The following is a 55,457-nucleotide window of genomic DNA, read 5'->3' on the forward strand; positions in this document are numbered from 1 at the left end:
CACTCCACGTCGTGACGCCTTTACCTGGGGGATGCTGCTGCGCATCGCCCCGCTGGCCGACGGCGGTGTCCTGCTGTCAGGTGACTACCACCCTGGCGTGGTTGCCGTCGCACGCCGGATGCGCGGCGTGTTCCTTGGGCGATCCAGCTCATGGCGCATCAATGCCACCGCCGAAATCCTGCGCAGCAACCTGATCTTGGAACTAGGCCTGGTAGAGGAGCAGTTCGAGATCCTGGACGTTGTGCAGGAGCTCCTGGGCGATGGTTCTGTCGTGCCGGCAGCAGACATTCCGCGCATCAGCCTGGGCGGCGGCCCGCAGGAGCCCTCGGCAACCGCTAGTGGCGAGGAGACCTCCAACGACATCTACCTCGCTGCCGTCTCGCCGATCGAGCGCACCGAATTCTCCGATGACGCAATCACCCAGGCCCTGCTCGGCTACTCCCTGCTCGATCACCAACCAGCAGGCATTGCCCACCTGCTCCAGCGAACCAGTGCGCTGCTGGCTGACGATATGGGCCTCGGCAAGACACGCCAGGCCGTCATCGCCGCTCACATCAGCGCCGCCGGACGCCCGATTCTGGTCGTGACCCTATCCTCGTTGCTGATCAACTGGCAGCGGGAGGTGCTGGCGGTCTACCCCGACGCGACAATCGCACTGCAGAAACATGACCCGCACGCCCAATGGATGCTGATCAATTACGAGCGCCTCGGTGACTACGTGCTACTGGCTGAGCACTACCATGTGCTCGTGGTCGACGAGGCCCACCAGCTGAAGGAGCCGACCGCCGAGCGTACGCGCCATGGCTTCGATATCGCGGCGAAGGTGCCAAATCGCTACCTGCTCACCGGCACGCCCGTGCTCAACCGCGAGACAGAGCTGCATACCCTGCTGCGTCTCTCAGGGCACCCCGTTGGCCAGCTGCCCCTCAGCGACTTCTGCGAGCGCTTCGCCGGCAGCCCGGAGTTCCGGCAAAACCTGCGGGCGGAGCTGGGCGACTGGATGCTCCGCCGCCGCAAAGACGTTCTGCCCGGCCTCAAAGGCAAGCAACGGCAGTTGCTGGCCGTGGCCTTGCGGGGTGAGGAGCGCCGGAAGTACGACAGCATCCGCCTCGAAGACAAGCCGATCTTTGCGAGGCTGGGCGCGCTTCGCCATTACCTCGAGCAGGTGAAGGTGCGTGTCGCTATGGACTTGCTCAGCGAGCTGGATCCCGAGGACAAGGTCATCCTGTTCTGCGAGTTTAAACCTACCGTGGAGCGCCTCAAGGAGCTGTGCGTTGAGGCCGGTATCGGAAATGTCACGCTGATCGGCAGTGACTCGCTCACCAAACGTCAGAAAGCGATCGACAAGTTTCAGGGTGATCCCGACTGCCGGGTATTCATCTGCACCACCCGAGCCGCCGGCACCGGGAACAACCTCACGGCCGCTAACTACGTTTTCTTCCTGGGCCTGCCGTGGACACCAGGACAGCAGGACCAGGCCGAAGACCGAGCGTACCGGAACGGCCAGCTCAGGACGGTGATCGTGAAAATTCCACTGGTTGAGAACAGCATCGACCAGCAGTTGTGGCAGATGCTTCTGGCGAAGCGTCAGGTCAGCTTGGAGCTCATCGAGCCTGAAGAGCAGCAGGACGCGCTCGCCAAGACTATGATTGCCTCAACTATGACTCAGTAAACTCGAACCTCATCTGCGAATCGCTAGCCGGCCGGAGGTGACTCAAGGTGCTGGCCATGAGGAAAATCGAGAATCATGTCTTGCCTCAAGTTCAATATTTCTGCGAACCTCTCGAGCAATCGAACAACGCGGCCACAGGCCGCAACCTAAAAACCATATCACGGACGCTAACGATGGATATCGTAGAAGACATTGACCAAAGTATCGGAGAGGTCAGAACCGAATCTCTCGACCTAAGTTTCGGCGAGATTGTGAATCTTCATGCCAACAAAGAGCTCATTATCCACCCTGACTACCAGAGACTATTTAGGTGGACTGATGATCAAAAGTCGCGACTGATAGAATCCATCATACTTGAGCTTCCCGTGCCACAGATTTTCGTTATCGAGAACGAAGACGGGGTACTGGAGCTCATTGATGGTTTGCAACGAGTTAGCAGCGTAATTCAATTCATTGAGTCGGAAAAGCTCGGACTAGAACCTTTGAGGCTCGACGGTTGCGACCTTATTGACAGCCTCAACGGAAAGTTATTCTCCGAGCTACCTCTGACCATACGCCTAAGAATCAAGCGTTCCTCAGTGCGCACGATCATGATAAAGCGACAAAGCAAGCCTTTTTTAAAGTACGAAATGTTCAAACGCTTGAACACTGGCGGCGCTATACTCGCCCCTCAAGAAATTCGAAATTGCTCCGCACGCATGATTGGACAATCCGGCGACAACTTCTATGCCTTCCTTAAAGACTGCGCAAATCTGCCAGAATTCAAAGTATGCACAGAGACCTTATCTCAGTCGGATTATGATAAAAAAGGCGATGAAGAGTTGGTTCTTCGTTTTTTCGCCGCCAAGAATTACTCTGCACACTTCAAAGGCAGCGTTCGCGACTGGCTGGATAGCTACATGGAGAGCATATTGCTCGAAAGTGAAGATTTCGACTATGCGTCAGAGAAGTCACAGTTCGAACAAGTCTTCAGTTTCCTAGCAACGTCGATCGGGGATGGTGCATTTGTAAAATATCGCGGTAATAATCCAATTGGAGCTCTAGCCCCCGCATACTATGAAGCAGTTACAATTGGAACGTGGCGCAGCCTAGATCAGCAGTTCGCCCCCGCCCACGAAGTAGCTAAGCAATGCATTATTGACACGGTCCAAACTGACGCTTTCCGAAATAACACCGGCCCTGGAGCAAACTCTAAAGAGAAACTGGAGGGTCGGATCAGTGCCATCATGCGCTCATTCAAAGAGGCCCATGATGCCTGATCTCTCTGAGATTTTGGAAGCAGATCTGAATTGGCGAGAAGCCGAATTGGCATCCTTTACGGCTGCAATAATGGGAGCACCTAAGGGTACGGTTCGTGAGAAAACTTTGCTCCGAGGGGCATGGGCGATTCTGTACTCTCACTATGAAGGTTTTTGTAAGTTCGCTTGGGACGCATACCTTGACGAGCTGGAGAAGAAAAGCGTAAAGCGATCTGAGTTGACTTCCGAGATGGCAGCGCTCTCTCTTAGGAAAAATTTCAAGTCATTGAGAGGCGCCTTAAGCGACAAAGACCTCTGGGAATTTGGTAGCACTAAATTCCTAGAGATGCAAAATTCAATTGCAACATTTGAGGAAAAGCTAGAAACAGATTCCAATTTATGGCCAAATTTATACAGAGATAATGCCCACGCCCTTGGGGTCGTTCCTACATTAATCGACCAGCATGCGACCGAAATCAAAACATTAGTATCTCGGCGAAACGACATCGCGCACGGTCAAAAAATGATCATCAAAGACATTCAGGAATATAAGAAATATGAAAACGCAGCCCTACTTGTTATGCACGACTTGGCGGTTTGCCTGATCGAGTCTTTCGATACGGAGTCTTTCAAGCTCAAGGCATGATTACATATTTTTGTCAAATGACAAATCGGCCATAGACACACCTAAGTTAACTACTATGAACTCGCCCCATGCCAAGTCTGGCGACTATTGGCCGAGTGCGACACGCAACGCCACCAAGGGTCGAGAGTAGTCTGTCACCACTGACCGCTATCGACCTGGCTATACATCATCCATACCGGAAATTTGATCAGTTGTAGACATTGATCAAGCGCGCCAGAAATTCAGACTCTGCGGGTTATTGATTTTCTGCTGCGTGGGAAGCTACCGGCTGTCACCGTTGCCCTCAATGACTAAAGGGGGCCTCATGATCAGGCAGTTGACCACTCTCTCGCTCGCCGCACTCGTTGCGGGTTGTGCGATCCAGAAGGCTGAGCAGCCGCCAAAGCCGGCGTTCGATAGCAGCCGTAATCCGGAATGGCTTGCACCAGACCTCTACCCGAACGGAGCGAGTGCGGAGAAAGAGCCAGTAGTGCGGTATGGCCGCTACACCCTGGTGAGCACCCAGCCGGATGCGAGCCAGCGCGACCTCATGGCTCAGATCATCGACGTGACGATTCCGTCGAATATGACCCCCAGCGTGCGGGACGCCATGCTCTACGTAGTGGACCGGTCAGGCTACGCCCTGTGCCCACCGAGCTCGCAGCACGTCAACATCCTGTACACCCGCCCTCTGCCCGCCGCCCAATACAAGCTCGGCCCGATGACTTTGCGCAACACCCTGCAAGTCCTTGCCGGTCCGGCCTGGCAGGTGAAGGTCGATGAGGTAAACCGTCAGGTGTGTTTCGTGCTGCGCCCTGGCTATCAGTTGCCAGCCCCTTCGGCGCCGGCCAACCAGCTCTATGCCGACAAGTCGCCTGCTCCAGCCGTACCCCACCCAGCAGCCCCCGCTTCGACAACAGGCGTTGTCGTCGCCGCGGTGCCAGCCTCGGCCCCGATCACCACCTCTTCACCCGCTGTAGCAACACCTGCAACAGCGGCCCCCGCGCTCCCCCCAGTGGCACCTGCCAAGGATGGCTCTATTCCAGCTGCGTCACACAGTGCTGCAGCCAAACCCCCAACGTCACCCGTACCTCCCGCATCCAGCGCTCCCAGCCAGCTCTCGAAATCGAAGTCCGCTGCACCAGTCGCAACCGTTGCAGCGCCTGCGGTGCCTGTGGTCGAGGTCAAGCCCGTACCGCCTCCCCGGCCGCTGCCCCAGATATGGACGGCCGAAGCTGGATCAACCCTGCGCGAAAGCGTGGAGGCATGGGCCAAGAAAGCCCGGTGGCGTGTGATCTGGGCCCAGGAGGACCTCAACTACCCGATCGAGGCCCCGCTGCGCTTCGAAGGCTCGTTCCAGGACGCCGTCAAGCAGTTGTTCCCGCTCTACGACAGCGCTCCTCGATCCTTCGTGGTCGACGGTAGCGAAGGCTCCCAGAGCGTCTTGTACGTCGCTGAGAGGAAGAAGAAATGATGAAGTCTCCCTGGGCCCGCTGGGCGCTCACCCCGATTGCCCTCGCCATGCTGAGCAGCTGCGCAGTCCAACGCGTCAACGAGTCTTTCGACCGTGCTGAGCTGGATGGGCGAACGGCCAGCCAATACAACAAGTTCCTGCAGAACCAACAGCCGCAGCAGAACCGCGACACGGTCGTGTTCAGCAACAAGCCATGGGTATCCACTGAGCCGCTGGTTACCCGGCGCGGGCTTCCGTTTAGCCTGGACCGTGACATTGCTTACCGGCCAGCGGGCGCAGTGTCGATTTCAGATGTGGCCCAGCTCATCACCAAGGAAACGGGCCTGCAGGTCATCGTCGCCCCTGATGCACTGAATCCCGGGATCCTCTCATCAAAACCAACTGGAAGCGCTGCACGGGGACCAGCTCCGGCCATGCCCGATCCGGATAGCCTGGCTGGCCTTCTGCCAAACGGTATCGCAGGAGCAATGCCTGGCAGCGCAAGCTCATTTGACCTGGGTCTCAGCAGCGGCGGGTTGATCTCGGGTCTGAGCTACACCGGCAAAACCTCAGGGCTGCTGAACCAGGTGACTTCTCGACTGGGGCTGTCGTGGCACTACGACAGCGACCTGCAGGGCGTGCGTATCACCTACTTTGACACCCGCACCTTTGACGTCTGGACGTTCGGTGATGAGCTGGAGATCGAGAGCACCGTCAAATCCGGACTGCTCACGTCGACCGGTAGTGGTGACTCGGGCTCTTCGAGCTCATCAGGGGGCGCCTCCGGCGAGTCGGGCAGCAACCAAAGCACCAAGTCGACCTACAAGACCTCGCTGATGAGCGACATTGAGAGCAACGTCAAGGCCATGCTCAGCGTGCAGCCGCAGGGCCGCCTGTATCTGTCGCGCTCGACCGGTACGCTCACCGTCAGCGACCGGCCAGAAGTCCTGAACCGGATCTCTGCCTACCTGAAAGACACCAACCGCAGCATCACCCGCCAGGTGCTGTTCAACGTCAAGGTCTATGAGGTGAACTTCACCGACAGCGACCAGACCGCTGTCAACTGGAGCGCGGTATACAAGTCCATCTCTGGGAAGTGGGGCTTCGGCCTGAGCAACACCGTGGCCGGCATCAGCACTGAAGCAATCTCGGCAAGCGGCAGCATCCTCGACACCTCCAGTTCCCCATGGGCTGGTTCCAAGGCAGTGGTCCAGGCGCTCTCTGAGCAGGGTCGCGTATCCGAAGTACGTTCGCCATCGGTGACGACGCTGAACCTGCAGCCGGCACCGATCCAGATCGGCAACGTTCAGAGCTACGTTGCATCCAGCTCGACCACCACCACGGCATCGGTGGGCTCAAGCACGTCGCTGACTCCGGCGACCATTACCAGCGGCTTCAACATGATGCTGCTGCCCAAGCTCTTGGACAAAGAAAACATGCTGCTGATGATCACCCTCAGCATCAGCAGCAAACCGCTTTTCAAAGACTTCGAGAGCAATGATTCCAAGGTCCAGACCACCGACTACGACACCAAGAACGTAGCGCCGAAGGTTCGACTGCGCAGCGGCGAAACACTGATCCTCACCGGTTTCGATGAGAACGGGGACGATGCCCGCAAGTCCGGGGTGGGGAGTGCCAGCTTCTTCGGTCTGGGTGGCGGCCGGACCCGCTCAACCACGCACAGCGCCCTGGTAGTGCTGGTGACGCCGATCGTCCTCCCGGACAGCCTGTGATGCCGACACACATGAACACGGAAACCCCGAAACCCACCAGCCGGGTGCAGACCATTCAGGTCCGCGGGCGCGTCTTTGTGACAGGCATGCTCTGGACGCCGCTGGGCAACATGACCAGCTACATGAAGGAAGCGCGTCAGTACGGCCATGAGCACGGCCTGGACATCGTCGCGATCCGTAGGACGTCGCTCATGATCCAAGCGGGCTTCGTTTCCCGCTCCTCTGACGTCCACAAAGGCATGTACTCGCTGGCCGCTACCTTGGCGGGCCAACTAGGCGATTCGTGGATCGCCGCCTGGGCCGTTGATGCTGACCAGGACCGCTATGCCATCGTCGCTGTGCACGACGGCAGAATCATTCCGGGCTGCGACCTGATCGGCACTGCAGCAGAAGTCCGCAAGCGAGTGTTACAGCAGCGTGGTCGCGGGATCCAGTTCGAACAAGAATTTCTCCCGACCGAGTTCGCCATGGGTGGCGAGCCCATCGACATCGACGAACTGCTCCAGCCGTCCCGGCTCAAGCGTGAGTATCGATTACGTCCGCTCGTGCTCGGCATGTCCAAAGCTGAACTGGCTCAGCTGCTCCTCGTGGCCTTGCTGATTGGAGGTGGCTTACTGGGCTGGTCGCAATGGAAAGCTCACGAGGCCGAGGTCGCGCGCCAAGCTGCCATCGCTGCCGAGAAGAAGCGCCTCGAGGAGTTGGCCGAGCTGCAGAAGCAGACAGGGACAGAGCAACCTCTCCAGGCGCTGGAACACCCCTGGGCGAAACAACCCTCGGTCACCGACTTCGTCGAGGCCTGCAGCCAAGTGATGTACCAGTTGCCTCTGAAAATCAAAGGATGGTCCTTCAACCATGCAGTGTGCAACTGGGACCAGGTCATCGCGAACTACCAGCGTACGGGCAACAGCACCGCGCACGACCTGGCCGGCGCTGTCGCCAACCGTGCCACTGCGACCCCGGAAATCATCGAGCAAGGCAACGTCGGCAAGCTGAAGTTCGACATCTCTCTCAATGCAGCTGGCGATGATCCCCTGGTCGATGCCAGTGACGCTCTCAACGCTTTGACCAGCTGGTTCCACGGTTTCTCTCAGGAGCCACAGCTGCAGCAGATGCAGGTCGTCATGCCTCAAGAGCCAGTTCTACCCGGCCAAGCCGTACCACCGCCGCCGCCGCCTCCTCAGTGGAAGCAGTACCAACTGTCCTACACCTCCGGCGTTTTGCCTTACGACTCCTTCAACGGGGCCCCGACCCAGGGACTGCGCCTGCAGGAGATCAAGACCGAGATCAAGGCCGACCACCTCATTTGGTCAGTCACAGGAGTCCTGTATGCCAAATAACCTCCGCCTGATGTTCCTGTCGCTGTGGCTGCCCATCCTCAGTGCGCAGGCTGTTGCTTCAGACCTCGCCGGTATCAACGTCGGCGAGCTCGGCAAGGTGCAGAGCGAAACCATCCTGTTCAAGGCAAAGGCTGAGCGGGCTCAAGCCGAGCGCGAAGCGACTACCAAAGCTACGAGCACACCGCAGTCCACAGACCCCTTCCCAACTGCCGTTCTTCCATCCGCCATAGGCGTAACCGCGCCCGGGCCACGCCAGTCGGCACTACCGGTGGTGAAAGAAATCAGCGGCTCCGGACAAAAGTTACGGGCAAGGCTGATTTACAGCGGTGGCGGCGAGATCGATGCGAAGCCCGGTAGCGAGCTGCCGGATGATTTTCGTGTCCTGCAAATCACGCTAGACGGGGTGGTCCTGAGCAAGGGAGGAAAGCGATTTCCACTGGGCTTCGGTAGCCAGGCGGGAATGCTTCAACCGCAAACAAGCCTGCCAGGCCTGAACCCTGGACAACTTTGAGGAGCGTCGACCATGAACGATATTTCCATTGCGCCCGAGGGCCTCGAACCCACCGAATCCCCCCTGGCAGCATTGCCAGCAGCGGTATTGACCGCGCCAGGAGGCCCACATCCAATCAAGGATGATCTGCGCCAGATCCTGGCCATGACCGCCGATGGGAAGGTGCACGTCTCTCCACAGCACGTCAGCGATCATTACGTCATGTCCTTCTTGGACCAGCTGGAACACAAGGGCATCGAATTTCAGGTCGTCTCGGCCTCTATGACCGAGATCAAGGCGCTGTATCAGGCCTCAGCGACCACGGGCATGAAAGCACTGGTCGAGACTCAGCGCCAAGCTCAGGTCGTGGAGTTCATGGGTGACGCCCACCGCCGCGGTGCAAGTGATATTCACATCGTCGTTTCGCACGATGTAACCCGCATCAAGTACCGGTTATTCGGTGTCCTGCAGGAGGTCCGCCAAGAGAAGAGCGACGTGGGGCGGGAATTCTGCGCGGCGCTGTACAACAGCATGTGCGATGTCTCTGGCGACTACTACCAACCGCACATCGCACAGGACGCCCGTGTTAGTCGCAAGTTCGTCGACCAGCTGGGCCTGTATGGGGCTCGAGTAGCAACGCGACCGCTCGTTGACGGGCCTCTCATGGTCATGCGCCTGCTGTACGACGACACGTCCAAGCAAAGCTTCGAAGAGCTGGGGTTCCTACCTCAGCAGGTCGAGCATTTCAGAAGGCTGCGCAGCTTTCCTTACGGGCTGAACCTCATCACCGGCCCGACAGGTTCCGGTAAATCGAAGACCCTACAGGTCAACCTCAACGCGCTGTATGACGAGACCGGGGGTTCCAGGCACATCCTTACGCTCGAGCATCCTCCGGAGTATCCGCTTAAAGCCAACCAGTCGCCTATCTACGCCGGTGAGACCTGGGGGGATGGCATTACCAACGCAGTACGGCTTGACCCCGATGTCCTCATGTACGGCGAGCTGCGCGACCTGGCGTCGGCACAGGCTGCATATACCGGTGCCATGACCGGTCACCAGAGCTGGTCAACCCTGCACACCAACAACGCGATCGCTTCCATTCAACGCCTGATCGATATGGGCGTTGCTGATTACCTGGTCACCGACCCGCTGCTGACTACGGGCATCGTGAACCAGTCGTTAGTGCCAGTTCTCTGCCCCGCTTGCCGCATCCCGCTGAAGGAACATACCCACGGCATCAGCAGCGATCTGTTGGCCCGGCTGGAGCAACTGCAGATCGTCGACCAGGTCAACCTGATCGGTGACGGCTGCAACCACTGCAAGAACCTCGGCGTGGTCGATCGGACCGTCATCGCCGAGACACTGCTGACCAACGTAAGGCTCATGGATACGTTCAGCAAACGCGGTGCAAGCGCGGCACGCAGGTACTGGGTCAACGAGATGGGCGGCATCACCAAGATCACCCACGCAATCATGAAGATCACCGAGGGAGCGGTGGACCCGCGCGATGCCGAGCTCTTCGCCGGTCCACTCGACTTCGACAAGCAGCTAATGGAGCAAAGCGATGCTTGAGCTGCTCCGAGACTTCTGGACAGGCGTTCGGGAGGCCGCCCAGGGCTGGGAGGTGACCTTTTATGCCAAGCAATTTGGGAAGAACGAGCGGATCCAGTTCTACGAGAGCCTCATGGGCGTGATCGAGGACGGAATCGCGATCGAAGTAGCACTGGAAACCGTCGCCAAGGCGTTCAGCAACGACGGCAAGACAATGCATCCCGTGTCGGTCATTTGCAGTCAGGTGGCCATGCTCGTGCGCGGTGGTAAATCCCTAGCCGATGCCTGCCGGAGCCACCTGCCTTACGACGAAGCCTCGCTGGTCGAAACCGGCGAGAAGACCGGCAACCTGACAGACGCGTTCCGTGATTGTGTCCGGCTCATCGAGGCGCGCCAACGCATTGCCCGCCTAGTCATTTCCGTCGTAGCGCTTCCCTCTATCACCTGGAGCCTGATGGGGGCGCTGCTGTACGTGATCGCAACCTGGATGGTGCCGTCTATGGCTCAGCGCCAAGACCCCGAGTTGTGGACCGGCATCCCCGGCATCCTGTACGCGCTATCCAACCTGGTCACGCACTACGGACTGCTGATCGTCGCTGTCGTGCTGACCCTGGTCGTGGTGTCATTCGTGACTCTTCCCTACTTCTGTGGGTTGCAGGTACGACCGAATAGCCCGGTATGGAAAACCCAGCTCAGCCTCTTTCTGCAGACTATGAGGATGCGGCTCGAAGGCATCCCCCCGTGGTCGATTTACAAGGTCCTCCACGGCTCGATTTTCTTGCTGAACATGTCTGTGATGCTCCGCGCCGGCGTGGGCCAACTGAACGCCCTCAGCATTCTCAGCCGCAGCGCATCTCCCTGGCTTCGGGAGAGGATCGACGCCATTAACTACGGCGTCAGTTCGGGTAAGGACTTCGGGACCGCGCTCAAGTTAGCCGGGCATCAGTTCCCCGACCCCATGGCCATTCACTTCCTGCAGGTCTTGGCCACCCGCCAAAGCTTTGCCGTCTCGATGGAGCGCTTCGCCAACCGGTGGCTCGAGCAGATGCTCAAGCGCGTGGAAACGGCCTCCAAGTCACTTACAGCGCTATCCGCAGTGATCATGGGCCTGCTCATGATCTTCGTGATGGTCGGCATCTTCCAGCTCGCCATCGGCCTGATGGACTCCATCCAACACTAAGCACTCAGCCCAGAGGCAACCCATGACACTCTCTACTCCTAAAAACCAACGCGGCTTTTTGTCCATCGATGGCGTGATGTGGATCATGCTCATCACCATCGCTTTGGGCTTCATCGCCTGGATCGGCTACAAGATGCTCGGCAGCTCTGATGCCGCTGTCGAGCAGAGCAACATCACGACCATCATCACCAACGCCAAAAAGCTCAAGGGGTCGACTGGCTACGGCTCTTCGGGGACCAACCTCGTCCCTTCGCTGATCGCAATTGACGGCACCGGCTCCATGGGCGTCTCGGGCAACACCCTGACAAACCAATGGAACGGTGCTGTCACCCTGGTGAGCAACGGCATGACCTTCACCCTCACCGAATCCAATGTGCCCAAGGCCTCCTGCATCACGCTGACGACGAAGATCGCTAAAGACAAGCAGACCACTACCTCGATCAACGGTGGATCGGCAACCAGCGGCGAGGTACTTCCCGCCTCCGCTACAACAAGCTGCTCCAACGACATGAACTCGATTTCCTGGACCACCTACTAAAGGCTGCCGGTGTGAGCTTGATTGCCGATGCTGACTTCGTGGACCTCTACCTTGGCCACGACTTTGCCGATGTGAAGGGGCTGGCCGGCCAGCCCAGAAAAGCCGCCGTCCCACATGAATGGCTGACCGAAATCGAGGAGCTCAGAGCACGCTGTCTGCATCAGTTCGAGACGACACGCGAGCCCGAGTTCGCCCTGGTGTTGGAGGAGCGCGTGCTCCTGCGTGTGACGTACATCCTCGATGTCTTCACCAAGCCATTTTTTGTTCTGAACCGCTCCAGAGCGACCATCATCCCTCTCGAGGATCTTGGGTTGCCGGACCATATCTACGAGTGCTTGCTCGCAGAAGAAACCAGGGGGTTGGTGTACTTCGTCGGTGAGATGGGCACCGGCAAGACCAGCAGTGCAGCCTCAGCAGTCAAGGCACGCCTGACATCACGCGGCGGCCTTGGCCTGACGGTAGAGGATCCGCCAGAAACGCTACTGCAGGGCGAACATGGCGCTGGGCGCTGCATCCAGCTGCCGGTTTCCCGCGTCCAGGGCGGCTACTCAGAAACGCTGATACGCGCGCTCCGTACCCGCGCCGATCTCATCCTGGTCGGCGAGGTGAGGGACACCGCCACCGCCGCTGAAGTCATTAAGGCCTCGATCAACGGCCATCTCATCTTCTCCACAGGTCACGGCGGCGGCATCGGAAGCGCCATCCAGCGTCTGGCTGTGCTCGCTGAGCCCATCATGCCGAATGCCATGGAGGTGCTCTCACAGGGGCTCACGGCGGTGATTCACCAAACCCTCCTGCGCCCGGATCACGCCCAGCCGCGGCTCACACTCCAGACCCTGCTGCTCACCCAGGATGACGCTCCATCCATCCGCGAAAAGATCCGCAGCGGGCACCTTCAGATGATCGAGCAAGACATCGTCACCCAATCGAACAGGAGTCTCTGGCATGGCCAGTAAACGCGGGCAAGCTGGCTTTTTCACCATTGACGCGCTGTTCGGCCTGATCGCGTTGGCCATCCTGCTCTCCCTCGCAGGCTGGTGGATGATCAGCTACGGCAACCAGCAGGACTACCGGATCGCTGCCGAACACCAAAGGACCGTCGCCGACGCCTTCTCAAAGTACCTGAAGGACAACTACGCCGTAGTGCTCACCAACGCCGGTCCGACCACACCGGTCCAGGTCACCGTCGACATGCTCCAGAACACCAAATATCTGCCGGCAGGCTTCAGCTCAACCAATGGCTTCGGCCAGACCGTTGTTGGCCTGGCCAGGCGCCTGAGCGCCAACCAGCTGGAGGCAATCGCGGTCACAACCGGTGGGCAGGTCATTCCCGAACTCGGAATTCGAACGATCGCTGAGCACCTCGGCGCCCCGGGTGGCTTCGTTTCCGTGTTCAATCCCGGAGTGATCCAGGGTGTACGTGGAGGTTGGGAGGTCGCCCTGAGCAACTACGGCATCAACCCGGGGCCGGGCCACACCGCGAGCGCGCTGTTCCTCATGGACGGTGACCTGGCCAATGATTACCTCTACCGCAATGCGGTGCCAGGTCATCCGGAATACAACCGGATGAACACCGACATCGACATGGGCGGGAATGATATTAACAACGCGCGCAACATCACTGCCACGAAAGACATCACTAGCAAAGATGGTTGGTTCAAGAGCCAGAATGATACAGGCTGGATCAACGAAAAATGGGGCGGCGGCCTTTATCAGTCCGATGCAGATTGGGTTCGTGTTTATAACGACAAGGGGCTCACTGCTGGCAAGCTCTTTTCTCCCGGAACCATCTCTTCCACCGGAAGACTGACAACCAACGAATACCTTTCAATCGGTGGCCGAGGTGCGGAAGGAGGTGCTTGCACCGACCTGACTCTCATGGCGAAGACCACAACCGGAATGCTCCTTTCCTGCGAAAACTATAAATGGACAGCGGCCAAAGCTAAGTTTCCGGAATATATAACTGGGTCCTGTCAATCACCTGGTGGCTGGGCATCGACCCAGTGCTACCTCGCCGATTTGTCGTGGGTAACCTGCAACTTATCAGGTGCAAATGCCGTGGGCCAGGACGAGGTAGGCCGCGTCATCCGTCAATCAAACGGTTGGTACTTGATCACTTCGCGTTTGTCTTGGGCAGGCCTCTTCTACTGGCAGTGCCAACGATAAGACACCAAAAACTATTGGGGCTAACACGAATGAAAGACCATTTAGAAAACAATACGCAGTACACCCTCGACGAACTGGTGACCTGGTTCTCTGCACGCAGCAGAATTTGCAGCACCAAACTTTGGCCGGCTGCACTTAAAGGCGAAACCGTCTTTGAGGTTGGCGACTACACATACCGATTCACCCACATCAAAAATGACATCTACTTGCTGCATGCAGTTGAGTCAAACAGCCTTATCAACCCCCACCAGGCATTTAATGTCAAAAAGATGGTCGCCTACATTTTGATTCTAGGGGCAGTCGCGACCATCGCTGTGAGCCTCTGGGCCAATTTATAAGACCACTGCGCAGAGCCCGACGAAATGTATATTTATTGGTTAGTGCTGGTGATGCTACTCGGCGCTTCTGCACTCTTTTCCCAGGCGCAGTACAACGAACAGTCAGTATCCGAGCAAGCCACCCTCGACGCGATCAGTCGAAGCATGTTGGTCTATCGCTCGGCCGCAGCGGAGTATGCGTGGGCCAATCCCGGCTTTGTTGGCGTTCCTCCGGAGACTGCCCTGAGTCTGCCAGACTGGTACAGCAAACAGAGCGGGATCACCGCCTATGTTGCGTCGGGGGTGTCCTACACCTACATCACCGGCCCGATCCCCGCTGGCTTGCCCGCTGCACTGACCGCGCGAACCGAGTCCACGACCGTTGGTGTGAAACGATCTGGCCATCTGTACTCACCGAAAGGGGGGGACATGGCCATCCCGATTCCAGCCCCGGTGCCCGAAGGCGCGGTCATTGCGGTCTACTGACCCCGCCGCTCTAAAATACCCGCGAGCCTTGCATCCCGGCCCTGCTACGACCCATAATGACATCAGTATTCGGTTTAACCCCGCTGGCTACTGACGGTCATCAGTAGCGCCCAGGTGTTGTGGTTCGCCTCAATACCAAACCGTAAGCACGCTATAGCTCCGGGAAGGGCGTGCGGATCTGGTTGAATACTCTCCCTGTGTCTCCCTGCTCTCTCTAGTCGCGCAGCCGTCTAACTCGTGATGATCGAGTCCACAGGCACATAGAGTTTCAAGAGGTTCGGTGCTTCTTTGCTCCAAGGGTCACCTGGTAATGTGACCCCTCTCTTTTCCCTCCCTTTGGGTAGCCTGATGGACTTGTCGCAGGTCCATCAGGCTACCCAATGGGTACTCTCCCCCCTGCCGGTGGCCCGCCGGCGACAAGCCGGGCTCCTTTTGTGCGCGGATGCGTGCCTCATGTTTGCTGGCCAAGCCACGAGAATGGCCGGGTGATGAAAATCGAGACGATCAATGCCCAGGGATCGACGATTTCGACACAGGTGGCTCCTTCAACTTTTTTTCAAAACACGGCGGAAGCGGCTTTAGACCGCTGCTTTCGCCGGCTTTCTCCCTCCCCCATCTCCTTTCCATCCCCCCTCCCGCTTGACACAACTCCCCCCCCGCTCCGATGATTAGGCCGTGATCTGCTGACGTTGTCAGCAACATGCCCATGCAGCTCGGATCCGTAATGCTGCAGCACGCCGTTTGTGCGATCCGCCAAGCCCAAGGTCGTTTAGCTTCTGGTAGCACGACCGATCGACCTCCGTCGATAGAAGCTCATTCCGCAAACCCAGCGGGGAATCCACTTCCCCGACAGGGCCAGTGTTTCTCCGCATTTCATAATCGCAGGAGAAACACCATGACCGCACTGTCCGCACCTTCGACCGGCTTTCGTTTTGGCTACGCGCTCGGCACCCTCACCCGAGAGTTCCTGCGCGCCTTGAAACGCCCATCTCCCTCTGTCCCCGCTCAGGCCCAGCCTGCAGTTCGGTTTGCGAGCATAGCTCCCACCCGCAATGACTGGGATGAGCTCTCACGGATCCCGACGTTTGTTCGCCGTGGCGCTGATCTGAACCAGTGGTTCGACGCCAACACCAAGCCGGTACCACCGGCCAAGCGCCGCACCCGTCAGCCCAAGCAGCCCACGCTCAAAGCACCGCTGCGAATGGGTCCGCTGGATGAGCTCATAGCTCCGATCGCATCGATCTAACCTTCTCCCACCTCACCCCGTGCCAGGCACCCCACCTGGCAAGGTGAGGGCCTGGCGATTGAAGGAACGCCATGGCATCAAAAAAACGCGCCGCTGTAGCGGACGACCTTCGCAAGATCGGGACGACTGCCGTCGCCGCCGCCCTCGTAGGTATCTTCCTCAGCACTAGCCGTCTCCTGACAGCTTTCGCCCTCGTGGTAGGTGTTGTAATCTGGATCACAGGCATCTACCTCACCCCGGAGGAATGACATGAGCCAAACCACATTCGGCATCCTCATGCTCACTGCCCTGCTTTTCATCTGCGGCGGCATGGCTGTATGGGCTGATTGGCCTAACATCAAACGTCGGTGCCAGAAGATTCTTCGCGCACATTGATCATCGATTTTCCCTCCTTAACCCTCCTGCTGGAGGGTTTTTTCTTCCAGGGCTTGACAATACCTTTCTCCGTTTCCATCCTTGTCACCGTGAGCTGCTGACGTTGTCAGTAACCCAAGCCCGAGCAGTCATGATCTGAAAGACTGCTACACCCATTGCGGTGTTGATCTCCCCAAAATCGCCCAGCTTCCGGAAGCGCGATTGATCAATCTCTCGATTGATGGAAGCCTACCCAACTTGCTGCATCCCAACCCACGCGGGGAATACTTTCCCCCATGGGCGAAGTGTTTCTCCGCTTTCGCTATTGAAGATGGAGAATCACCATGAGCAACCAATCCAACGAAAAATTCTTCGACCTGCACACCACTGGCATCGGCTATCTCAACCGTATCCGCACTGTCACTCCCCGCAAGGGAAAACCCTTCACCTGCGTCACCATTGCCGCTTTGCACGGCTCGACAGATAAAGCCGAGTATTCGTACATCGACTGCAACATCGTCGGTGCCGAGGCAGAATTGCTGGTTCAACGCTGCCAGAAGGCCGTCGAAGCCAAGAAGAAGGTGCTGGTTTCCTTCCGAATCGGCGACATCTGGGCTGATGCGTTTACCTACGAAAATGGCGAGAAGAAGGGCCAAAGCGGCGCTAGCCTCAAAGGTCGTCTTCTTTTCATCGGCTGGATCAAAGTGGACAAAAAACTGGTTTACGAGGCCAAGCCGAAAGGTGACGCCGCCCAAGTCAGTGACCAAACCGTACCAGCTGCAACCACGCTTGTTGATCAAGCTCAACCTGATGCGGTTCAATTCGCTGACCAGGTTCAACCTGACGCTGTTCAGGTCGCTGATCAAGTCCAAGCTGACGCTGCTCAGTTCGCTGACCAAGATCTCTCCGATCTCGGTCACGATCTTCCTGGACAAGCCAACCAGGCTGCTTAACCCCCCTCAAAGCGCCCTCTGGGCGCTTTTGCTCTTTGCCAGGAGGCAAACATGAAAACCCTGTTCGTTCTGAACCTGCTGCTCCTCATCGCCGCCCTCGTCCTGGGCGACATCGTATTCGGTGCATGCGCCCTCATCGGCCTGAGCGGTTTCGGGCTGTACGTGACCAACAAACGCAAGACCACTTCGGTCAACGTTGCGCTGACCCACTGATCACAACAAATTGCTTCCAACCCGACTGGGGACACCGATCCCCTGCGGGAGCTGATGTCCTTCAATGGAGAGACATCATGCTTCTTCTAAACTTCGAGCGTAACTTCGAACTCCTCTACGTACCTCTTGAGTTCCCCGACCTGGAAGGCTCTGTTCATTTCTCGTCAGTCCTTTCAGCGTTTGTGTGGCTGAATGAGAATAAAGCCCGAGTATTAGCCTGGGAACTACGTGACACACTCACAGACGGCATCGCTGTAACCATCGATCAGACATATGCCATCGAACTGTAACAGCCGAACACCATTCGGCTGAGCTTATAAACCTTATCGGGTACATCACCCGAGCGGGTTGGTGACCCCTCAACGGAGAATCACCATGTCCAACGCGACCCAAGTTTTCCACGGCGTTCTGTTCGTCACTCACCCTCTCATCCCGCGCGCCTTTCTCCGGATCGACGTCCTCGAGCGGCTATTCGCGGAGATGATCATAACCATCGTGACAACCGTCCCGTATCCCGCCAATCGGTACCGGTACGTCCACACCTTGACCGAGTTGCAAGCAAAAGCCGCAAGTTTCTCGTTCCCCCACGATGAGTTGTTCAGGCGTGAAGCGGAACGGAAAGGCTACAAGCTCAACAGCAAGGACTACTGCGCGGCGCTGGTAGCGGCTGCTGCTGCCGATCAACAGCGGATTGCAGAAGGCATTCCGTTCTAAGCGGCTCCCCACCACTCTCCTCCAGCCTGAAGGGTTCGCCCTTCAGGAGGAGCACCAGCTAAGTAAGGCCCGGCCGCCAGGCCAACGAATTCTGAATTGGTTCACTGTCGTTGACAGTGCCTCCCGGAGCCAGGGTTTAAGGCTCCAGCGCGTTGCGCCAACCCACCCAAGATCGCCGAGCACTCGGTAGCGCGATCGCATCACCAAGTGATGGAGTGCCCTCTACATTACCTACCTGCGGGGATCTCATCCTCGCGGACGAGGCCTCGTCTATCTGGAGACCTCACATGTCCTTATCTTCCGCCTCGAGCGAGGCATACCTCACCCTCCCAGTAGTCCTGGACAACCCGGCTTGGATGCGGGCTGTCTATCTCGAGAACCCCATGCGGGTAGCCGAGATGAGCCAACGCCTTGCCACTGTCGTTCAGACGGCGTGGCAGGAGCTCAAGCAGCAGCCTCAGGCCACTGCTCTGTCCTTCGGCGTGTACACGAAGCGCCACACTGGCCGCGACCGTGACTGGGTTGCTCTCGCTTTGCAAGTCGTCACACCCGAGAACGAGCCTGCCTACATCCAGATCCAGCTGCAGCCCGCTGCAGCTCCCGCCTGACACAGCCATTTTTACTCACCCAGAGGGGTCACCCTCTGGGGTGGCGTCTCTCAACCAGGAGCATGCCACATGGCACAATTACCCAACCCCTTCCACATCGCTGCCGGCGATTACCCTCAACCCCATCCCTGCTGCAGCCGAGCTTTCGAGATCGCCTCAGCGCACCTTCCCGAGGAAGACTGGGCGGACCTGCAATCACTCGCCGAGGATGCTGATACAGCGTTGCTTCACTTCGAGTGCTTCACGCTGCCCGACAGTGACGCCATCGGCTTCAAAATTCTCAGCGCGCCCTGGACCGACCAACATCTGGGACAGCACTGGGGGTACGACCTATCGACACTTCAAGCTCTGCAAGCCGCCGAGGGCTTCAGCGAGGAAACCATTCGAGTGCTCACTCTTGCCGCTCAGGCTGACGTGAGGTTCCTGGTCATCGACCCCAATAGCAACGTTCTCAACGGTCTGCCTCTTTTCGACTGCTGATCACCTTCCACCCTCGCGGGGAACACCCGCAGGTGTTCCCCATGCTTTACGGGGAGCGCACATGATCTCCATCACCGGCCAGCTGGCCATCCGCACCATCTCCGGCCGACTTGGGCTCTTCAATGTCGGCCGCCTCAGTACCTCGATCGGTGAGTTCACCATCAAGGATGCTCTCCTGGATCAGTACCAAGAGGGTAAATACCGAGGTGACTTCGCGATCAAGCAGATTCGACCCTCGTACTACTCGCACGGCGGTCGACTCGTTGTTGAGATCAGGGCTGAACTTGAGGGCATGACCCTGGAGGATGTCACAGGTCTCAGTCGCGAGGACGAAGAACACCTGCCAACAAACGTCCCTGACCCTCTTGAAGAGGACGGGCCACCATCCTCACCGGTACCGCCACGTCGGATATCAAGTACGCCGGCGCGACAGCCCCAAACTGATGCCTTCGCCTCGGATGAGCCCTTCGGGATGAGTCCACCGGTGCCACCGAACACCAACGACATCGATGCCGAGCTGTTTGGCACGGTGTGGCCATTGAGCGAAACCGTGAGGCTCGACACCACCGTAGACCGACAACGGCTGCGCGCCCAATGCACGCGGCTGGACCAGCTCGGTTTCACCATGGACTTCAAAACTCAAACCTGGACCAGGGCCTCGCCTTAGAGCGACCAGTCAAGCCACGGCAGCAGTCAACCTGAACCACACACCCTGAGGGGCCTCCTCGGGGGCTCCATTTTTCTACCTGGAGCACCACCATGAACGCCATGTTCAGCAACTTGAGCAAACAAACCCTCGCCAACATCGAGGACCAGCTGTCCAACAACGAAGTGTCGACTGACGAGGAGCTCGTCGACTTCTTCATCGAAGAGTTGGAACTCACACTGGACCAGGCTGAGGCTGCTATACGTCTCCGCGACCAGTACCGAATCCAAATATTCCTCGAGGGTCACGGGCCGCTGCACCAACAAGACAGTGTGGCTTTCGATCCAGTTGCCAAGACCTTCAACTAATCACCAGACCACCCCGGGGGGCGTTTCCGCCCTCTGGGACGGACGCCTCCACAATGGAGGCCATCATGCACCCATCCCCCCTGTTCCAGATCGAGGAATGCCCAGACCTGTACGTCGACGCCTGCGTGTGCGACGAGCAGCGCAACCTGGTGTTCATGTCGGCCTGGGGCCGTGATACCGCACTCCAGGAGTTTCTGGCCAGGCTCACGCTTGGCCGGGAAGATAACGGCCTCGAGCAGTTTCACATTCTCGTCGACGGGCGGAGCATCCCCGTCTTCCCCAACCAGGACCAGCTGGAAAAGCGCACCACACGGCAGTTCCGCGGGACTTTGTTCGGCAGCATGTTGCACCTCTGGCTGTTCGATCGACGCGCCTCGTTGCCCGACCAAGCCAATCACTTCGCCTTCGCCCTCCTGGAGCGCAATGAAGCCCCACACCATCGGCTCTGGCCGCTGGTGATCGAGACCTGCCCGCTTCCCCTTCTCTCCCACTGGCGCGAGCCCGTGATGGAAGTCCTCACCCAGCACCAGATGCTGATCGCCCTCCCTGGAGCGATCGGCAATGTCTGCGCCTGGCGACTCGCCATGAAGCTCGAGGTACTCGAGCCTGCTCTCGGAGAGCTGATTCGCCAGGGCGTACTCACCACTGAAGCTCAGGCGCCTGCCTGAGCTCATCCACCAACTCAAAGGACGCCCTATGGCCCTCATGTTTCCGCGCCTGGCGCGCAACTTTGCCCGCAACGGCTACTACCCCACCGATGAAATCACGCTTGAACGCACGCTGCAGGTACTCACTCCCGCGGCTTCGGGCAGGATGAGGATCTGCGACCCCTGTGCCGGTGAGGGTGTTGCCCTTGCTGAAGCGGCTCACTTCCTGGGCCGCGACCAGGTCCAAGCGTTCGCCGTCGAGTACGATCGCGAACGCGCGGATCACGCGCGTGGTCTGCTCGATCGGGTGCTGCACAGCGACCTGTTCGACACCTTGATCAGCCGCCAGTCGTTCGGCTTGCTATGGCTCAACCCACCCTACGGTGACCTGGTCGCGGATCACTCCGGTGCATCCCAGTACCAAGGCAGCGGCCGCCGGCGCCTGGAGAAAGCCTTTTATCAGCGCTGCCTCCCGCTTCTGCAGTACGGCGGCGTGATGGTGCTCATCGTCCCTCACTACGTGCTGGATGACGAGTTGACTGGATGGCTGAGCAATCACTTCGCCGTCCTACGCGTGTACGGTGCTGCAGACCCCACCTTCAAACAGGTGGTGATCTTCGGCATCCGTGTACGCCGACAGGACCTGGCCCGGGCTTCCACCAACCAGGTGAGGGCTCGTCTGCAGGCGATCGGCGCCGGGCAGGAGCAGGCCGAGGAGATCCCGGCCATCTGGCCATGGGAGCCGTACCTCGTCCCGTCAGTTGCTAGCGATCTGGAGCACTTCTATCGCATTACCCTGGAGCCGGAGCAATTCGCCGCCGAGATTCTGCGGTTGCGAGGTCTCTGGCCCGACTTCAACTTGCACTTCGGGCAAGCCGGCCTTCAACCCCGAGCCCCTGTCCGCGAGCTTTCTCGTTGGCACCTCGCACTGGCCCTGGCCGCCGGCGCAATTTCTGGTGTTGTACGTTCGAAGTCGGGGCGGGTCTTGGTCGTGAAGGGTGATACCTACAAGGACAAGGTGCGCAAGACCGAATTCACCGAGGACGAGAAGGGCAACGTCTCAGAAGTCAGGATCCTCACAGATCGCTTCATCCCGATCATCCGCGCCTGGGAAATGACGCCCTCCTCGGTGAACCACGGCCAGGTGCTGACCATCAGCTCCTCGCCGGCGAGCATCGACGAAGCGCCTGCAGCTGATGAGCCAGTTGCAACGTCACTGTTCAACCCGGGGCAGATCAGGATGAGCGCCGCTGTCAGCCATCTGGCCGAAACCGGGCAGCTCAACCCTACTCCCGCCCTGAAACGCCATCTAGTTGGCGACTGGGGTGAGCTATGCGATGACGATCGAGCCTCCAATCAGCTTGCGCTTACCCACGGAGACCGTTTGTTCTCAGGCTACGACATCGACGCCGGCGACGAGTCCAGGCTCTGGATCATCACCGAAGCCGACCGCAGCTCCACCACCCTGCTGCTTCCCAGCGACTACTGACCCACGCCGCAACGGCGACAACCCCACACCGACCCGCAGGGTATGCCCATACCCGCCGGGGTTTGTGCATGCCCTGCTTTCCCTGCAGGAGATGCACATGAACGCACTGACCCAATCGGCCGCCTCGGCCAACTCCCCACTGAACATCAACCTGACCGATTTCATCGACGAGTTCGGCGACGAGCTCCTGGAGTCACTCAACCGCTCCAACCCTCCGGTCTATACCGGCAGCATTAACGAACAGCGCCAGGCCGTGATGGCAAGTCTCAAGCGCACGCCATTCGTGGCGCAAGCTGAGGTTGTCCAAGCCATCACGTCGCTTCTGCTCGATCGCAACGAGCAAGCTGCGATCATCAACGCCGAGATGGGTACCGGGAAGACGATGATGGCCATCGCAGTCGCTGCCGTGCTCCACGCGGCAGGTTACCGTCGAACCCTCGTCATCTCACCACCCCACCTGGTCTACAAGTGGCGGCGCGAGATCCTGGAGACCACGCCAGGCGCCCGCGTCTGGGTGCTCAACGGCCCCGACACGTTGGTCAAGCTGCTTAAGCTGCGTGACCAGTCGGGGCAAACCTATGACGGCCGGCCGGAGTTCTTCATCCTCGGCCGCGTCAGGATGCGGATGGGTTTCCACTGGCGACTCGCCTGCTGGAAGCGGCGTACTGCAGGTGGCCAACTGCTGGCGGCATGTCCAGATTGTGGCCAGGTCCTCGAGGACCTGGAAGGCAACCTGGTCACCGTGGACGAGTTCGAGCGCGGTGATCGCCGTCGTAACTGCACCGTCTGTAACGCTGCCCTCTGGACACTTATGCGCCCAGGCAAGGCCGATGGTGGCGACCGCCGCTCGACAATCCTTAAATCGATGTGCCGGATACCGACGATCGGCCCGGTTCGGGCGGAACGGCTGCTGAACGACTTCGGCGAGGACTTCCTCGCCTCGATGCTGGTCGACAACGTTTCTGAGTTCATCAACCTGATGGACGCGAAAGGTGACTTCGTCTTCAGTGACCGCCAGGCAAAGCGCATGGAGCGGGCGATGGCCAACATCGAGTTCGGATTCGGCGAAGGCGGCTACCAGCCGACAGAGTTCATCAAGCGCTACCTACCCGATGGCTTCTTCGACCTGCTGGTTGTCGACGAGGGGCATGAGTATAAGAACAGCGGGTCGGCCCAGGGCCAGGCCATGGGGGTGTTGGCCGCGAAGGCGCGTAAAACCGTGCTCCTCACCGGGACCTTGATGGGTGGCTACGCCGACGACCTGTTCTACCTCCTGTTCCGCATCCTCACCCAGCGCATGATCGAGGACGGCTACCGACCCAACGCACGCGGCAGTATGGCTCCTGCAGCCATGTCGTTCATGCGCGATCACGGAGTCCTCAAGGACATCTACACCGAGCGCGATGGCGATTCTCACAAGACCGCCAAGGGCAAGAAGCTGTCGGTACGCACCGTGAAGGCCCCCGGCTTCGGCCCTAAAGGCATCCACCGGTTCGTGCTGCCATTCACCGTGTTCCTGAAGCTCAAGGATATCGGTGGCAACGTGCTGCCCAGCTACCAGGAGGAGTTCATCGACGTGCCCATGGCGCCGGAACAGGCCTCGGCCTACCAGCGCTTGGCGGCCACGTTGACCGCTGAGCTCCGCCAGGCCCTGGCCCGGAGAGACACCACCCTTCTGGGAGTGGTGCTCAATGTGCTACTGGCCTGGCCGGACTGCTGCTTCCGATCGGAGATGGTCAAACATCCGCGCACCCGAGACACACTGGCCTTTGTGCCGGCGCTCTTCGGCGACCATGAACTGATGCCCAAGGAGCAGGCCCTGCTGAACCTGTGCCTCGAAGAGAAAGCGAAAGGCCGCAAGGTCCTTGCATATACCGTCTACAGCGGGACGCGCGACACCACGTCCAGGCTGAAGAAGGTCCTCGAGCAGGCAGGCCTTCGCGTCGCGGTACTGCGGGCCACGGTTGAAACGGCTCGGCGCGAGGACTGGATCCTCGACCAGGTCGACCGCGGTGTCGATGTGCTGCTGACCAACCCGGAGCTGGTTAAGACCGGGCTGGACCTGCTGGACTTCCCAACCATCGCGTTCCTGCAGACGGGGTACAACGTGTACACCCTACAGCAAGCCGCGCGGCGGTCATGGAGGATCGGGCAGAAACACCCGGTCCGCGTGGTTTTCTTCGGCTACGCCGGCAGCTCGCAGATCACCTGCCTGCAGCTGATGGCCAAGAAGATCGCAGTGGCGCAGAGCACTTCGGGCGATGTGCCTGATTCCGGGCTGGACTCGTTGAACCAGGACGGTGATTCAGTCGAGATGACACTTGCGCGACAACTTATTGCTGCATAACAAAAGGCCACCTTTCGGTGGCCTCTTAACTTCTAGTGTACGGCAACTCGCTTGTCTGGATAGAACCTGTAGTAGTTTTCCACAGCGTTGTTCCAGCAGCGCATTATTTCGTGGTTATTTTCTTCGACCCATGCAGCAACCTCTCCCAGAGGGTAGTCAGGGTCGTCTTTTAGCATTGCAACAGCCTTCTTGCTCTCAATATTAAAGAAACAAGTATTCCCAAGACCGCGAACAAATACCAGCTTAATTTCAGACGGATCCCTACAAATCACAGCGGCATGGACGACCTCATGCTGGTGCGCTGGCTTCACAATTTCCAGCAGCCGTTGATGAGCCTCGTTGTCGATGCATTCTATCCCCAGATCGGACATAGCCTCTCGGCCATGCAGATCGAAATCGTAAGGAATATAATCGCTATCAGCCTTAAAATCTACCGCAGAAATATTGCGCGACTCTATAGGGCCGAAATGGATATACCACGAGTCCTCTTCAGAGCTATTTTTGTCACCGAGAAGCTTACTAAGCTCCTCATCTGACAACGCGTCAAGATCATGAAGAGCAGACAGTCCAATATACCGAACCCATTCTTTCGGGGCCCCAATTAACTCGCACCACTCCACAAATGAAATTAGGCCGGAGACCTCTTCATTTACAAGATTAAAGGGCGTCAGACTACTCGCCTCCACAGACAACCGGATTTTAGATTTATCCCCAGTCATATCATTGCGCAGCTCGCCCTCTACCTTCGTAGCCTTCGCCACTTCCCTCTCGCTCAATTTTCTTGTTTCCATAGGGACGCCAGTGCCCTCTGGGAACGGAAGAGTTGTAAACCATACAACTCCCTGGAGAATATCCCCAGTATGCAAGTCCAAATGACCTTTAGACAAATTATCTGACAACACTGCTTTGGCAAGTGCTGCCGATGTAAAGTGGTACAACTTCATAGTTACCTCAATGTTGCCATGGGGCGGATGGGCGGACATTTATGATATCAGAATGATACCTATGGTCAGTCTACCCCGTCCAGGCTCCAGTCGAGGCAGCACCCCGGGTGAGAATTGCCGGTGGAGATGACGCAGAGCGCGCCCCTGTCTCAGTTGTGTAGGTCAGCGGACGCTCGCTTCCTCAAATAACTCAAGCCTCCAAAGCATCGATGTGTTACCACAAGTGAGGACCGTTTGCTCCCCGGCCTCAACCTGACTAAGATCAACTGAAGACTTTCCGTGAGCGATCTCAAGATGGTGCAACTAGTTTCTTTTCGCAATGCCGCCGGCGATTTAGGATTCTTCCAAAAAGACGGAAATCACGTCTATCTAAGTCTTCGACAACAGGGTTCACTCCACGTAATTAGCGAAGCCAATAGCTGGCAAGCATGGTCCGAATACAGTCAGGCTGTTCAGAAAAATGGCGACACCGCTGAAATTACCACAGATGCGATCCGCTACTACCTCATACGGCATGCAGAGACTATAGATATTGAAATCGTGGAAATGCACGCAATCAAGAATCCGGGAGCTTATTACCCACGAATCGCTAGAGAAAAGATTCATTTCAATTACGTATCCAATGAATTTCAGCAAGACATAAGAGCTTACAGGACTATCCAAGAAGGTCTTGACACTCTGTTCAACTACATAGAGCCGACCGCACACAACCTCAACGTGTATGGACACAAAATTCGAGAGCTTTTGATTCTGTCTTGTACAGAGGTAGAGCACCTACTTCTAAAGATGCTAACGGACAACGGCTATGCAAGGAAGGATAGATACAGCACCAATGACTATATAAAATGCAAGGAAATCCTTGGTCTCGGAGAGTACAAAACAATACTAAACTCGTATCGAGACCTTAAAATATTTCAGCCATTCGCCTCATGGTGCAAGAAATCACCGACTCAAACATTGCCTTGGTATAACGCCTACAATGCAGTCAAACACAACCGAAGCGACAACATCCAAAGTGCCAACCTCGAGCACCTTCTTGACGCAATATCCGCCATCCACATTCTCTTAGAAAGTCAGTACGGACAGGGCATATTCCAGCGCTGGACCAGCCGTACAGATGACAGGAGCATCTTTAACACGACAACCGCACCACGCTGGCGGTGCGACCAAGTTCAAGCACCAATATTCGTGCTGGGATGGGAAATGAAATATGAGTGGCCTGAGCGGCGAAAGTATTTTGAAGACCACGCGGAGTAGCATCGAACACAGTTCGAAAATTAACGATCACCTTTGGGCGGCCAATTTGTAGATTTTACTCCTCAAGCCACGGTCATGTCCGTCTGTGCCCAATGAGTTGCGAGTGACCTCGGAGCGGATCGAGGATGGTTTTGAGCGGCTTAGGGGCACGGCCATTGATCACCCCAAGCCCAAAGCTAGCTCTCGCCGGACAGCAGCCTATCGCACCGCATTGACGTAGGACCAATCTCACAGTTTACTGTATGAATATACAGCAATCTTCGGACAGATCCGGATGAACATCACTTTCCTCGGTACGCCCAGCGGCGGCCCTGCACTACTACCCGTATATTCGTTCCGCGTACCGGCAGGCTTCCCATCGCCGGCAGCGGATCACCTGGAACGCCACATCTCGCTCGACGAGCTGTTCGAGCTACGCGCCCCTCACGTTTACCTGGTGCAGGTCGAGGGCGACAGCATGCAGGGCGCAGGCATCTTCTCGGGTGATCTTCTCATCGTAGATCGCAGCAATGAGGCCGAGCATGGCGACATCGTGATCGCCGCGATCAACACCGAGCCCGTCTGCAAGCGGCTTTACCGGCGCAACGGTGTGTTGATCCTGCAGTCGGAGAATCCCGCCTACCCACCGCGCCACGTCATGGAGGGCGATGACCTGGTCATCTGGGGTGTGGTTCGCTACAGCGTGCGCGATCATGCCCAGTGATCAGGTGTATGCGCTGATCGACTGCAACAGCTTCTACGCCAGCTGCGAGCGAGTGTTCCGGCCGGATTTGGCGCGCACGCCCATCGTCGTGCTGAGCAACAACGACGGGTGTGTGATCGCCCGGTCGTACGACGCAAAACCGTTCGTGAAAATGGGCGAACCGTACTTCCAATGCCGGGAAAAACTACGTCGTCACGGCATCGTAGCGTTCTCCTCGAACTACGCGCTGTACGGCGACATGAGTGAGCGGGTTATGTCGCTGATCGAGTCGATGGTGCCGGCGACCGAGGTCTACTCGATCGACGAATGCTTTGCCGATCTCACCGGCATCCCGGGCAACCTCACCCAGTTTGGCCGCGATATCCGCGCCCGGGTGCTGCGCTGCACCGGCATCCCGGTGGGGGTGGGCATCGCCCGCACCAAGACCCTGGCCAAGCTCGCCAACCACACAGCAAAACGCTTGCAGGAGCAGACCGGTGGTGTCGTCGATATTACTGACGACTTCAAGCGCGACTGGGTGCTGCGAAACACTGAGGTAAAAGAGGTCTGGGGCATCGGTAGACGGATGACTGCACACCTCGAGACCATGGGTATCCGCATGGCAATGGACCTGGCCAAGGCTGACGCACGGATGCTTCGTGAAAAGTTCAGCGTGGTGGTGGAGAAGACCGCGCGCGAGCTTGCCGGCATTCCGTGCCTCGGCCTCGACGAAGCTGACCCGCCCAAGCAGGAAATCTGCTGCAGTCGCATGTTCGGCAAGCGGCTGACAGAACTGACACCGATTAAACAGGCGGTGGCCACCTACACGGAGCGAGCCGCCGAAAAGCTGCGTGCCCAGGGTTCGGTTTGCAAGCGCATGCGAGTGGCGATCCGTACTGGGATGTTCAACCCGAACGAAGCCCATTTTGCCAAGGGTGCCCTGGTAGAGCTGCCATACCCCACGAACGACACTCTACTGTTAACGCGGGCCGCAACCGAGGCTGTAGAGCAGGTCTACCAGTCAGGCTACCGCTACAGCAAGGCCGAGGTGTTGCTCCTCGACCTACGCCAACCTGGCGAGTTCACAGATGATCTGTTCACCGCTACGCAGCCGGCTGCCTGTGCCAGGCTGATGGCGGTGATGGATGGAGTGAACCAGCGGTACGGCAGAGGCACGCTGAGATCCGCCACCGTCCCCCGTAATCCCGACTGGGGTATGCGCCGAGAGCTCATGAGCCAGTCGTTTACAACCAGAATCGATCAGTTGTGGCGAGTTCACTGTAAGTGAACAGAACACAACCTCAGGTATGGGTGAATAGGATTGCATATTCACCCCATAGGCTCGAAAACTGGTCCCAATCGGTAGTATTACTGGACACCCTGAATTTCAGCGTGCCGGGAGAATCTATCGGCGCCGGCTTTGTAAGAACCTTGCTCGCGAGATCATAGTAATTCAGTAGTTTCTCATCTGTGGGATTGCGGGGGGTGGGATAGCGCCCTGCCCACATCACTGACGCTTCGTAGAAATCAAGAATCTGCTTTCGCTCCTCGTCCAGGTCGAGGTCAAGCATTCGATGAAGCCTGTGCAGAACGTGAGTCTCCACTTCCTTCTGTGGTGTGGCACGCTGGACCAGTACTGCTTTCATGATGAGTTCCAAGGAGAGCCCACACAGCATGTGATATACCGGCCAGCAGGCCACCTTCATGCTGTAACCACTTCTGTAGCCAAGCGCCTGAGCGATTGCTGCGTCCTGCGATCCCATCGCGTGCCAAAGCGCACCTGCGGAGGCTAACAAGTCAGAGGCTCGGTTCTGCCAGTGATTGGGGTGGCTCCTGTCTTCTACGAGCGTTGGTCGTGACGCGAGCCAGCCTTCGTAATCGTCTTCCATATCATTCTCCACAAGCAGTCAATATCGCCTGAAAGCAAAAAGCCCCGCCCTGGCGGACCCGACTGGATTGCACAAAAACCGCCCCCCTAAAGGCGGTTTTTTTGCCTGCTGGAAAGTGAATCCAGTGTAACCCACAGATGGCTGGTCCTAAACATTCGGGCATTCGTTCACTGGCCGTCAGCCGAAGAAGCCGTTTATCCAGCACGCTCTTCCTGAGTGCACGGCGGTCGCAGAGCGGGCTGGTCTTCAAAAAGTGGGTTTTCAGTCGCGGCGCTCGCCAGCCGAGGGTTGCCCCTTCAGCATCGATCAAGAAATTCCACACAATCGGGCTAAGTATTTTCTGCTGAAACAGGATGAGGGTTGCGCGAGGGTGTACTCGGCTTCGAGAGGACACCCATGAAACTGCCGACCCGAAAGTACCTACCCCATGCTGCAGGACTGTTCATCCTGGGCGCGATCATCGCGCTCCAGCAGTACCAGCTTTCGACTCTGTCAAACGCCCTAAATGCAGCAGCAGAGCAGACATCCATCGATGCACTCCAGAATCGGGTGAGCGCTATTGATGATCGGCTCGACACAGTGTCAGGCATCCCCCTGGTCACCATGGAGGACTTCCGTGTAAGCCAGCAGGTGCTCGTTAACCGCATCGATGCTGTGCAGGCAACGGCCAAACAGGCCCAGGACATCGCGGTCGAAGCCAGCCGCTCATCCGCGAGTGCAGGTGATCTCCTGGTTCTCAAAGCGGATCTCGAGTCGCTTGGCGGCAAGCTGCAGAAAATGAGCAAGCCCCAGGGTCAGGCAACTGCTCCAGTTCAAAAAACCGCCCCTCCGAAAGCCAAGCCGAAGCCCCTACCGGTTAAGGCCCCACCTACCCCACAAGAGCCACCGCCCTTCCAGATGCTGGGGCTCGAATACCGAGGCGGCGAACGCTTCCTGTCGGTTGCTCCTACAGGTAGCACACGACTGAGCCAGATAGACCTGGTCCGTCCGGGCGAGGTGGTCAGCGGGAGCACCTGGCGGCTCAAGGCTGTGGATGAGCGAACCGCGACCTTCGACGCCGGCGGCACAACCCGAACCCTCAGCATTCAGCCATGAGATAAGCATCATGAATCTACCGATCGTTCGTGCCATTGCCTGCGTCTGCGCTTTTACAGCAGCGGGTATTGAGGCCGCATCGCTTCCTTCCACAGGAGGAGGAAGCTCCACTGTTCAACAGCTCACCAGCGAAAGCACCCTGTCGCAGAACAAGCTCCAGGATAAAGCAGCACAGGAGTGGGGCCTGACCTCCAAGGAGTACGAGCGCTATCAAGAGGTGATGCAGGGACCCCGGGGGGTGTATTCGCCAGGGCTTGACCCACTCACAGCGCTCGGAATCGAAGCCCGGTCGGATAGCGAGCGGCGCCGGTTTGCCGAGCTGCAGGTCCAGGCAGAACGTCAGCGAGTCGACAGGGAGCTCGCCTATCAGCGCGCCTACGACGAGGCGTACCAGCGCTTATACCCAGGCATTAAAGCCATTGAGATCTCGTCCTCCCCTACAGCCCAAGGGGGATCCTCCGTGAGCGGGCCAGCTCTGGAAGGCAGTGGGCGTCTGGCGCTCTTCGTCAAGGACGATTGCCTGCCCTGCGTTGACCATGTCAAACGCCTGCAGGCGTCCCAAACTCCGTTTGACCTCTATTTCGTCGGCAGCCAGAACGACGATGAGCGAATTCGCCGCTGGGCAATTCTCGCGGGTATTGACCCGTCCACCGTAAAAAACCGTCTGGTCACGCTCAACCACGACCAAGGCCGCTGGATTCGCCTCGGCCTCGGCGGCTCGCTGCCAGCCGCCGTGACGCAGGTGAACGGATCATGGCGTCGTCAATGAGTTGGGGGCGGCTCTGCCTTCTGCAGGTGCTGCTGCTCGCAGGCAGCGCATGGGGTGTAGAAGATCCGCCTCCCGCATATAAGTCGATCGCCATCAGGCATGGGGTTCCGCCCGTTGTCCTCTACTCGGTGGCGCTGCAGGAGAGCGGCACGCGGCTGCGCGGGCAACTGGTGCCATGGCCGTGGACGTTGAATGTCGCCGGCACCGGCTATCGCTTCGCCACACGAGCAGATGCTTGCCAAGCACTGATGATCGCAATTGTTAAGGCAGGGCCCGCTCGGGTCGACGTGGGGCTGGGACAAACCAATATTCGCTCGAACGGGCATCGTTACAGCTACCCCTGCGAAGGCCTGGATCCCTACAAAAACCTGGCGGTGACCGCCCAGATCCTGGCTGAACAGAAGGCCAAGGGCGGAACCTGGATCGATGCTGCCGGACGGTACCACCGCCCTGCCGGGGGTGCGCCGGCAGCGAAGTACCGTAGCTACTTCACGAAACATCTCAGCCGCGTCACTGGCATCAATTTCGAGGTACGGAACCCATGATTCATTCCAACGCCTGGCGTCGTAAGGCCATCCAGATCCTCACGCTTTCAGCTCTGGGCAGCCTCGCCATACAGGCCGGTGCTGACCAGCTCACCGTGGTAGAGGACCGCGGCGGCTCATCCGCACTGCGCTACTACCAAGACATCGAACCAGAACCTACTGCCCCTCCTCCGGTTGGAACCGGCGTGCGGACCGGTGGGGCATTTCCAGTGATCACTCCTGAGCTCAGCCCGGGCCAGGTGCAGGGGCGCGTGATCAATGCAGCGGGCCTGCAGCCGATGTTCATCGTCGGCGATGACTCAGGCTCGCAGGCCTGGCTCAAGCACAAACTCCCGGAGTTGCGGGGGCTGCAGGCCGTGGGGCTCGCCGTCAATGTCAGCAGCGCCGCGCGACTGGAGGAAATCCGTCGATGGGCCCCAGGTCTTCAGGTAATGCCCGTTCCAGCCAGCGACATCGCCGGTCGCCTGGGACTGCAGCACTATCCAGTGCTGATCACCGCCACAACCCTTCAGCAGTGAGAACCTGGATGCGCCCACCACGACCTGTATCGCCGGTGTTCACGTTGATCATCAGCCATCCCTTACACCGTCCCGGCCGAGAGCAAATGATCGAGCAGGTCCGGCATGTGAGCGAGCTCTACGGTGGGCGTGTGACGGGCATCTCCGAGATCAATGAACATGCGTTCGCGCAGCGCCTGGCCGAGCGCTTGACTCCCGACCAGGTTGACGCCGCGCGCGAAGAAGCCAGCATTCCAATCGCGAGGATCTGTGATGGCGACCTACACCCTTGAATCGCTGCTACGGCCTCCGGTGGAGCTGTTCACCACCGCAGTTTGCTACGTGGCGGCCGCGCTCTGCGTGAGCGCGCCGTGGGCATTCGCCCTGACACCACTGTTCGGAATTGTCGCTGCCCTGGGCTTCATCTATCTCGGCACTGTGCGGCTGTTACAGGCCCGACGAGTTCTTCGCTACCAGGCTAACCTGCGTCGGCTTCCCCACTACACCATGACCAGTGCTGAAATGCCGATCAGCAACGAGCGCCTGTTCATTGGCCGGGGATTCCGTTGGACGCAGAAGCACACGCAGCGCTTGGCCGACACCTACCTCCCCCAGTACGCCGGTTACGTCGAGCCCACGAAGCTTTACATACAAGCACGCTGGCTGGAGGAACGCTTGGAGTTTGCACCCTTCCCCTTGAAGGCGATCACTAAGCTAACTGGCTGGGATTCCAGCTGGAACCCTGCCCGGCCTCTGCCTCCGGTAGGTGGCCTGCCCAGACTGCATGGGATTGAGCCCGATGAGCAGAATGTCAGCCTGCCCCTGGGCGAGCGCGTTGGCCACACCCTGGTGCTGGGAACCACTCGTGTAGGTAAGACGCGATTGGCAGAGGTCTTCATCACCCAGGACATCCGCCGCACACATCGCCGTAGGCCGCGCGCTCACATGGGGCGCAGGAACCAGGCCCCGCATCGCTGGAGCCGACGCAGGCAGATTGAGCAACAGCCCGACCACGAGGTGGTGATCGTCTTCGATCCCAAGGGCGATGCCGACCTGCTCAAACGCATGTACGTCGAGTGCAAACGGGCTGGGCGCCTCGACGAGTTCTACGTATTCCACCTGGGGTGGCCGGACATCTCCGCGCGCTACAACGCCATCGGCCGCTTTGGCCGGATCAGCGAAGTCGCCACCCGCATTGCTGGCCAGCTTTCTGGTGAGGGCAACTCTGCCGCATTCCGTGAGTTCGCCTGGCGATTCGTCAACATCATTGCGCAGTCTTTGGTCGCCCTCGGCCGCCGCCCGGACTATGAGCAGATCCGCCGGCACGTCATCAACATCGACGAGCTCTTTATCGAGTACGCACAAAAATACTTCGCGGAGCACGACCCCAAGGCCTGGCAGACCATCGTCGAGCTGGAAGGGAAGATTGATCGCAAGAACCTGTCGTTCGCGATGAAAGATCGCCCGCTTCGGGTGGTGGCGATCGACATGTACCTGACCCAGAAGCGCATCAACGACTCGGTCATGGACGGCCTGCGCAGCGCTGTGCGCTACGACAAGACCTATTTCGACAAGATCGTCGCATCGTTGCTCCCGCTCCTGGAGAAACTCACCACGGGGCGGATTGCTGAACTGCTCGCCCCCGACTACCTGGATCTCGCTGACGAGCGACCGATTTTCGACTGGATGCAGGTAATCCGAAAGCGCGCCGTGGTCTATGTCGGCCTCGATGCATTGTCCGACACAGAAGTCAGCGCGGCCGTGGGTAACTCGATGTTCAGCGACTTGGTCTCGGTCGCGGGGCACATCTATAAGCATGGCATCGACGACGGCCTGCCAGGACATATGGCCGGGGGCAAAGTGCGCATCAACCTCCACGCTGACGAGTTCAACGAGCTGATCGGGGACGAGTTCATCCCTATGGTGAACAAGGCCGGTGGCGCCGGCATCCAGGTCACCGCCTACACCCAGACGATGAGCGACATCGAGGCGAAGATTGGCTCGAAGGCAAAGGCTGGCCAGGTGATCGGTAACTTCAACAACCTGTTCATGTTGCGGGTCCGTGAGACCGCAACTGCTGAGCTGCTGACCAACCAGTTGCCCAAGGTGCAGATCTACAACAGCACGCCGGCAAGCAGCGCGAACGACTCGGTTAACGGCAAAACCGCGTTCACCTCGAGCTCGCATGACCAGGTGCAGCTGGCGAGTGTGCCAATGATTGAGCCAGCTCACGTCGTCGGCTTGCCCAAGGGCCAGGCCTTCGCACTGATCGAGGGCGGGAACCTCTGGAAGATCCGCATGCCGCTTCCTGCGAACGACCCGGACGACGCCCTGCCCGGCAACCTGCAGGAGCTGGCCGCCGGCATGCGGCGATCTGCGGCGTCCTCGACCGACTGGTGGGAAGCACCCGGCTACCAGGAGCTGAAGACCGCCCTGCCCGACGACCTAGTCGAGGATTTCCGCCAGGTGTCCACCGATGACGCAGCGTGAGGTGTAGGCCATGGCAGATGACGTTTCGAAGAAGGCCGAGCAGCAGCAGGAGCGGCAAGAGTCGCTGTTCAGCAAGATCTTCTGGTTCCCGTTCAATTTCCTGGGTGTGATGTGCGGCTCGCTGCTTGTCGCAATCATTGTCGACTGGGTATGCCTGTATTTTTTCTGGCCCGAAGCAGGATGGCGTCACGGCCAACAAATGCTGGTCAGCGAACTCAGCTGGCTCTCAAAAGGGTTGGTACACAGCGCCATAGTGCAGGAGCCTGGCCGCACCGCGACGTGGCTTGTTACAGAAGCTTATGACTGGCTGGTCGTGAAGACCGGGATGCTCAGCTGGGCCCAAGGGATGGAGTCGATCGCCCAAGCCGGCCCCCGCAATGAGCTCGACATGCGCTACTGGGCCGCGCAAAGCGTCACAACAGTGCAGAACTACACCCTTGCAGCCCTCTTCACCGTCCTGGTGTTCTGCGTCCGCCTGGTCGTCCTGGTGATGACTGTGCCGCTGTTCGCCATGGCTGCTCTCACAGGCCTGGTCGACGGCCTGGTGCGTCGAGATCTGCGCAAGTTCGGGGCAGGCCGCGAATCCAGCTACCTCTATCACAAGGCCCGCGCAACGATCCTGCCGTTGGCCATTTTCCCCTGGACTTTCTACTTAGCGCTCCCGATCAGCATCACCCCCATGCTGGTGCTGCTCCCCTGCGCTGCCTTGCTCGGCGTATCCGTGAGCATTACGGCCGCGAGCTTCAAGAAATATTTGTGAGGAAGAGCACGATGCAATGGACCCACGAGCAGTCGCCGATCATCCACTCGGAGGCGCCGAAACTACTCATCCAGGCCGGCGCCGGCAGTGGAAAGACCACAACGCTGGTGGGATATGCGCAACATCACTCACGACTGCGGATTCTCTATCTTTGCTACAACAAGTCGGTGGAGGTCGCAGCGAAGGGACGCTTCCCGCGCAACGTGGTGAACAAAACCGCACACGGGCTGGCCTACGCCGTCTATGGCACACAGTTTAGCCATAAGCAGACCAACAACCTGCGACTGACCGATATCGCCCGTGCGATCAATACGCAGGACTGGGAGTTGGTCAGAGACGTGCTGACAACCCTCAACAACTACATGGCCAGCGCCGACGACCTGATCGAGCGCTGCCACTTTCCACGGTTCCGTGACCGTCCGATGCTTACCTCCGCCCAGGAGCGCTACCTGAACCAGGCACTCATAGCAGCGATGGGCATTTGGAAGCGAATGACTGACCTGCAGGACACAGCGCTGCAGATCACGCATGACGGATACCTGAAGCTGTACCAGTTGAGCAAACCCGACCTGAGCCAGCGCTTCGACTGTGTCCTGCTCGATGAGGGACAGGACGTAAACCCCGTGATCGCTGACATAGTGCGCATTCAGCGCATTCGCAAGGTGGCAGTGGGTGATCGTCATCAGCAGATCTATCGCTTTCGAGGGGCGGAAGATGCTCTCAATGCCAGCTGGATGGCCGGGGCTGAGAAGCACTACCTGACCCAGAGCTTCCGCTTTGGCCCTGCAGTCGCCCATGTCGCCAACATCATCCTGTCCTACAAGGGAGAAACCAGAAAGCTGCAGGGGCTGGGCGAGAAGACCCTGGTGAAAAAAGCACTACCAACTGGACTACCGCACCGAACGTACATCCATCGCACCGTCATCGGCGTGATCGAGAACGCACTGTGCCTCGTCAGCGAGAGGCCCAAGATCTACTGGGTGGGCGGCATCGACAGCTACTCAGTGCGTGACCTCGAGGATCTGTTCTTTTTCAGCCGGGGACAACGCGACCTGGTCCATAACAAAAAAATGCTGCGGGACTACCGGGACTACGGCCAGTACGTAGAAATCGCCGAGGTGAGTCAGGACAGCGAGATGATCCGGTCGATCAAGATCATCAACATGTATCCGGATCTGCCCCAGCGAATCTTGGCCCTGCGCTCATGCACGGTGGACAGGGAGCTTGATGCGACGATCACGTTGACTTCCGCTCACAAGTCGAAAGGCCTGGAGTGGGATTTCGTCGAGCTCTTCGACGACTTCACGTCAGATCCCCTGGCACCGGATGTCGATGCCGGCCGACGAGATGACGAATTGAACCTGCTGTACGTGGCCGTCACCCGTGCAATGAAGATTTTGGCGATCAACAGCATGGTGCTGTCGATCATGGAACGCTATGTCGATGCGCTCGCCCCTGGGGCGCGTCAGGCGCGCGGCTGATTGAAAACAGGAGCCACTATGAGCAGGAAATTCGAACACCGTACTGAATATGTCGCTATCCCATTCAAAAACGCGACTAGCGGCGCTTGGATTTTCAAGAGCACGGAGCAGACGTTGGAGCCCGATATTGCATCTCTTCTGGGCGAAGAGGAGCGACTGCAGAAGAAGATGCTCGAGCTCGGCGCCGAAGGTTGGGAACTCGTGAGCACGCAGACAGTGTGCCGAGGGGAGGTCAAGGTGGGCAATCAAAATGCCCAGGCCTGGTCTTACGGCTTTCCAATGCCGGTCGGATATTTGCTCTTTTTCAAGCGCGAGCTCCCTTGAAAAACCTCAACATGCTGCGCGTACGTGAAATCGCAACCGCGTAGCTGCTAACCGACCAGTGGCTTTAGATCCCAAAAGCTGCACGTGGGAATCCTGCTTCAGTTGGAAGTCCAAGCGAACTGAACGTGCATCCTGGTAACCCTGGTTTGTCGTCAACCAGATCCGCAACCCTCCTAATCCAGTCCGAGTTAGGCGCAAGCTTCTTGAGTAGGAACCAGACGACGGATATCAGGCCGTAGAGCCTACTCAGCGCATTGCTGTCCAAGTTTAGGCCAGCGAAGTATGGATCCGTAGGCAACGCGGACAATGGATTCGGCATAACCTGGTTCCAGATCCGAGTGTGATGAGCACAGCGGTTGCGCAGCAGATTGATCTCTTGCAACCAGCGCGCGAAGATCCTGGCATCAGTCAAGCTAAACCTTGAAAGGATCTGGTTCTGATAGGTGCCTTTGAGCATCTCGAAATACCGAGACAGCGCGCCAAAATCCCACGCCTCCACAGCAACCCAAAACGGAATTGGTCTACTTGAGCGACGGTGCCACTGAATGGAGTCCTCGGTACTCCTGTCCAACAGTTGCTGCTGTTTCGCTGCCCACTCGTTCCACTTGTTTCGAGGTTTACCGTGCGAGGTGAAATTCCTGGCGAACTTAGGCTGGATATAGCCGACGTCCGTATACGCCATCGGGTCGTGATAACCCACAACATGAGCGATGACCGTTTTCAGGTTGACCTCCAACCGCTCGATCGCATCTAGCATCAGAAGACGAAGATGCTTGTCGAACCTGTAAAGGCTAACGACATCATCGAAAGAGGTGCCCGCTGCGAAGACATCCTGACGAAGCGGCTTGTTGCTGATCGGGCAGATCTTCGCCTGGTTGGTCGCCGTATCAACATCGAACTCACGTGCAGGGTACCAGTAGCCGCTTAGACGGTAGTAGCCCAACTGTGCCAGCTTGCGCTCTGTTCGCGCAGGATCTGGTACGTGCATATTGCGCTGCTGGATGAGGGCGACGAGGTCTGGATAGGTTCGAAAAGGTTTCGGAGCCAGCAAAATCCATTTCCCAGAAATAAGAAGGCCCGAACGTAATGCCGGACTAAGCCAGCACCAGAGGATCGGGCGCGATTGGGTTCAATCATGCCGATTGTCTCATTCGCCGTCAACCAAAATCGGTTGACGAAAAGTCACGACAAAATCGACAGAGAAACGGCGCACGCAGAGGTGCAAGAGGCCACCCCTCAAAAAAATTCCACGACCATTGGATAAGTATTTCTTGAGGCAGGCCCTACCCTGATCTCGGCATCCTGACGCCCACAGTCAGCCTTGCCAGAGCCCAGCCGTGAACACGTCTACCACTCCCCTTGCATCTCCACGCCGAATCCTGCTTGGCGCGCTGATCAGCGTCACTGGCAGCTTGATGTTCTGCCCTTCAGCCCATGCGATCGGAGCGTCTGAACAGTCGAACATCGAGGTCATGGTTCGGCAGCTCAATGCGCTTGAGGACTCCGCGCGGCGCAGCGCCGCCGTCGCCAGCGAGCCGGGGCAGCGCTACTACTTCGACTACGAGCGCCTGGCCGGCGACATCCAGCGCGTTCGTCAGGGGCTGCAGGAGTACCTGACCCCCAGTCGCGCACAGCCACGGGATCCGGCAGAGCTCGCGGGCAAATACACCCTTACGGGCGGGCGGATGCCATGAGCATGAGCGGAGCACAAGTCGCTGCCTTCAACGCCGCCAGCGGTACCACGCCCCAAGCCAGCTCAACGCTGCTCCTGGGCTTCGTTATCGCACTTTCGATGCTCTGGGGGGCTTGGGCCCTCTACAGCATCTACCGCGGCTGGGCCACCACAAACATCGACCGTGGGATCGCGGCCTCATCAGCCGTCCGCATCATCGTGCTGCTCATGATCCTTTCCGCCCTCGTTCTTAGCTAAATCCTCAGGAGTTACAAACATGTCGCAACCACACCGCTTGAAATCGCTCGTCTGGAGCCTTGTTCTCGCCCTGACCTCGGCACCGATGCTCGCCAACGCTGCGCTGCCAGGGGCCCAAGCGCCCACCCGAGGGGAAGGGACCAACATGATGCAAACCTTCCAGAACTACGCATACGACGGATTCATGCTGCTCGGCCTGGTCCTGATCGGTGGGGCCATGATTGGCGTCGCTCATCACGCCTACGGCACCTATCACGAGATCCATGAAGGTAAGAAAAAGTGGCGTGACCTGGGGCTGACGGGCGTGGTCGGCGCCTGCCTGATTGGTATTGCCATTTACATGGTGACCAAAGCGACCACCGTCCTCTAACCAGGTAAGTCGACATGGCTGAAGTTTCATACCTCAAAGACGGATCCCTCGATTTCCTACCGCATAACCTCAACAGGCAACCAATGGTTATGGGAGGTCTGACTGCGGATGAGATGTGGGGAACCGTGGCAGCCTGCGGCGGTGCAGGTTTTGTCCTGGGCATACCCGTCGCCTTCCTGTTCGGTAATCCCGCCCTCGTCATCGCCTGCGCCCTGGTGGGTGGGGCACTGGGCCTGACGGTGGCCAGCCGCATCCTGCGGAAGATGAAACGCGGCCGGCCCGACATCTGGTTCTACCGCCAGCTCCAGCTGACCGTGACCCAGCACTTCACCTTCCTCCCTTTCCTGGGTGACACCAAGCTGGTCACTCGAGAAGGCGCATGGACCTGCCGTCGCACCGAAAAGTAGGGATCTACATGAGTTATCGAAAACGAGTGAATGCTCAGCAGGCGCACATCCTCAGCCTTCGAATCGCAGTGATCGTGCTAGGGATCGTCAGCGCTTTCGCCTTCTACGGCTGGCACAAAGCCCCAGAGGATCTAACCGTGCATGTGCCCCCTGACCTCCGCTCGGGTAGCACCCGAAAGTGGTGGGAGGTGCCGCCAGAGAACGTGTATGCATTCGGGTTCTACATCTTCCAGCAGATGCAGCGCTGGGAAAAGAACGGGGACGATGACTATCAGGACAACATCGCCCGGCTGGCCTCTTATGTGACCCCCGGGTGCCAGGAGTACCTGCAGAAAGATTACGAACTTCGTCGTAACTCGGGCGAGCTGCGACGTCGTGAACGAAGCGTCTCGGAAATTCCTGGCCACGGCCTCACTGACCCCGGCGTACAGCGCGTGGTCGAGCTTGGGATCAACGACTGGACGGTCAACCTGGATCTCCTCGCTGACGAGTCCGTCAACGGTGAGCGCGTGAAAAGGGCGATGACACGCTACCCCTTGTCGATTGTTCGATCTGACGTCAACCCAGAGAAGAACCCCTTCGGTTTGATGTGGAACTGCTACGCCTCCAATCCGCAACGCATCGAGGTAGATCTGCAGGCTGCAGGGGTGAAGCCATGAAACTGCGTGCATGCATCCTCGCCCTGGGCCTGCTCGGAGTAGCCGACGTCAAAGCCGTTGAGCTGCTGCAGTGGGACCGTATCCCCATGGCCATTCCACTGATCGTGGGGCAAGAGCGCATTGTGTTCGTCGACCAGAACGTGCGAGTCGGCATGCCGTCGCAGCTGGCCGGTTTGCTACGCGTCCAAAGCACAGGAGGCGCTGTCTACCTTCTGGCCAGCCAGGAGATCCCACCGACACGACTGCAACTGCAGAATGTCGCGACTGGGGAAATCATGCTGGTGGACATTGCCGCAACCCCGGCTGCTGAAGGACAGGCCAAGCTCGAGCCTGCGAAGATCGTTCCCGGCACGCCCCCGGCAACCCACTACGGTGACAGTGCCCCCGCGCGCAGCTCTGCCAGAAGATCCTCGGCGCCGGAGCAGGAAGAAGATGTCGCCCCGGCACCGCGTCAAGAAACCCCGGCGCCTGTTGCACTCACCCGCTATGCGGCTCAAATGCTGTACGCCCCCCTGCGAACCGTCGAACCAGTTGCCGGTATCACTCAGGTGCAGGTCGATCGACGCCTGGACCTGAGCACGCTGCTGCCTGTTCTACCTGTGGAGGCCTCGGTCTTGGGAGCCTGGCGCCTCGACAACAGCTACGTCACGGCAGTGAAGCTCCGCAACCTCAGCGCACAACAAGTGACGATGAATCCTGCAGAGCTGATGGGCAATTTCACTACTGCCACCTTTCAGCACCCTTACCTAGGAGCCCGCGGCAACGCCAGCGATACCACCACCCTCTACCTGGTGACCCAGGGCAAGGGCCTGAAGGATGCGTTGCTGCCCTCCTCGATCAGCCAGGTCGACCCAAAAGGAGGACGCCGTGGGCAGTCTGAAAAGTAATCCGCTCCTCAAGTACCTGCTCATCCCTGTGCTGCTTCTCGTCGTCTTCCTGTTGGTCCAGGGCGGAGGCAAGAAAGAAGCCGCTACTCCAACAGACGAACCGATCACCATTGGAGGCGACACTGCCCGCAAGCTAGGGGTCGATGGTGATACTCCTGCCGACACATTGCGAACAGTGGTCGCTGAAAGCCGTGAAGTGAAGGAGCAAATCGCCAAGGTTTTGACCGATAACCAGCAGCTCAAGGAGCAGAACACGAACCTCCAGCTCCGGCTGACGCGAATGGATGAGAGCGTAGATGCCAAGCTGAACAATGCGAAAGGCGAGCTGCAAGAGCAGGTAAAAAATCAAAGTCTTGGCTTGCTGGATCAGTTCCAACGCCAGCTGGACAATCTGTCTCAGAACAGTCCGAACGCAGGCGGGCAGGATATGCCCATTGGCCTGGGCGTGCAGTCCGGTGACGGCGCAGGCTTCCAGCAGGGGCAGAAGTCCAAAGACCTCGTCTGGGTTGAGCCCACCGACGCCACTGCGTTGGATGCAAGTGGAAAACCACTACAGCCTGGCTCAACCCAAACGGCCAGCGGCTTCAACTTCCCATCCAGCTTCGGCCAGACCCTGGATAACGGCCAGACCGTTCTCGCCAACACTGCGCAGAACATCGGAGCGGAAATGTCCCCACAGGACACGCGTAAGCAGGTCCGGAAAGCCTATACCCTGCCTCAGAACTCTACGCTGATGGGGTCGGTGGCCATGTCGGCCCTCATTGGCCGAGTGCCGATCGATGGCACAGTCAATGACCCGTTCCCTTTTAAAGTCATGATCGGCCCTGACAACCTGACTGCCAACGGCATCGACCTGCCCGACGTGGTGGGCGCAGTCGCCAGCGGCACCGCCTCGGGCGACTGGACGTTGTCATGCGTGCGCGGCCAAGTCCGCAGTCTGACGTTCGTGTTCGCCGACGGCACGGTCCGCTCCTTCCCCGCCCCGGCCGAGGAGGCAAACGGCAACCAGAACAACAACCAGAGCAGCAGCAACGGTCAACCTGCTATTCAAGGCGGGCTCGGCTGGATCAGCGACTCCTATGGCATCCCCTGCATATCCGGTGAGCGCCGCTCCAACGCCAAGGAGTACCTGACCAACCAATCTCTGGTCACCGCCGCAGGCGCCGGCATCGCCAAGTTGCTGAAAGCTGATGAGCAGAACAGCTCGACGACCTTCAGCAGCGGGGGAACGTCGTTTGGGACCACGGGATCATCGGGGAACTCCGCCATGGGCGCGATCCTTACCGGTGGAGTGAGCGACATCCGCTCGTGGATGAACAAGCTCTACGGCGAGGCGTTCGCCGCCGTATATGTCCAGCCTGGGGCGAAGGTGGCAGTACACCTGGATCAGCAGCTCGCCATCGACTACGAGATCAAGGGCCGTAAGGTCGACTACAACGCCGGAGCCAACCATGTATCCGCAAACCTGGATTAAGCCCCGCCTGCAGGCCGGGGCCTGTCTCGTGCTGACCCTCATCCTGGGCGGTTGCACGACAGACAAAGACGAACTGCTGCCGCACGGCGAGGCCAGCATGATGGATGTCTGGCAGCAAGGCTCTTCGGGCGGCGGCGCTGGCAGCTCCAGCAGCAGGACGCTGCTGGATGCACGCCAAGAGCTTCGCCGGCCACTCGACGAGCCAACGATGGCCCGCCAGCGAGCAGAAGCTGACGCCTTTACCCGCACGCCTCAGAACGAAATTTACAGCCAGTTCAAACGGCTGCCTAACCCTGACCTGGTCATGTACGTGTTTCCGCACCTGGCTGGCTCAGATCCAGTGCCTGTCCCGGGGTACACCACGGTGTTCCCGATGTATCAACGCGTGCAGTACGCCATGCCAGGTGAGCGGACGGAGGAATACTGATGCAGTTCATCAGCAAATTGCTGGGCAATATCTCTGCAACACACACCGAGCCCGTGCTTGGACTGACACCCACCGATCACGATCAAGCTGACGGCAGTATCGCACCGCCCAGCACTGCTATCAGCGAGGAGGACCGCCAGGCGGCAAATGACCGGTACATCGCCCGTATGGAGTCGATGGGCATCCCTTCCCCTATCGACTGGCAAAACCCTAAACGTCGGCCGGCGACGAAAGCTGACGTGTCGCGCATGTACGAGGTCAACCCGTCGTTCGTGGACATGCTGCCATGGGCCGAATATCTGCCCGAGGAAGAAGCAATGCTCCTCGAGGATGGCATTTCCAGGGCGGCGTTTTTCGAGTTGGTCCCGATCGGGACCGAGGGGCGCTCCGACGATTGGCTTCAACAAGCTCGCGATGCGTTGCAAGGCGTCCTGCAGGACAGTTTTGACGAGCTGGAGAGCTCGCACTGGGTCGTCCAGCTTTACGCACAGGACGAAACGGACTGGGGTGACTACCTGCAGAAACTCCAGGCCTACGTTCAGCCCCGGGCTGACAACACAGACTTCACCAAGTTGTATCTCGCGCTGTTCCGCCACCACCTCGAATCCATCTCCAAGCCCGGTGGTTTGTTCGTCGACACGGCCGTCAGCAATCTTCCGTGGCGTGGGCAGACCCGGAAAGTCCGCCTGGTGGTGTATCGCCGGGTAAAGAAACAGGACCTCGTGGTCCGTGGACAGGATCCTGCCGCCTACCTCAAAGCAATTTGCGACCGCCTTAAAGGAGCGCTGGCCAACGCCGGTGTGACGACCAAACGCATGGATGGGCAGGCGATCAAGCGCTGGCTGGTGCGTTGGTTCAATCCCCACCCAGACCATCTGGGCTCGACTGATGGCGATATCCGTCGATTTTACGAGACGGTCTGCCAGTCGCCACGCGAGCTCGAGGAGGGAGAGCTGCCCGTGGCCAGCGGTACCGACTTCTCGGAGAACTTGTTCTACCGAGAACCGCGCTCGGATGTGGCCAGCGGCCTTTGGTCGTTCGATGGCATGCCCCACCGGGTGGTGATGCTCGATCGCTTGAAAAATGCCCCACTTACCGGGCACCTAACCGGTGAGACCAAGCAGGCAGACGCGTTGAGTTCGCTGTTCGATCGACTGCCGGAGGACACCGTGCTATGCATCACCATGGTGCCTACCCCGCAGGATCTGCTTGAAGGGCACCTAGAACAACTGTCCAGGAAGGCCATCGGGGACACCCAGGCGTCCAGCCACACCCGGGATGACGTTGTAAAAGCCCGGTCCATTCTTGGGCGCAAGCACAAACTCTATCGGGGGAGCGTTGCTTTCTTCCTACGTGGCCAAGACAAGTACGTGCTCGAGGAGCGGACGATCAGCTTGTGCAACGTGCTGCTCGGCGCGGGGATGCAGCCAGTCCAACCACAAGACGAAGTCGCCCCGCTGAACAGCTACCTGCGTTGGCTACCCTGTAATTTTGACCCCAGCGAAAGCCGCGCGCTGGATTGGTACACCCAGCTGATGTTCGCTCAGCACATCGCCAATCTGGCCCCGGTGTGGGGACGCTCGACTGGAACAGGTAACCCTGGCTTTACCCTATCTAACCGGGGAGGAGCAACGCTCACCTTCGACCCGTTGAACAAGCTCGACCGACAAATGAACGCCCACTTGTTCCTGTTCGGGCCCACCGGTGCGGGTAAGTCTGCAACAGCCAACTATTTGATCATGCAAGCCATCGCGCTCTACCGTCCGAGGCTCTTCATCATCGAAGCCGGCAACAGCTTCGGCCTGCTGGGTGACTTCGCCAAGCGGCTCGGTCTGACCGTCAACCGAGTACGACTCGCCCCCGGCGCCGGCGTAAGCCTCGCCCCGTTCGTCGACGCGGTGCAACTGGTTAAAAACAAGGACCAGGTGAAGGTCTTGAATGCGTTGGACGTAGATGCTTCGGACCAACACCTGGCCGACGCGCTGGCAGGTATGGAGGACGAGCAACGGGACATCTTGGGCGAGTTGGAGATCACAGCGCGCTTGATGATCACCGGCGGCGAATCGAAGGAGGATGCTCGACTCTCTCGGGCGGACCGCAGTGCCATCCGTCAGTGCATCCTCAACGCGGCCGAGCTGTGTGTCAGCGAGAACCGCCCGGTCCTCACTGAAGACATCAGCGCAGCGCTCCAAGCGATGGCCAGCGACGACAAACTCCCCGAAAACCGGCGCAACCGATTCATGGAGATGGCCGAGGCCATGGGTATGTTCACCATGGGCACGGAAGCTGACATGTTCAACCGTCCTGGTACCGCCTGGCCAGAAGCTGATATCACGATCGTCGACCTGGCTACCTACGCTCGTGAGGGCTACCAGGCCCAGATGGCCATCGCCTATATCTCGCTGCTGAACACCATCAACAACATCGCAGAACGGGACCAGTTCAAGGGTCGACCACTGATTGCCTTCACCGACGAAGGCCACATCCCGTTGAAGGTACCATTGCTCTCTCCGTACTCCGTCAAGATCACCAAGATGTGGCGAAAACTGGGTGCCTGGTACTGGATGGCGACCCAAAACGTCGACGACATCCCCCCAGAAGCATCGGCGCTGCTGAACATGATCGAGTGGTGGATCTGCCTGAACATGCCACCAGACGAGGTGGAGAAGATCGCCCGATTCCGAGAGCTCACGCCGGCACAGAAGACAATGATGCTCTCGGCAAGGAAGGAAAACAGCAAATTCACCGAGGGCATCGTGCTGGCCAAGCGGATCGAGATGCTGTTCCGGGTGGTGCCACCCAGCTTGTGCCTCGCCCTGGCCATGACCGAACCAGAAGAGAAGCGGCAACGGTACGAAACCATGCAAGCGCTCGGCTGCGATGAACTGCACGCCGCCCTGCAGGTGGCCGCCGACCTGGACCGCAAGCGCGGTATCACCCCCTTCCCCATCACCTTTCCCGAACCAAAGAAGGCCGTGGAGCGCGTGGCATGAGAGTCATGAATACCCTGACCCAGAGCATCATCGATAGCCTGACCCAACTGCTCAAGGACCCCGGACACGACACTCTCCAGTCGCTTTCGGTATGCGCCCCCGTGCTCATTGATGAACTGCAACAGATCAAAAATAACGCGGTGGACCGTCGTGACATCATGCCTCTGATCCAGGCCGTCCTGAATGAGTGGCTGAAACAGCATCCCCAACCGGAGGGGGCCATCCAGGATCTTCAAGCCGCATTACAGCAACTGGTCCAGCCAGGTGATCTGGATGGCAAGCATGCGTAACCTCAGGTCCATCACCATCATCTTTGGCATCGCGGTGATCGCCCTCCTCGGCGCTTACTGGCAGATTGCGAAGAGTAGTAACGCCAGAAGCGCCGACGAAACCTGGTACTTCGGCCCATCGGGCGCCCGGTGGGTAATCACTGAGTACGCCGATCTCGAATGCCCTTACTGCAGGGCGTATACGCCCCAACTGAAGCAGTGGGTAAGTAAGCAGGGGGAAGTAAAGCTCGCGTGGCACCACTTCCCCCTCGATAGTCACGGTACCGCAGCGCATTTAGAGGCACGGCTCGTTCAATGCGCCGGGTACTTGGGAGGAGCGTCCGCGTTCTGGCAGGCGATCGACCAAGTTCTCTTGAACACCCGAGGCAACGGGCAGGGCCTTACTGAAGAGTTGCAACTGCTCGATGTCTCATCGGAAGCCCTGTCCAGTTGCACCAGGACAAACATGGACATCGCTGCAGCGGTTCATCGTCAACAGGCTGTGGCCAAGAGCCGCGGCATTGCCGGCACCCCCACGCTCGAGATCACCGACAGCCTAACTGGGCACACTGTGCGCCTGGAAGGTCCGGTAGACAGTGCCGCCTTGCTGTCGGTCATAGATGCCCTCGCCGCTCAACCTGCGCAGGAAAAAGCGGAGTCGTCGCGATGACAAAGCTGAGGGTTCTCAGCACTAACAACAACGACGAAGAAGGCAACCTGCCGAGCAGGTTCTGCCCAGGTGCAGGCTCTGGCCATGGATGGTTTCAGCTTGAACGTGCAGGGGAGGTGTCCCCTTCCGAACATGAGCTCAGCAGGTCACTGCAGAAATGGAATGATGACTGTGTCCTCATGGAATACTACGTATCTACAGGCAGGGGCCGTTTTGTAATTGTCGACTGGTATGCGCCGGACTCTGGAACTGTGATCGAACTGCAGTGAGCGCTTGCGATGCGGGAGGAACAGGCCGATACAATACGTTATCGGACTAAGCCACCCAGGAGGGATGCCATGCCACCTCATCATCACAGACTGCCGATCACCACCGCCTACGACCAACGCTACTGGTGCCACCACTGCGACCGCACCGACCTCGACCGTGACAACGACCTCGATGTCCGCACCTGGACCTGTTCAAGCTGCGGCCACCCGGTACTGGTCGACCTCGATGACTTCAAGGGCAACGCCACCACCGTCGAGCGCGTGCCGGCCCGCGTAATCATCCGCGACGATTATGTGATCCTCGAACACACTCTGCAGCTGTGCCTGGTGCTCAAGTCCGAAGAGGCCGACGCCGGCGGCGGCCGCTGGTACCTCGCCCTGCAAGGCCAACGCGGCGCGCCGGTGGACGCCAACCGTTTTTACAACCGCATCCCACGCTGACGTTGCAGCGAATCAGCGAACAGGTTATTTTGCCCACTGATGCGCGGGAGATCCCATGTCGCGGCTCGTAACAGCCGGTTCATGGTTTCATCATCCCAACTGCTCCTTCAAGGCGCTACAGCCCTGAAGTAAAAGCCTCGGTAACCCACCGGGGCTTTTTTGTTGGCGGAATCTACACCTCCCTCACTGGTCCACCCAACTTCCTCGACCCGGTGCCGACCATTACCGTTACCATCGAGCACCAGGCGCAGCCGGTCGGCGAGATCCGCTACGGTAAGAGCCCGCTGCTCGATCGCATCTACATCGACGATCTATAAATCGCCAGGGCCTTGGGGGTGTCTACGAAAACAAAGGCAACTCAGTATATTCAACAGCGGTTATTAAAGTGTGCGCCGCTACAATGAGCTTTAGAGCGGTAGCGCCAATACTCTAAAACCCCTCTAACTCTTGCTCCTCGGCCAAAGTTACTATCACGTGATTAGCGCTCAAGAAGATCTGCCAGCCTGAGGTATTGGGCTGACTATCTTGGTCTGAGTAAATCATCACCTGGCACTGAGGGTTGCTATTTGTGGATATTATACTTTAGTAGAGGCTGCCTCGGTCAAATTGTTACCGTTTGTGATTTGACTGAAATGTTTGACGGCTCAGCAGCATTCGACCTTAAAATACTCTTCTGTTACGGCTAAAATTGATCGTACTCCCAGCGCTCTGCTGGTGACCGAAGCGGTTGCCGTATTAAAGAATTGTGTATGACTGCCGTTAAACAGGATGAGGTGTCTCTTGCACCACAGTAAACGCACCGAATTGCCCTTCTTGCACTTTAGCTGAGGGCTTCGGGGCAACATGCGCTGTGAGCTTCGGGTAGCTAAGGAAAGGGATTTATGAACAACATTCCGACATTCAATTCATATTCTGTTGCCGACAATAAATCTAGCCAGATTTTTCAGATAACTAAATCAGCCGAAGCCAACCTCGGCAATGTGCCCACTGTCAATGAGGGTGCAGGGCGGGCGGAGACTGGCAACAGTGTACAAATTAGCCAAGAAGCACTAGATAAATATAGAAACTACGCCGAAGCGTTACAAGCGGCCAATTCTAACGGCGCTAAGCAAGGGCTTTCTGGCGGGGTCCAAATTCTTGACCCCAATGCACTGAGCGAGGAAGAAAGCAAAAAATTAGTCTCCAGCATGTCTAGGGACTCCCTTGCCATACAGCTGGATGAAATAAGCAAAAAATTTGAGTCCATTGAGGTGGCATATGTTCGCCACCGTGCCGTGGATGATCAGATAGATAAAACTTATCTCGATGTTCTTAAAAAGATAGCTATCGATCACCCTGACTTAAAGGGTGCGTCCTTCGGTTTCAGTGTCAACGCAGCGAGGGAAATAGTCCTCGTGAACGCTGATGAGCTTAGTAAGGACCAAGCGGATCGGCTGCTCAAGGTACTAAACGGATCAGAGCTCTTAGTGAAGCAGGCCAATGAGTTGGCCGACGCTCAGATTGCAGTCTTCGAAGCCGAAAGCTTCAATGATAGCAGCGTGGAGTTCAATCGACGAAACTACGCCAAAACTATTGATATAAGTGCACAGCTCCTGTCCAGGATTGAGGCTCGTAACGCGCCTCGGGACGGTTCTGCGGTCGAGGTGCATCAAAAGAACTGGAATAATAATTGGAGGCAGCAGTTGTGGGCCAAAGGAGAGAGGGTATAACTGCACACGATTCGCCGCTTGAGAGCAGAGCCTGTGAGTGACTGGTAAGCCCGCTCACAGGCCCGCCTCGACATTGGGGCTCGGTCATAAGCTTTCGCCAGCACTCGATGCGTTTCAAAATCCCGCTTGAGCAGTCCGGAGAGCACTATGGCATTCCGATGGACTGCCTCGCCTCTGGCAATAGTGTAAGTATCCTCACGCCAGCAGCCGCCCAGGCAAGCTCGATCAGCGGGTAGCACTTCATGGCGCTTGCAGTGAGGGCCGTCGACCGCGCACATCTGGTAGTTGTTGATGGCTTGGACAGCGACTCTGCCTAAATTTTCAGGCGCTCAACAGGTGGTGCCCCAAGAAACTTCGCTCCGTGCTAGAGCTTCACGGCCTCGGCTGTCTGGAGCATCTGCGGAGTGTCCGGCATGATTGTATTTTCAACACCGCTTTTCACAGCTCAGCTCCAGTCATTTGACCAGTGCACTATAGGAGACCTGGTAGCGACCAGGAGAACCTCCAAGGCTGTGGGTGCCAGCAGAAACCGGAAAGTTGCTGAAGGTGCCTTACGAGTTGATCATCGCGATGGTGTGTATAGGTTGTTAAATTCCCCCCATACCTTATGGAGTAGAGTACCTGATGAGTTTGATGGTCACGCGCAGACAGTTGATTGGGGCAGGCATTGGTTGTTCGGTTGCTATGGCAGCGCCGGCCTGGGCCTACAGTTCTCTGGCGCATGAGCTGGAGGCGCTGGAGCACTCACTGGATGTAACGCTCGGATTATGGGCGCTGGATACGGGCACAGGAAAGATCGTCTCTTATCGTGCCGGAGAACGATTCGCCTTCTGCAGTACTTTCAAAGTCGTTCTAGCTGCTGCGATTCTCGCGAAGAGCGCTGACGACAGGGGATTGCTTGACCGAAGGATCACTTACAGTGAAGACCAACTGGTCGTTTACTCGCCAGTAACAGAGAAGCATGTGGGCGATGGTATGACGGTGTCTGCGCTGTGTGCCGCGACCCTACAATACAGCGATAACACGGCAGGAAATATCCTCCTAGAACAGGTCGGTGGGCCAGTCGGATTGACAGCCTTTGCTCGTAATCTCGGCGACCCGGCATTCCGCCTGGACCGCAATGAGCCTGAACTGAATACAGCGCTACCTGATGACCCGCGAGATACAACCACTCCGCTGGCAATGGGTATGACGCTGCAAAAGCTGCTGCTCGGTAACAGTCTGGCAGAGGCGGGCAGACTACAGCTGCAAGAGTGGCTCAAGGGGAACACTACCGGCGATAAACGCATTCGCGCGGGTGTGCCGCAAGGCTGGGTAGTTGGAGACAAAACTGGTTCAGGCGATTACGGCGTTGCCAATGACGTTGCGGTCATATGGCCCCCCGGTAAGGCACCGTGGATTCTGGTTGTATTCACTCGGGGGCAGCAGAAGGCCTCTTCATGGAGCAATGAAGCCATCTCCTCGTCTGCACGGGCAGTGGTGAAATCTTTGGGCCAATAGCGGTTCTGATGTTATCCGGGGCTGAGCTGTCGTGACCCATTAGGCTCTATACAGCTGGCGCCGTTTACGGCCCTTCGCAGCACAATGAATTCCTACCTCTCTATGAAGCGGCCTCCTGCTGCGCTGCGAATCAGCCCCAACCCTCTATCAAGCAGTACGGAACCGGCTCACCAGTTTCTGCTGATGCTCCGCCAGACGCGCCAGCTCTTGGCTAGTCACCGCTGTCTGCTCTGCACCGGCACTTACCTGAATTACCAGGTCGTTTATCTCGTTGACGTTGCGGTTGATGTCTTCGGACACCGCACTTTGCTCTTCGGCTGCGGAGGCAATCTGAATGTTACGGTCACTGATGCGTGCAACGCCTTCGGTGATTGAGGCCAGCAGCTCGCCGGCGCGGCCAATGCGGCTGGCGCCCGACTGCGCCTTAGCCAGCGTTTCGAGCATAGAGCTGCTGGCTCGATCGGAGCCGGCCTGCAGGTTACTAATCATCTGTTGGATGTTTCCGGTCGACTCCTGGGTGCGCTGCGCCAGCGTGCGCACCTCTGAGGCCACTACGGCAAAACCACGGCCATGGTCGCCGGCACGAGCAGCTTCGATGGCCGCGTTCAGCGCCAGCAGGTTGGTTTGTTCTGCAATGCCGCGGATCACGTCGAGCACCGACGAAATCGCATCACTTTCCTGCTTCAAGTCATCGATGATTGCCGACGTCTGCTCAGCCTGGGTCGACAGTTCGCGAATCAAGTCGATTGTGCTGTCGACTTCGATGCGACCCTGGGTGGTGCTGGTGTGGATCTGTTGCGACAGGCTGGCCGCATCGGTGGTGCTCTGCGCCACCTCGCGCACGGTGGCGCTCATTTCGTTGATTGCGGTGGCCACCAGCTCGGTGCTCTGGCGCTGCTGCTCGACGCTGCGGCTGGTTTGCAGGGTCACTGCTGAGGACTCTTCGGCTGCCGTGGCCACCTGCGCCGTGGCGTTGCCGATTTCCTGGACGATCTCGGCCAGCTCGTTGGCCATGCGGTTAAGGTTCTCGGCGATCTGGCCGAATTCATCCTTGCTACGATAGCCAGCACGTGCGGTCAGGTCGCGGCGCGCCAGGCCGTCGAGGACAGCATTGATGTCTTTGACCGCCAGGCCGATGCTGCTAATGATCAGCGACGACAACAGCGCCACCATCAATAGTGCCAGCAATGCGCCAGCTATAGTCAGCCACAGAGCCTGACTGGCTTCGCCACGGGCGTCGTCGGCCAAACGAGCAACGCTTTGTGCCAGCGTCTGTTCTACGTCGCCCATTTGATCGATGCGCTGGGTAGCCGTTTCGAACCAGGCTTCAGGCTTGACGCCCAGCGGCTCGCCCAACGGCTGCTCGAATGCCAGACGCTGAAGCTTGGCCACTTCTATCGCGGCCGGGGTCTGTTGGCTTTGCTGGTACTGGCTGAGCACCGCTGCAGGCGCCTTGCGCTGGAAACCTTCGGCATACGCGGTGAACTCGCCCAGGTTGCGACTGAAGCGCGACAACAGCGAGGCATCGAAGTGGCCTTGGTTGTACGCAAGGCCAAGGATCACGCGCTCGCGGCCAGCCCGCTCTTTAAGTTCGATGAACTGGTTCAACGCGCTAAGGGCATGGACGACATCGGTATTGCTGACGCGGTTTTCCAGGGAGTGGGTGTAGCCGACCAAGGTCTTAATGATCTCGGTGTAGCGGGTGCCCGACTCGCCGCTGTCAATCGCCAGCTTGTCGACTTGCTCGCGTAGTGCTGCGAGGGTTTCAAAGGTACTAAGCACTTTACCGATCTCGGCGTCGCCATGGGTCGGCAGCCGGCGCACAGCGTCGATTGCTGCGTTGCTTTCGCTCCGCATTTGCGCCAAGCGCCTGCCCATCGTGGCGCCGCGGCTGCCGATGAACACCCCGCTAGCACCTCGCTCGCGTTGCAGCAGAGTAATCAGCTGGCTCAACGACTGGGCGTTGCTGCTGGTAGTGACAGTGTTTTCCATGTCGCGCAGCGTGCGGTAGTTATCGGAGATATAAACCGCGGTCAGAGCCAGAAAGCCAAGGAGTGGGAAAAACAGAATCAACAGCAATTTCAGGCGAAGCGGCGCATTGGTCAGCATCCTTCTGGCCTCATAGGTAGTGGAAAAATTGAGAGCGGGTGTGCGCCGCTGAACGACCATTAGATGGCTAATGGCCATTATTGTACAGTCATTCAATAAAAAAGGCCATTAGCACATTTTTTAGAAATATCAATCAATTTCGGGAGCCGAGCTATGCATCCCCTCAACGCGCCTGTCCATAACCTAAGCGGACAGATTAGGTCCAATTTGTGCTGAGGGGGTGGGGCTACGCTGCCCGGGCGCCCAAGACGCCGCCAAAAGTGAACAGTTTCTTTCCGAGACAGGACATTAGGCTGTAGCTACACCCCAGGATCTAATTTTCTTCCTGCTCCCTTCTCTCGCAAAAATTCCGAGCCCTCCTGTTTCATATTTCCTGCTGCGCCTGGAGGACCGATCCGTTTTCCTGTACCGATCCCCACTTCAGGTACAGCCCAATGCTCAACTTTCTCCCACCCACCTGGCGAGCTGTCTCAGGGCTCGCTCTCACGCTGGCCTCCGTCACCGTGCAGGCCGAGACCTGGGCCGTAACGGACTCGGCGCACCCACTGACCGACGTGCCCGCTGGCGTGCGAGTAATCAAGCTCGATGACCAACAGCGCATCGAGGCACAGCTGTCCCAGAAGTTGCCACCCAATCCACACCAAGCCGCCCTTGCCGCCCGGCAACTGATGAGCACACCGGCCGGTGCTGCACTCATGCAGGAGTTGGCAGTTGCCCAGCAAGGTGCTGCAGACGCCTGGAGCGTTGGCATTACGAAAGTGCCGGCCGTGGTCGTCGATCGGCAGTATGTGGTCTACGGCCAGCCTGACGTGAAAGCGGCCATGCAGAGCATCACCCAGGCGAGGGGGCGATGATGAGTGCAAGTTCCCGACGTGCTTTGGTAGGACTGCTGACGTCAGCCCTATCGTTTTCAGCCTTCGCCACGGTCAATTCGGCGGCGATCCTTGCCTCCACCAGCTCGCCCACGTGCCTTGAGTACAAGGTGGTCGGGATCTGCTACTGGCTGCTCTGCACCCCCCTGGGTTGCACGGTGAAGACGTCCACTAAAGTCCGGCACTACATCCCAGACGCAGTGGTGTCGGCTTATGCCAACACCGGTGGCAACCCCTGGACGGAGGTGAGCCCGATGGGGATGCCGAATGCCACGGCGCAGGCGGGTAACGACGGTACCACCAACCACGCTGCCGAGAACAACATCACGAAGTTCAAAGAGGCCGACGTTATCGGCCATCCCGGTGCAGCGGTGTTCAACCAGTTCGCCAGCTCCTACGGCTATTCCTGCCACGGCGCGACCACGCCACTGGTGCCTTACATGCTCAGCACGCTGAACACGCTGGCTTGGCGCTACGGCGTCCCCGAGTCCGTCTACCCAGAAGCTCTGGTGCCAGGCCTGCGTGAGGTCGGTGGAACGTTATCCGGTGATCTGTGGGGCAACCTTTACCCGCGCAGCGGCTTCCTCCATCAGACCGATGACTTCAAAACTGGAGCCGTGATCGCGCAGCGGGCCGGGGACATCACCACGCGCATTGGCCAGCCTCATGTTTACCAGCCAATGCGAGCAATGGCAGAGCCTGGCTACTGGCCCGCCGGCGAACTAAAGGAGGGCGATGCCACCACCGGCAAGTGGCAACAGCTCTCCCCTGCCATCAGCCCCACCTGTGCGGTGTTCCCCAACGCCGGCATCAATGCTGATGCAGTCGATGAAGCCTACGCCTGGGCCCTTTGGCGACCTTACTCGTGCTGCAAACGTCGCGGACAA

Annotated in this window: 59 protein-coding genes and 1 pseudogene (2 of these 60 cut by a window edge); 54 read left to right on the forward strand and 6 right to left on the reverse strand. The window is 58.4% G+C overall.

Annotated features, from left to right (window positions below; all coding sequences use genetic code 11):
- The 26 genes from EJA05_RS21190 to EJA05_RS21315 all read left to right on the forward strand — a co-directional run.
- Positions 1 to 1,672 carry the 3' portion of a DEAD/DEAH box helicase gene (locus EJA05_RS21190; RefSeq protein ID WP_125859693.1) on the forward strand. It extends 296 nt beyond the left edge of the window, so only the last 1,672 of its 1,968 coding nucleotides appear in the window; the start codon falls outside the window, past its left edge; it ends in the stop codon at positions 1,670 to 1,672.
- A gap of 173 nt (positions 1,673 to 1,845) precedes the next feature.
- On the forward strand, positions 1,846 to 2,931 hold the full coding sequence (locus EJA05_RS21195; protein WP_125859695.1) for a DUF262 domain-containing protein: 1,086 nt from the start codon (positions 1,846 to 1,848) through the stop codon (positions 2,929 to 2,931).
- Positions 2,921 to 3,556, forward strand: coding sequence for an MAE_28990/MAE_18760 family HEPN-like nuclease (locus tag EJA05_RS21200; RefSeq protein ID WP_223811863.1), 636 nt, complete (start codon positions 2,921 to 2,923; stop codon positions 3,554 to 3,556). Before EJA05_RS21195 ends, EJA05_RS21200 begins: the two co-directional genes overlap by 11 nt.
- Positions 3,557 to 3,860: 304 nt before the next feature.
- Positions 3,861 to 5,009: a PFGI-1 class ICE element type IV pilus protein PilL2 gene (gene pilL2, locus EJA05_RS21205; protein WP_125859697.1), complete on the forward strand. Its 1,149-nt coding sequence runs from the start codon at positions 3,861 to 3,863 to the stop codon at positions 5,007 to 5,009.
- Positions 5,009 to 6,721: a PilN family type IVB pilus formation outer membrane protein gene (pilN, locus tag EJA05_RS21210; protein WP_407692106.1), complete on the forward strand. Its 1,713-nt coding sequence runs from the start codon at positions 5,009 to 5,011 to the stop codon at positions 6,719 to 6,721. Before pilL2 ends, pilN begins: the two co-directional genes overlap by 1 nt.
- Before the next feature lie 11 nt (positions 6,722 to 6,732).
- Positions 6,733 to 8,058 carry a type 4b pilus protein PilO2 gene (gene pilO2, locus EJA05_RS21215; RefSeq protein ID WP_125859700.1) on the forward strand — a complete coding sequence of 442 codons (1,326 nt, stop codon included), beginning with the start codon at positions 6,733 to 6,735 and terminating at the stop codon, positions 8,056 to 8,058.
- Positions 8,048 to 8,569, forward strand: a complete 522-nt coding sequence (gene pilP, locus EJA05_RS21220; RefSeq protein ID WP_125859702.1) for a type IV pilus biogenesis protein PilP — start codon at positions 8,048 to 8,050, stop codon at positions 8,567 to 8,569. The genes pilO2 and pilP overlap by 11 nt, the downstream gene beginning before the upstream one ends.
- A gap of 12 nt (positions 8,570 to 8,581) precedes the next feature.
- Positions 8,582 to 10,120, forward strand: coding sequence for a GspE/PulE family protein (locus EJA05_RS21225; protein ID WP_125859704.1), 1,539 nt, complete (start codon positions 8,582 to 8,584; stop codon positions 10,118 to 10,120).
- Complete coding sequence (locus EJA05_RS21230) at positions 10,113 to 11,279, forward strand: type II secretion system F family protein (RefSeq protein ID WP_125859706.1); 1,167 nt, start codon at positions 10,113 to 10,115, stop codon at positions 11,277 to 11,279. Before EJA05_RS21225 ends, EJA05_RS21230 begins: the two co-directional genes overlap by 8 nt.
- A gap of 22 nt (positions 11,280 to 11,301) precedes the next feature.
- Positions 11,302 to 11,817 carry a type 4 pilus major pilin gene (locus tag EJA05_RS21235; protein WP_125859708.1) on the forward strand — a complete coding sequence of 172 codons (516 nt, stop codon included), beginning with the start codon at positions 11,302 to 11,304 and terminating at the stop codon, positions 11,815 to 11,817.
- A gap of 11 nt (positions 11,818 to 11,828) precedes the next feature.
- A complete protein-coding gene (locus tag EJA05_RS21240) occupies positions 11,829 to 12,773 on the forward strand; it encodes an ATPase, T2SS/T4P/T4SS family (protein WP_125859710.1) in 945 nt (314 codons plus the stop codon).
- The gene (gene pilV / locus EJA05_RS21245; protein WP_125859712.1) at positions 12,763 to 13,983 is read left to right on the forward strand and encodes a shufflon system plasmid conjugative transfer pilus tip adhesin PilV; all 1,221 of its coding nucleotides are present in this window, start codon (positions 12,763 to 12,765) and stop codon (positions 13,981 to 13,983) included. Before EJA05_RS21240 ends, pilV begins: the two co-directional genes overlap by 11 nt.
- A 29-nt stretch (positions 13,984 to 14,012) precedes the next feature.
- The gene (locus EJA05_RS21250) at positions 14,013 to 14,321 is read left to right on the forward strand and encodes a hypothetical protein (protein WP_125859714.1); all 309 of its coding nucleotides are present in this window, start codon (positions 14,013 to 14,015) and stop codon (positions 14,319 to 14,321) included.
- A gap of 24 nt (positions 14,322 to 14,345) precedes the next feature.
- A complete protein-coding gene (gene pilM, locus EJA05_RS21255; RefSeq protein WP_125859716.1) occupies positions 14,346 to 14,786 on the forward strand; it encodes a type IV pilus biogenesis protein PilM in 441 nt (146 codons plus the stop codon).
- A gap of 895 nt (positions 14,787 to 15,681) precedes the next feature.
- Positions 15,682 to 16,032, forward strand: coding sequence for a hypothetical protein (locus EJA05_RS21265; protein ID WP_125859717.1), 351 nt, complete (start codon positions 15,682 to 15,684; stop codon positions 16,030 to 16,032).
- A 698-nt stretch (positions 16,033 to 16,730) separates the two neighbouring features.
- The gene (locus EJA05_RS21270; RefSeq protein WP_125859719.1) at positions 16,731 to 17,339 is read left to right on the forward strand and encodes an STY4534 family ICE replication protein; all 609 of its coding nucleotides are present in this window, start codon (positions 16,731 to 16,733) and stop codon (positions 17,337 to 17,339) included.
- Between the two features lie 51 nt (positions 17,340 to 17,390).
- Complete coding sequence (locus EJA05_RS28290) at positions 17,391 to 17,552, forward strand: hypothetical protein (protein WP_153786184.1); 162 nt, start codon at positions 17,391 to 17,393, stop codon at positions 17,550 to 17,552.
- Between the two features lie 77 nt (positions 17,553 to 17,629).
- Positions 17,630 to 17,842, forward strand: a complete 213-nt coding sequence (locus tag EJA05_RS21275; protein ID WP_125859721.1) for a hypothetical protein — start codon at positions 17,630 to 17,632, stop codon at positions 17,840 to 17,842.
- Between the two features lie 85 nt (positions 17,843 to 17,927).
- The gene (locus EJA05_RS21280; RefSeq protein WP_125859723.1) at positions 17,928 to 18,266 is read left to right on the forward strand and encodes a hypothetical protein; all 339 of its coding nucleotides are present in this window, start codon (positions 17,928 to 17,930) and stop codon (positions 18,264 to 18,266) included.
- A gap of 287 nt (positions 18,267 to 18,553) precedes the next feature.
- The gene (locus EJA05_RS21285; protein ID WP_125859725.1) at positions 18,554 to 18,874 is read left to right on the forward strand and encodes a hypothetical protein; all 321 of its coding nucleotides are present in this window, start codon (positions 18,554 to 18,556) and stop codon (positions 18,872 to 18,874) included.
- A gap of 69 nt (positions 18,875 to 18,943) precedes the next feature.
- On the forward strand, positions 18,944 to 19,354 hold the full coding sequence (locus tag EJA05_RS21290; RefSeq protein ID WP_125859727.1) for a DUF5983 family protein: 411 nt from the start codon (positions 18,944 to 18,946) through the stop codon (positions 19,352 to 19,354).
- Positions 19,355 to 19,415: 61 nt separating this feature from the next.
- A complete protein-coding gene (locus tag EJA05_RS21295) occupies positions 19,416 to 20,021 on the forward strand; it encodes a DUF3275 family protein (protein WP_125859729.1) in 606 nt (201 codons plus the stop codon).
- A gap of 92 nt (positions 20,022 to 20,113) precedes the next feature.
- Positions 20,114 to 20,368 (forward strand): hypothetical protein, encoded by a 255-nt coding sequence (locus tag EJA05_RS21300; protein ID WP_125859731.1) that lies wholly within the window; start codon positions 20,114 to 20,116, stop codon positions 20,366 to 20,368.
- A 65-nt stretch (positions 20,369 to 20,433) separates the two neighbouring features.
- A complete protein-coding gene (locus EJA05_RS21305; RefSeq protein ID WP_407692082.1) occupies positions 20,434 to 21,036 on the forward strand; it encodes a hypothetical protein in 603 nt (200 codons plus the stop codon).
- A gap of 28 nt (positions 21,037 to 21,064) precedes the next feature.
- Positions 21,065 to 22,504: a DUF6094 domain-containing protein gene (locus EJA05_RS21310; protein ID WP_125859733.1), complete on the forward strand. Its 1,440-nt coding sequence runs from the start codon at positions 21,065 to 21,067 to the stop codon at positions 22,502 to 22,504.
- Between the two features lie 97 nt (positions 22,505 to 22,601).
- A complete protein-coding gene (locus EJA05_RS21315; protein ID WP_125859735.1) occupies positions 22,602 to 24,851 on the forward strand; it encodes a DEAD/DEAH box helicase in 2,250 nt (749 codons plus the stop codon).
- 32 nt (positions 24,852 to 24,883) lie between these two features.
- On the opposite strand, the gene EJA05_RS21320 is transcribed toward EJA05_RS21315, so the two are convergent.
- Positions 24,884 to 25,795 carry a hypothetical protein gene (locus EJA05_RS21320; protein WP_125859737.1) on the reverse strand — a complete coding sequence of 304 codons (912 nt, stop codon included), beginning with the start codon at positions 25,793 to 25,795 and terminating at the stop codon, positions 24,884 to 24,886.
- A gap of 279 nt (positions 25,796 to 26,074) precedes the next feature.
- On the opposite strand from EJA05_RS21320, the gene EJA05_RS21325 reads away from it, so the two are divergent.
- From EJA05_RS21325 to EJA05_RS21335, 3 genes are all read left to right on the forward strand, one after another.
- The gene (locus EJA05_RS21325) at positions 26,075 to 27,052 is read left to right on the forward strand and encodes a hypothetical protein (RefSeq protein WP_125859740.1); all 978 of its coding nucleotides are present in this window, start codon (positions 26,075 to 26,077) and stop codon (positions 27,050 to 27,052) included.
- Between the two features lie 274 nt (positions 27,053 to 27,326).
- The gene (locus tag EJA05_RS21330; RefSeq protein ID WP_125859742.1) at positions 27,327 to 27,755 is read left to right on the forward strand and encodes a LexA family protein; all 429 of its coding nucleotides are present in this window, start codon (positions 27,327 to 27,329) and stop codon (positions 27,753 to 27,755) included.
- Positions 27,745 to 29,022, forward strand: coding sequence for a Y-family DNA polymerase (locus tag EJA05_RS21335; RefSeq protein ID WP_125859744.1), 1,278 nt, complete (start codon positions 27,745 to 27,747; stop codon positions 29,020 to 29,022). The genes EJA05_RS21330 and EJA05_RS21335 overlap by 11 nt, the downstream gene beginning before the upstream one ends.
- 13 nt (positions 29,023 to 29,035) lie before the next feature.
- Here EJA05_RS21335 and EJA05_RS21340 read toward each other — a convergent pair whose 3' ends face one another.
- Entirely contained in the window at positions 29,036 to 29,623 is a 588-nt protein-coding gene (locus EJA05_RS21340; RefSeq protein ID WP_125859746.1) for a hypothetical protein, read from the reverse strand.
- A gap of 396 nt (positions 29,624 to 30,019) precedes the next feature.
- Here EJA05_RS21340 and EJA05_RS21345 point away from each other — a divergent pair, with 396 nt between their 5' ends.
- The 9 genes from EJA05_RS21345 to EJA05_RS21385 all read left to right on the forward strand — a co-directional run bounded on the left by EJA05_RS21345 (position 30,020) and on the right by EJA05_RS21385 (position 37,584).
- Positions 30,020 to 30,718, forward strand: coding sequence for a methyl-accepting chemotaxis protein (locus EJA05_RS21345; protein WP_125859748.1), 699 nt, complete (start codon positions 30,020 to 30,022; stop codon positions 30,716 to 30,718).
- A gap of 10 nt (positions 30,719 to 30,728) precedes the next feature.
- Positions 30,729 to 31,487 carry a TIGR03759 family integrating conjugative element protein gene (locus tag EJA05_RS21350; protein ID WP_125859750.1) on the forward strand — a complete coding sequence of 253 codons (759 nt, stop codon included), beginning with the start codon at positions 30,729 to 30,731 and terminating at the stop codon, positions 31,485 to 31,487.
- Positions 31,472 to 32,032 (forward strand): lysozyme family protein, encoded by a 561-nt coding sequence (locus EJA05_RS21355; protein ID WP_125859752.1) that lies wholly within the window; start codon positions 31,472 to 31,474, stop codon positions 32,030 to 32,032. Before EJA05_RS21350 ends, EJA05_RS21355 begins: the two co-directional genes overlap by 16 nt.
- Complete coding sequence (locus tag EJA05_RS21360) at positions 32,029 to 32,550, forward strand: integrating conjugative element protein (protein WP_125859754.1); 522 nt, start codon at positions 32,029 to 32,031, stop codon at positions 32,548 to 32,550. The genes EJA05_RS21355 and EJA05_RS21360 overlap by 4 nt, the downstream gene beginning before the upstream one ends.
- Before the next feature lie 86 nt (positions 32,551 to 32,636).
- Positions 32,637 to 32,822 (forward strand): hypothetical protein, encoded by a 186-nt coding sequence (locus EJA05_RS21365; protein ID WP_125859756.1) that lies wholly within the window; start codon positions 32,637 to 32,639, stop codon positions 32,820 to 32,822.
- Complete coding sequence (gene traD / locus EJA05_RS21370; protein WP_125859758.1) at positions 32,800 to 35,019, forward strand: type IV conjugative transfer system coupling protein TraD; 2,220 nt, start codon at positions 32,800 to 32,802, stop codon at positions 35,017 to 35,019. Before EJA05_RS21365 ends, traD begins: the two co-directional genes overlap by 23 nt.
- Before the next feature lie 10 nt (positions 35,020 to 35,029).
- Positions 35,030 to 35,779, forward strand: a complete 750-nt coding sequence (locus tag EJA05_RS21375; protein WP_125859760.1) for a TIGR03747 family integrating conjugative element membrane protein — start codon at positions 35,030 to 35,032, stop codon at positions 35,777 to 35,779.
- A gap of 11 nt (positions 35,780 to 35,790) precedes the next feature.
- Positions 35,791 to 37,260, forward strand: a complete 1,470-nt coding sequence (locus EJA05_RS21380; protein WP_125859762.1) for a UvrD-helicase domain-containing protein — start codon at positions 35,791 to 35,793, stop codon at positions 37,258 to 37,260.
- Between the two features lie 18 nt (positions 37,261 to 37,278).
- Positions 37,279 to 37,584: a hypothetical protein gene (locus tag EJA05_RS21385; protein ID WP_125859764.1), complete on the forward strand. Its 306-nt coding sequence runs from the start codon at positions 37,279 to 37,281 to the stop codon at positions 37,582 to 37,584.
- 64 nt (positions 37,585 to 37,648) lie between these two features.
- On the opposite strand, the gene EJA05_RS21390 is transcribed toward EJA05_RS21385, so the two are convergent.
- Entirely contained in the window at positions 37,649 to 38,635 is a 987-nt protein-coding gene (locus EJA05_RS21390) for an Abi family protein (protein WP_223811864.1), read from the reverse strand.
- A 286-nt stretch (positions 38,636 to 38,921) separates the two neighbouring features.
- Here EJA05_RS21390 and EJA05_RS21395 point away from each other — a divergent pair, with 286 nt between their 5' ends.
- The 13 genes from EJA05_RS21395 to EJA05_RS21460 all read left to right on the forward strand — a co-directional run bounded on the left by EJA05_RS21395 (position 38,922) and on the right by EJA05_RS21460 (position 50,089).
- Positions 38,922 to 39,278 (forward strand): integrative conjugative element protein, RAQPRD family, encoded by a 357-nt coding sequence (locus tag EJA05_RS21395; RefSeq protein ID WP_125859766.1) that lies wholly within the window; start codon positions 38,922 to 38,924, stop codon positions 39,276 to 39,278.
- Complete coding sequence (locus tag EJA05_RS21400; protein ID WP_125859768.1) at positions 39,275 to 39,514, forward strand: TIGR03758 family integrating conjugative element protein; 240 nt, start codon at positions 39,275 to 39,277, stop codon at positions 39,512 to 39,514. Before EJA05_RS21395 ends, EJA05_RS21400 begins: the two co-directional genes overlap by 4 nt.
- 19 nt (positions 39,515 to 39,533) lie before the next feature.
- Positions 39,534 to 39,884 carry a TIGR03745 family integrating conjugative element membrane protein gene (locus EJA05_RS21405; protein WP_125859770.1) on the forward strand — a complete coding sequence of 117 codons (351 nt, stop codon included), beginning with the start codon at positions 39,534 to 39,536 and terminating at the stop codon, positions 39,882 to 39,884.
- A gap of 14 nt (positions 39,885 to 39,898) precedes the next feature.
- On the forward strand, positions 39,899 to 40,291 hold the full coding sequence (locus tag EJA05_RS21410; RefSeq protein ID WP_125859772.1) for a TIGR03750 family conjugal transfer protein: 393 nt from the start codon (positions 39,899 to 39,901) through the stop codon (positions 40,289 to 40,291).
- An 8-nt stretch (positions 40,292 to 40,299) separates the two neighbouring features.
- Positions 40,300 to 40,950, forward strand: coding sequence for a PFL_4703 family integrating conjugative element protein (locus tag EJA05_RS21415; protein ID WP_125861394.1), 651 nt, complete (start codon positions 40,300 to 40,302; stop codon positions 40,948 to 40,950).
- Positions 40,947 to 41,837, forward strand: a complete 891-nt coding sequence (locus EJA05_RS21420) for a TIGR03749 family integrating conjugative element protein (RefSeq protein ID WP_125859774.1) — start codon at positions 40,947 to 40,949, stop codon at positions 41,835 to 41,837. Before EJA05_RS21415 ends, EJA05_RS21420 begins: the two co-directional genes overlap by 4 nt.
- Complete coding sequence (locus EJA05_RS21425; RefSeq protein ID WP_190306016.1) at positions 41,767 to 43,311, forward strand: TIGR03752 family integrating conjugative element protein; 1,545 nt, start codon at positions 41,767 to 41,769, stop codon at positions 43,309 to 43,311. The genes EJA05_RS21420 and EJA05_RS21425 overlap by 71 nt, the downstream gene beginning before the upstream one ends.
- Positions 43,289 to 43,738, forward strand: coding sequence for a TIGR03751 family conjugal transfer lipoprotein (locus tag EJA05_RS21430; protein WP_125859778.1), 450 nt, complete (start codon positions 43,289 to 43,291; stop codon positions 43,736 to 43,738). Before EJA05_RS21425 ends, EJA05_RS21430 begins: the two co-directional genes overlap by 23 nt.
- Positions 43,738 to 46,731 carry a conjugative transfer ATPase gene (locus EJA05_RS21435; protein ID WP_407692083.1) on the forward strand — a complete coding sequence of 998 codons (2,994 nt, stop codon included), beginning with the start codon at positions 43,738 to 43,740 and terminating at the stop codon, positions 46,729 to 46,731. The genes EJA05_RS21430 and EJA05_RS21435 overlap by 1 nt, the downstream gene beginning before the upstream one ends.
- Positions 46,728 to 47,021, forward strand: coding sequence for a hypothetical protein (locus EJA05_RS21440; RefSeq protein WP_125859780.1), 294 nt, complete (start codon positions 46,728 to 46,730; stop codon positions 47,019 to 47,021). Before EJA05_RS21435 ends, EJA05_RS21440 begins: the two co-directional genes overlap by 4 nt.
- Positions 47,014 to 47,670, forward strand: a complete 657-nt coding sequence (locus EJA05_RS21445) for a DsbA family protein (RefSeq protein ID WP_223811865.1) — start codon at positions 47,014 to 47,016, stop codon at positions 47,668 to 47,670. The genes EJA05_RS21440 and EJA05_RS21445 overlap by 8 nt, the downstream gene beginning before the upstream one ends.
- Positions 47,671 to 48,008: 338 nt before the next feature.
- Positions 48,009 to 48,380, forward strand: coding sequence for a hypothetical protein (locus tag EJA05_RS21455; protein ID WP_125859786.1), 372 nt, complete (start codon positions 48,009 to 48,011; stop codon positions 48,378 to 48,380).
- Between the two features lie 881 nt (positions 48,381 to 49,261).
- On the forward strand, positions 49,262 to 50,089 hold the full coding sequence (locus EJA05_RS21460) for a hypothetical protein (RefSeq protein WP_125859788.1): 828 nt from the start codon (positions 49,262 to 49,264) through the stop codon (positions 50,087 to 50,089).
- On the opposite strand, the gene EJA05_RS28880 is transcribed toward EJA05_RS21460, so the two are convergent.
- Positions 50,029 to 50,367 (reverse strand): DUF2514 family protein, encoded by a 339-nt coding sequence (locus EJA05_RS28880; RefSeq protein WP_125859790.1) that lies wholly within the window; start codon positions 50,365 to 50,367, stop codon positions 50,029 to 50,031. The genes EJA05_RS21460 and EJA05_RS28880 overlap by 61 nt on opposite strands.
- 346 nt (positions 50,368 to 50,713) lie before the next feature.
- Here EJA05_RS28880 and bla point away from each other — a divergent pair, with 346 nt between their 5' ends.
- Positions 50,714 to 51,589, forward strand: a complete 876-nt coding sequence (gene bla, locus EJA05_RS21470; RefSeq protein ID WP_125859792.1) for a class A beta-lactamase — start codon at positions 50,714 to 50,716, stop codon at positions 51,587 to 51,589.
- A 147-nt stretch (positions 51,590 to 51,736) separates the two neighbouring features.
- On the opposite strand, the gene EJA05_RS28885 is transcribed toward bla, so the two are convergent.
- Together EJA05_RS28885 and EJA05_RS28890 are read right to left on the reverse strand one after the other, a co-directional pair.
- Entirely contained in the window at positions 51,737 to 52,603 is an 867-nt protein-coding gene (locus EJA05_RS28885) for a methyl-accepting chemotaxis protein (RefSeq protein WP_407692107.1), read from the reverse strand.
- Positions 52,598 to 53,776 (reverse strand): annotated as a pseudogene (locus tag EJA05_RS28890) (nitrate- and nitrite sensing domain-containing protein); the annotation flags it as partial. The gene EJA05_RS28885 and the pseudogene EJA05_RS28890, both read right to left, overlap by 6 nt.
- Positions 53,777 to 54,132: 356 nt before the next feature.
- Between EJA05_RS28890 and EJA05_RS21480 the strand changes: the two are divergent.
- Together EJA05_RS21480 and EJA05_RS21485 are read left to right on the forward strand one after the other, a co-directional pair.
- Positions 54,133 to 54,552 (forward strand): TIGR03757 family integrating conjugative element protein, encoded by a 420-nt coding sequence (locus EJA05_RS21480; RefSeq protein WP_125859794.1) that lies wholly within the window; start codon positions 54,133 to 54,135, stop codon positions 54,550 to 54,552.
- Positions 54,549 to 55,457 carry the 5' portion of a TIGR03756 family integrating conjugative element protein gene (locus EJA05_RS21485; RefSeq protein ID WP_407692084.1) on the forward strand. Its footprint extends 30 nt past the window's final position, so 909 of the gene's 939 nt are visible here — the first part of the coding sequence; its start codon is at positions 54,549 to 54,551; its stop codon lies off the right edge, out of view. Before EJA05_RS21480 ends, EJA05_RS21485 begins: the two co-directional genes overlap by 4 nt.

Origin of the sequence: Pseudomonas oryziphila (genome assembly GCF_003940825.1) — a bacterium.
In the GTDB taxonomy this organism is placed as follows: Bacteria; Pseudomonadota; Gammaproteobacteria; order Pseudomonadales; family Pseudomonadaceae; genus Aquipseudomonas; species Aquipseudomonas sichuanensis.

What these genes read in the sequence shown, in the direction of transcription:
- EJA05_RS21195 (WP_125859695.1), top strand. Translation starts at nt 1,846, where the DNA reads ATGGATATCGTAGAAGACATTGACCAAAGTATCGGAGAGGTCAGAACC.
- EJA05_RS21200 (WP_223811863.1), top strand. Translation starts at nt 2,921, where the DNA reads ATGATGCCTGATCTCTCTGAGATTTTGGAAGCAGATCTGAATTGGCGA.
- pilL2 (WP_125859697.1), top strand. Translation starts at nt 3,861, where the DNA reads ATGATCAGGCAGTTGACCACTCTCTCGCTCGCCGCACTCGTTGCGGGT.
- pilN (WP_407692106.1), top strand. Translation starts at nt 5,009, where the DNA reads ATGAAGTCTCCCTGGGCCCGCTGGGCGCTCACCCCGATTGCCCTCGCC.
- pilO2 (WP_125859700.1), top strand. Translation starts at nt 6,733, where the DNA reads ATGAACACGGAAACCCCGAAACCCACCAGCCGGGTGCAGACCATTCAG.
- pilP (WP_125859702.1), top strand. Translation starts at nt 8,048, where the DNA reads ATGCCAAATAACCTCCGCCTGATGTTCCTGTCGCTGTGGCTGCCCATC.
- EJA05_RS21225 (WP_125859704.1), top strand. Translation starts at nt 8,582, where the DNA reads ATGAACGATATTTCCATTGCGCCCGAGGGCCTCGAACCCACCGAATCC.
- EJA05_RS21230 (WP_125859706.1), top strand. Translation starts at nt 10,113, where the DNA reads ATGCTTGAGCTGCTCCGAGACTTCTGGACAGGCGTTCGGGAGGCCGCC.
- EJA05_RS21235 (WP_125859708.1), top strand. Translation starts at nt 11,302, where the DNA reads ATGACACTCTCTACTCCTAAAAACCAACGCGGCTTTTTGTCCATCGAT.
- pilV (WP_125859712.1), top strand. Translation starts at nt 12,763, where the DNA reads ATGGCCAGTAAACGCGGGCAAGCTGGCTTTTTCACCATTGACGCGCTG.
- EJA05_RS21250 (WP_125859714.1), top strand. Translation starts at nt 14,013, where the DNA reads ATGAAAGACCATTTAGAAAACAATACGCAGTACACCCTCGACGAACTG.
- pilM (WP_125859716.1), top strand. Translation starts at nt 14,346, where the DNA reads ATGTATATTTATTGGTTAGTGCTGGTGATGCTACTCGGCGCTTCTGCA.
- EJA05_RS21265 (WP_125859717.1), top strand. Translation starts at nt 15,682, where the DNA reads ATGACCGCACTGTCCGCACCTTCGACCGGCTTTCGTTTTGGCTACGCG.
- EJA05_RS21270 (WP_125859719.1), top strand. Translation starts at nt 16,731, where the DNA reads ATGAGCAACCAATCCAACGAAAAATTCTTCGACCTGCACACCACTGGC.
- EJA05_RS28290 (WP_153786184.1), top strand. Translation starts at nt 17,391, where the DNA reads ATGAAAACCCTGTTCGTTCTGAACCTGCTGCTCCTCATCGCCGCCCTC.
- EJA05_RS21275 (WP_125859721.1), top strand. Translation starts at nt 17,630, where the DNA reads ATGCTTCTTCTAAACTTCGAGCGTAACTTCGAACTCCTCTACGTACCT.
- EJA05_RS21280 (WP_125859723.1), top strand. Translation starts at nt 17,928, where the DNA reads ATGTCCAACGCGACCCAAGTTTTCCACGGCGTTCTGTTCGTCACTCAC.
- EJA05_RS21285 (WP_125859725.1), top strand. Translation starts at nt 18,554, where the DNA reads ATGTCCTTATCTTCCGCCTCGAGCGAGGCATACCTCACCCTCCCAGTA.
- EJA05_RS21290 (WP_125859727.1), top strand. Translation starts at nt 18,944, where the DNA reads ATGGCACAATTACCCAACCCCTTCCACATCGCTGCCGGCGATTACCCT.
- EJA05_RS21295 (WP_125859729.1), top strand. Translation starts at nt 19,416, where the DNA reads ATGATCTCCATCACCGGCCAGCTGGCCATCCGCACCATCTCCGGCCGA.
- EJA05_RS21300 (WP_125859731.1), top strand. Translation starts at nt 20,114, where the DNA reads ATGAACGCCATGTTCAGCAACTTGAGCAAACAAACCCTCGCCAACATC.
- EJA05_RS21305 (WP_407692082.1), top strand. Translation starts at nt 20,434, where the DNA reads ATGCACCCATCCCCCCTGTTCCAGATCGAGGAATGCCCAGACCTGTAC.
- EJA05_RS21310 (WP_125859733.1), top strand. Translation starts at nt 21,065, where the DNA reads ATGGCCCTCATGTTTCCGCGCCTGGCGCGCAACTTTGCCCGCAACGGC.
- EJA05_RS21315 (WP_125859735.1), top strand. Translation starts at nt 22,602, where the DNA reads ATGAACGCACTGACCCAATCGGCCGCCTCGGCCAACTCCCCACTGAAC.
- EJA05_RS21320 (WP_125859737.1), bottom strand. Translation starts at nt 25,795, where the DNA reads ATGAAGTTGTACCACTTTACATCGGCAGCACTTGCCAAAGCAGTGTTG.
- EJA05_RS21330 (WP_125859742.1), top strand. Translation starts at nt 27,327, where the DNA reads ATGAACATCACTTTCCTCGGTACGCCCAGCGGCGGCCCTGCACTACTA.
- EJA05_RS21335 (WP_125859744.1), top strand. Translation starts at nt 27,745, where the DNA reads ATGCCCAGTGATCAGGTGTATGCGCTGATCGACTGCAACAGCTTCTAC.
- EJA05_RS21340 (WP_125859746.1), bottom strand. Translation starts at nt 29,623, where the DNA reads ATGGAAGACGATTACGAAGGCTGGCTCGCGTCACGACCAACGCTCGTA.
- EJA05_RS21345 (WP_125859748.1), top strand. Translation starts at nt 30,020, where the DNA reads ATGAAACTGCCGACCCGAAAGTACCTACCCCATGCTGCAGGACTGTTC.
- EJA05_RS21350 (WP_125859750.1), top strand. Translation starts at nt 30,729, where the DNA reads ATGAATCTACCGATCGTTCGTGCCATTGCCTGCGTCTGCGCTTTTACA.
- EJA05_RS21355 (WP_125859752.1), top strand. Translation starts at nt 31,472, where the DNA reads ATGGCGTCGTCAATGAGTTGGGGGCGGCTCTGCCTTCTGCAGGTGCTG.
- EJA05_RS21360 (WP_125859754.1), top strand. Translation starts at nt 32,029, where the DNA reads ATGATTCATTCCAACGCCTGGCGTCGTAAGGCCATCCAGATCCTCACG.
- EJA05_RS21365 (WP_125859756.1), top strand. Translation starts at nt 32,637, where the DNA reads ATGATCGAGCAGGTCCGGCATGTGAGCGAGCTCTACGGTGGGCGTGTG.
- EJA05_RS21375 (WP_125859760.1), top strand. Translation starts at nt 35,030, where the DNA reads ATGGCAGATGACGTTTCGAAGAAGGCCGAGCAGCAGCAGGAGCGGCAA.
- EJA05_RS21380 (WP_125859762.1), top strand. Translation starts at nt 35,791, where the DNA reads ATGCAATGGACCCACGAGCAGTCGCCGATCATCCACTCGGAGGCGCCG.
- EJA05_RS21385 (WP_125859764.1), top strand. Translation starts at nt 37,279, where the DNA reads ATGAGCAGGAAATTCGAACACCGTACTGAATATGTCGCTATCCCATTC.
- EJA05_RS21400 (WP_125859768.1), top strand. Translation starts at nt 39,275, where the DNA reads ATGAGCATGAGCGGAGCACAAGTCGCTGCCTTCAACGCCGCCAGCGGT.
- EJA05_RS21405 (WP_125859770.1), top strand. Translation starts at nt 39,534, where the DNA reads ATGTCGCAACCACACCGCTTGAAATCGCTCGTCTGGAGCCTTGTTCTC.
- EJA05_RS21410 (WP_125859772.1), top strand. Translation starts at nt 39,899, where the DNA reads ATGGCTGAAGTTTCATACCTCAAAGACGGATCCCTCGATTTCCTACCG.
- EJA05_RS21415 (WP_125861394.1), top strand. Translation starts at nt 40,300, where the DNA reads ATGAGTTATCGAAAACGAGTGAATGCTCAGCAGGCGCACATCCTCAGC.
- EJA05_RS21420 (WP_125859774.1), top strand. Translation starts at nt 40,947, where the DNA reads ATGAAACTGCGTGCATGCATCCTCGCCCTGGGCCTGCTCGGAGTAGCC.
- EJA05_RS21425 (WP_190306016.1), top strand. Translation starts at nt 41,767, where the DNA reads ATGCGTTGCTGCCCTCCTCGATCAGCCAGGTCGACCCAAAAGGAGGAC.
- EJA05_RS21430 (WP_125859778.1), top strand. Translation starts at nt 43,289, where the DNA reads ATGTATCCGCAAACCTGGATTAAGCCCCGCCTGCAGGCCGGGGCCTGT.
- EJA05_RS21435 (WP_407692083.1), top strand. Translation starts at nt 43,738, where the DNA reads ATGCAGTTCATCAGCAAATTGCTGGGCAATATCTCTGCAACACACACC.
- EJA05_RS21440 (WP_125859780.1), top strand. Translation starts at nt 46,728, where the DNA reads ATGAGAGTCATGAATACCCTGACCCAGAGCATCATCGATAGCCTGACC.
- EJA05_RS21445 (WP_223811865.1), top strand. Translation starts at nt 47,014, where the DNA reads ATGCGTAACCTCAGGTCCATCACCATCATCTTTGGCATCGCGGTGATC.
- EJA05_RS21455 (WP_125859786.1), top strand. Translation starts at nt 48,009, where the DNA reads ATGCCACCTCATCATCACAGACTGCCGATCACCACCGCCTACGACCAA.
- EJA05_RS21460 (WP_125859788.1), top strand. Translation starts at nt 49,262, where the DNA reads ATGAACAACATTCCGACATTCAATTCATATTCTGTTGCCGACAATAAA.
- EJA05_RS28880 (WP_125859790.1), bottom strand. Translation starts at nt 50,367, where the DNA reads ATGTGCGCGGTCGACGGCCCTCACTGCAAGCGCCATGAAGTGCTACCC.
- bla (WP_125859792.1), top strand. Translation starts at nt 50,714, where the DNA reads ATGAGTTTGATGGTCACGCGCAGACAGTTGATTGGGGCAGGCATTGGT.
- EJA05_RS28885 (WP_407692107.1), bottom strand. Translation starts at nt 52,603, where the DNA reads ATGGCCAACGAGCTGGCCGAGATCGTCCAGGAAATCGGCAACGCCACG.
- EJA05_RS21480 (WP_125859794.1), top strand. Translation starts at nt 54,133, where the DNA reads ATGCTCAACTTTCTCCCACCCACCTGGCGAGCTGTCTCAGGGCTCGCT.